We start from the raw sequence: 44,127 nt of genomic DNA, 5'->3' as shown, positions 1-44,127 counted from the left end.
CCATCGCTCGAACGGGACAGCGCTGGCAATCGGATTTCAACTGCGCATGACATGTTCGGTCTCAAGATGGTTGCTGGCGTCGCGAAAAGGTCCCTGAAATGACGGCTCTTTTCCCAAGTGCCGTTGTCGTCCCGGCTGTTCCAATTGACCCGTCCCAATTGGAACTCCGTGATGCGACTCCCCAGACTCCTTTCCCGTAACAAGAAGCAGGTCGCCCTGTCGCCGGCGCCCGGCCACTTCTCGAACGAGGATCCCGAAAAGATCATCTTCGATCAGGGAACGCGTCTGCGCGTCGAAGCCAATCACTGGAAGACCTTCTGCTTCATTCTCGCGATCATCGCGGGCGGTGCCGTCTACACTCGCCAGCCGCCGCCGTCGGTCGTCCGGTCGTACGGCGTGTCGTCAGACGCCGGCGGCAATCCGCTGGTCAAGCAGTTGGCGGCATACAACCCTGACGACCAGGCGAAGCGCACGGCGATCAAGCAGGACGTCGAGCACTGGTTCACGATCGAGCCAGTCTTGACCGACGATATCCGCACTTCCCGGCTCGCCAAGAACATCAACGCAGTCAAGGCCAAGATGGTTGGCAACGCGAAGAATCAGTTCGCAACGTGGATCAGCGACGACAAGCCGTTCGACCAGATCACGACCAACCCGAAGCTCGTCCGCGAAACCAAAGTCACGAACGTGTCGCTGCTTGAGGATTCGACGGTCGTCGTCGAGTTCACGACCTCGACTCGGCAATCACCGACCGACAAGCCGGTCGACATCCGTTTCGCGCTGACGATGCGCTACCAGATCATCCCCCCGACCGCGGAAGACGTGCTGGGCACGAATCCGTACGGCCTCTACTACCCGTTCTTCACCCTGCAAAAAACCGGCGCATGAAACGAACACGTTCCCTCCTGACCTGGGGCGCGCTCGCGATGATCGCGGCGTCGGCCAATGCGGTCGCCGCGAAGAATGCCGCGAGTCTGGTTTCCCCGATCCCGAACTTCGACGTCGGCAGCATCATCGGCGATGCGATGAGCCCGGTGAATCCGTACAACTCGGGCGCGGATCCGATCACGATGCCGGGCGACGCGCGCATGGCCGTGTTTTCGTACAGCCGCGACAAGATCTTCCGTGTGATGACCGCGCCGCTGAAGCTGACGACCATCGAGCTCGAGCGTGGGGAGAGCCTGATCAGCGAGCCGGCGATGGGCGACTCGGTGCAGTGGGTTCTGGATACCGACGGCGCAAACCACGTGTATGTGAAGCCGACCAAGCCGGGTCTCGTCAATACGTTGCACCTGAGCACAAACAAGCGCGAGTACGAGCTGACGCTCGTGTCGTCGCCGCTGGGCGGCTTGTTCTACCAGAACGTTCGCTTCAACTACCCGAATTCGCTGATGACGAAGGTGCGCGCGCGCGGTAACGCGGCGGGCGACGACCAAGATGCCGATCATCCTGGCCAATCTGACTCCGGCCCGATCGGCGTGTCGCCCGACAAGCTGAACTTCGAGTACTCCGTGTCCGGCACCAACTCGCTCAAGCCCGAGACCGTCTTCGACGATGGCACGTTCATCTGGATTCGGATGCCGCCGCGCACGCCGTTTGCCGTGCCGACCATCAAGGACGGTGGCGACACCGTCAGCCCGAACTTTATCCGCCGCGGCCCGTACATCGTCATCCAGCGACTGGCCGACGAGGTGAAGCTCACGCGACCGGGCGAGGAAGTGACGATCACTCGCGGCCGTCGCGGCCTGTTCGGATTCTGAGGACGGTATGGCAAAGCAGACCGATCCGACCAGCGCGGACGAGAAGGCCCTGTTCAAGGGCAAGGTCCCGCGCAACGTCATCATCGCGGTTGGCGGGATTGCGGCCGTTGCAATCGGCGCGCTGGGGTTCTATACGCAGACCCAACAAGCAAACAAGTCGGAAGAGGAGGCCCTGCGGGCCAAGCGCGAACGCGCTGCTGAAGTGGTCGACAAGAGCAATGGCAACAAGGCCGACGTCGACAAGATCATCGAAGAGCAACAGGCCGAGGCACGCCGACGCGCAGCTGATGCAGCTGCGGCCGCCAGTGCTGCAGCTGCCGCGAACGCGAAGAAGCCGACGCTGTCGGCTGATGCCGTGTTGCCGAGCGCTGGCACGGCGGAACTCAAAGCCGCAAGCGACCAGGACAGTATCTACGTCTCGCCGATCTTCCGTGCGGGCGTCAAGGTCAAGGAAGGCCAGCCGCAGCAACCGCAGTTGCCGAACGGCATCATCTCGCCCCAACAGATGCTGTTGCAGCAGGCGGCGGCTCAGGACGCTGCGATGAAGGACGCGACGGCGCAGGCGGCACTGGCTTCGCGTGGGGGGCAGGCGGCTGGTCCCATGACCACGCAACAGCGCGATAACGCGTTCTTGCACGACGTCGCGAAGATCAGCGAAGGCGACAAGGATTTCCCGCGATCGGGCTTTGTCGGCCAGTCGGCGGGCTGCACGCTGTCGCCGCCGGCAAAGATCCCCGTTCTCTCAAACGAGGAGCTCAACTCGGATCGCCCCGGCACCGCGTCGCTGACCGTCGAGACCGACGTGTACGCGAACAACGGCGATGGCCGATGCCTGGTGATTCCATGGGGCACTACGATCGTTGCGCCGTACAGCTCGGACATTGAGCCGGGGCAGGAATCGATTCTCGTCGCTGGCGCAGAAATGCGGCTGCCGAACGGCAAGCACGTGCCGCTGTATGGCGCGCAAGGCGCAGATGGCGACGGTGCGGCCGGATTCAGCGGCCATGTGAACAACCACTTCTGGAAGATCTATTCGACGTCCTTCCTGACCGCCATTCTGGTGAGGAGATTCTCCAGCGGCGACCAGAGCACAACGACGGGCCCGCTTGGCGTCACTCAAGTTGGCAGCACGGGCGGCCAGATCGCGGCACAAACGGCGCAGTCGGTGCTCGATCGCTACAAAAACATCCCGCCGACGATCAACTCGTCACCGGGCGAGCGCCACTTCATGCTCAAGATCAATCGCGACATGGTGCTCGAACAGTATCGGGGGCCGCGATGATCGGGCGCATGGCATTTGTCATCGCCATGACACTCGCGAGCGCGTGTGCGCAGGCTGCGGTGATCGCGCAGGTGATCAGCCCGGTGAGCGTCGTCATTCAAGACGGACAGACGCGTCAGGTCGCGATGTTGCCCGGCAAGCCTGTCTATTACTGCGGCCTCGACGCATTCGTCGAATGGGCGTCACCCCTGATCGGGCAGACCGTGCGCAGCTCCCCGAGCAGGGGCGTCACTGTATCGATCGACGGCCGCGAAGTTGCGCTGGACGATCTCTTCATCGAGCGTGGCTGGCTGCAGCCTCTTGTCCTCGACGACGGCGCGCAAGCGGCGCTTGCTGAGCGGCGGGGCGGTTGGGCGTGCTCCCGCGCGGTTGTCCCGTTCGAGCTGCTGCACACGAATGTCGATCCGAAGATTCTCGCCGGGATCGCGCTGAACGAATCGAACTACCGCGGCCGCGCATGGCCTTGGACGCTGAACGTTGCGGGCCAGGGTTACTTCTTCAAGTCGCGCGAGGAGGCCTACAAGGCAATCGAGTCGCTGCTGGCGCGTGAGCGTTGCAATTTCGATGTCGGCCTTATGCAGGTGAACTGGTGCTACCACGGCAAGCGTTTTGCGTCAGCGTGGGATGCGCTCGCACCCGCGACGAACGTTGCTGTCGCGGAAGCGATCCTCACCGAGAACTTCGCGCGCACCGACTCGGTCGCGAAGGCCGTCGCCTACTACCACAGCGCGAACCCCAATCCCGGTCGCTCGTACTTCGCACGGTTCGTGCGACACCTTTCCATGATCGAGGCAGGCCTGTGAAGCACACGACCAAGACTCTCGCGTGCGCCGCATTGGCGATCGTGTGCGGGGCCGCGTCGGCGGCAAATACCGATCCGTTCGACTTCGACTACGACATCCTCGGCGGCATTTCCGAACGTCCGGCGCTGATCTTCAACGACGGCGAAAAGACCTACATCCAGCCGCGCGCGGGCCAGGTCATCGTCGCAGAAGGCGGCCATACCGAAGGCCCGTACGTGGTAGTCGAAGGCACGCCGTCTTCGATCACCTACAAGGTCGGTGCCCATTCGGCGACGGCCCGCTGGAAGAAGGCGAACACGTTCATCGGTGGCAGCGGCGCACTGGCTGCGATGAAAGACGATCAGCCAGCCGGCTTCGATGGCTTCACCAACCGGCTCGTGATGATCGGCACGCGCTCCGCGCTTGCACCTGTCCGCGCGCTTCACGCGTCGATGACGGTCGGTGGCTTCGTCAAGGCGCTTGTCCCGCAGGGTTGGACGGGGTCGGCACAGAAGGACGTTGACCTGACGACTTCCGAGCAGTTCGGCACGCGCGAGGGCGAAAACTGGATGCAGGCGCTCGATCGCTTGATGACGCAAACCGGGCTATATGCCGACGTCGATTTCGCTGCGCGACATGTGCGTTTGCATCGCGACGCGCCGAAGTCTGCCGCGTTGAACTACGCGTCGTCGGGTCGCGACGCAGACGAGGCCGGGTTGAACAGCGTTGTCGCGCGCGTCACGGCCGAATCGCCGCCGGTGTCGCGCCTGGCTGAACGCTTCGGCGCGCAGGCGATCCGGGACGGCGACGACACGCACACGCAGATCCGCTTCACGTCGAAGCCTGCCAAGACGGTCACGTTCAAGACGCCCGACGGGAAGGTGCTGCGCACGAGCTGGGACGACACCAAGAGCGTGCTGACGATCGATCGGGCAGAACGCTTCGTAGTTGCTGACGAGTCGAACCGCGTCGAGGTCACGCGTGATGCGAAGACCGTATACGACTTCGATTTGCCGAACGCGGCAAAGCTCGAGACGGTGTTCGATCGAGAGGGGCGCACGTACTTCAAGTTCGCAGAGTCGGTCGTTCGGGTCGGTGTGACGGACACACGAAACCTGGGCATCGGCGAGCAGAAGGGGCGTTACTTCATGTTCGAAGGCACGTCCGATCTGTTCACGGTCACGGCCGACGGCAACACGATCCACGTCAAGCGTCGCAAAGAGGTGGTCTACCGCGAAGTGCCGGACGCCACCCTGCAGGCGAGCGGAGGGCCGGCCTCGTGATGCGCATCGTACCGATCGTAGCCGCCGTGTTGGCATTCACTGCGCTGCCGAGTCGAGCGGATTGCCTTGACGACGCGGCGACCTTCCATCGCGTGAATCCGCGGCTGCTGCGCGTGATCGCGCAGCACGAGTCAGGGATGCGCCCGGGCGCCGTGAACAGGAACACCAACGGCAGCGAGGACATCGGCCTCATGCAGATCAACACGTCGTGGCTGCCGACGCTGGCGCGCTACGGCATCCGCCGCGAGCACCTTTTCAACGGCTGCGTCAGCGCCTACGTCGGAGCGTGGATTCTCGCGTCGAATGTGCGTCGCTTCGGGCCGAACTGGAAAGCGGTCGGTGCCTACAACGCCGTGACGCCGTCCAAGCAGCTCGTCTACGCCAGCGCGATCTATCGCCGCTTTATGCAACAGGGCCGGTAACCATGCAGAAGACACATTCGAATCAGGCGCGGATTCGCGCGATCGTAGCGGCGGCGCTGGCCGTGTTGAACATCGTGGCACACGCTGCGACCGATCCCATCAAGAACTCAATCGACACCGACGGCTGGCAGGTGCTTGCCTCTGGGCCAAAAGCTGCGCCGGCAGTCGCAGAGAACCCGAAGCAGGCGCAGCTGCAGCCGACGCAGGCGAGCACAACTGCGGCTGCGTCGACCGACGTCGCCGCCGTCGTTCTGCCGGGCGCGGCTGCCCCGATCGCGAGCGGCACGCTGACCTTCTCCGTCACGCCGGCGGACGTAAATCTGCGCGACGCGCTTGACCGCTGGCTGCAGCAGCAGGGCTGGCAACTGGCGTGGAAGATCGACGACGACCTACCGCTGGAGTTCAACGCGTCCTTCAGTGGCGACTTCACCTCTGTGCTGCAGCAGGTGATGAAGGCCACGAACCACATGCGCACGCCGACGCGCGCGTGCCGCCACTCGAACAACGTCATCCGCGTGATCGCACGCGCGGGCAATTGCCAGGATTGAGAACCATGCGTGTTCACCTTTTGAAATCTGCCGTCGCGATCGCGGCCGCGTTGATGGCCGCAGGCTGCGCCGTGACGCAGCAAGACGTCAACGACAGCTACGACGCTGCTCACCGCACGATCTCGGACGCGCTCGGTAAGGGGCCGGCCCCAATGGCACTGGTCGAGGACGTGCCCACCGCGTTCTTGGGAGACAGACTGGTACCGCTCGCCTACGAGGCGACACTGCCCGCCGTGTTCCGCGACAAAACGGTCACGCTGCCCGCGAACCTCGGCATCAAGCAGATCGCCACGCTGATTTCGACGGCGACGGGCTATCCGGTTCATCTGAGTCCGGACGTGTTCGTACCGCGCGACTCGCTGGTGCCCGGCCAAACCGAATCGAAGGGGCAGAACAACGGCACCCGAACCGAAGAGCCGATCTACCGTCAGGCGTTCTCTGGCAAGACCGGCATGTACATGCGGAACATGACGACCGACCTGGGGCTCGACTGGTCGTTCGACGGCAGCACGATCAACGTGAACCGCTTCGTCACCCGCATGTACCAGATCGCTGCGATCCCGGGCAAGGTGTCGATCAAGTCGACGATGAGCAAGGGGATGGACACGTCGACCGGCAATCAGTCGGGTAGCGGCGGTGGCGGCAGCTCCGGAGGCAACACCGGTTCGTTCTCGGCGCAGACGTCGACGGGCCGCGAAGGCGACTTCGATCAGATTGCCGCGATCACGGCGGAGATCGACAAGCTGAAATCGCCGATGGGCCGCGTGAGCGTGAACCCGCAGAGCCGGCTGGTGATGGTGTACGACACCAAGGAGGCCGCGGACAACATCGGCAAGCTGCTCAAGCACGAGAACGCGATTTCCACGCGTCAGGTGGCGATTACGGTTCGGACGCTCCAGATCGCATTGAACAACGGCAGTCAGGCGGGGATGAATGCCGACGTGGTGTTCAACTCGATGCACGCTGGCCTCGCGCGCTACGCGATCAGTTTCACGTCGCCGACGTCGCTTGCGACCGGCGGCGGCTCGGTTGGCGTGTCGGTATTGCGCCCGGACGCGCCGTTTTCCGGCACGAATGCCGTCGTGAACGCGCTGAACCAGTACGGCCGCACGGTGCAGGACAACACGATGACCAAGATGACCCTCAACGGGTTGCCGGTCTCGATCGCATCGTTCAAGAGCGATGACTACCTGCGATCGACCACGCCTTCGTCCGGCTCCCTGACGGCCACGTCTGGCGGTGTGCCGGGGCTGACGCCTGGCACCATCACGACGGGCGACTTCGTGAACGTGCTGCCGGCCGTCAACGATCACAACCAGATCGTGCTCGCGTACTGGGCCGACAGCTCGAAGCTCAACGGTCCGTTCACTAGCGCGGGTGCGGGCTCCGGCCAGACCCAACAACAGATCCAGCTCGCGCATACGGTCGGCACGAAGGACGACCAGACGATCGCACTGTCGGATGGCCAGACGGTCGTGTTGTATGGCGCGATCACGGATCAAGCAGACAGCACGACGAATGCGGGCCTCGCCGGCCTCACCGGCCGCTGGAACAAGTCGAAGACGTTCCAGGTGATCATGCTTAAGGCGACGGTCGTTCCGTCGATGTGACGCCATGATGCACATCACCGAACCTCTGCCGACCGACAAGCGTTCCCGCTTGGTGTTCGGCATCAACTGGCGAGCATACCCGGTGAAGGGCGGGAGTGCCGAGCGCCGGCGCTATACCGACGCCTTCAATGCGACGCACTACGTCGAGTTCAAGGTCGGCACCGAGCTGATCGGCGGCTTCGCCGACCCGGACATGTCGAAGATCAAAGGCGCGCGCCTTTATTCGGGCGCAGCGCGCGTTGCGCTCCACGAACTGATCAAGAGCCGACCTGCCGCGCTAGTGCTGTTGCAGGACGGCATGCGTGTCTACATGGTCTTCGTCGTGCGCGGCGCGGTTCGCAGCGACGAGGTGCTGACGCCCGAAGCGGCGCAAGCGCGCCGTCTCGAGATCGAGCAGGAGTGCCTGAAGAGCAATCTCAAGCTCGACACGCTTGGCACGGGCGACCGAATCGGCGACGTCGATGAGCCGTTTCAGGCGAGTGAGCTGCTGGCAAGCCGCAAGGTAGGGCGACTCGGCAAGCCGTGGATTTCGGTGCCGACGATCGTACCCGTGGTTCTCATTACGGCGATTGCACTTGTTGGCGTTCCGAAGCTGATCGACCTGCTTTCGCCGCCGCCACCCCCACCGCGTGCACCGACGTTCACTGAACAGTATGCAGTCGCGGTTCGTGACGTGTTCGCGCGTATGCAACCGCGTGCGTCGGAGCTGGCGCCGGCGTTGCTTGCCGCTGTGGGTGGCAGAGAAACCGTGATCAAGGGCTGGCTGTTTCAGGAGGCGAACTGCCCATCCGCAGGGTTCTGCACGATGACGTTTCGCCGAAACGGCGGCACCTTCGCCGGGTTCGATCAGGCCGCGACATCGGACATGCGGCCGGTGAGTTTCGCTCGTGACGGCCGCGCGCTGGACTCACGCGGGCCGGCCATCCCGAAAGCGGCTTCGCTGATGGAAAGCGAATCGAAGAGCTGGCCGGCCGAGCAAGCATTCATCGACATGCTGCAGACGCCACCGCAACGGATGTCGGTCCAACCCCTCGAACTTCGCGCCTACGGCTACACCGTCAACGTCGGCGAGGCGCGCCCTCTTATTGCTGTGCCAGGTGCGGGTGAGGGGGCGCACGTCGGACGCTTGCTCAAGCAAGGCGACTGGACGATCGAAGGTTTCCGCTGGCAGTCGCCGCTGCTTGCCAAGCTGCCGCCCAACATGGCGCTCGAATCGCTGAGGGTCGAGCTGCGCCTCAACGAGGGCGCGGCTGCGACCCCCAACAAGGAAACGGGCGACTCGCCGTATGGCGTCCACTTCACCGCGAAGGGCAAATACTATGTCTTTAATTAAGCACGCACTCATCGCGGCGGGCGTCGGTATCGCCGTGTCCGCGCAGGCCGATCCCGTCGGCGCCAAGCTGTCGATCGACGACATCGATCAACTGGCGCGAGCGAGCGTTGTTCGAAGCTTGGGCGGGACCACGACTGCGCCGGGGATGTTGCCACCCGGCGCGATGTCGCAGCCCCAGCCGGGCATCGCCTCAAGCGGCGTTGCTGCCGAGTCCGCGTCGAAGCCGGTCGAGAAGCCGATTCGGTCGCCGCGAGCGCATGCCGAGCCTGTCGCATTCCTCGGGGCGTTCAACGACGAAGCTGGCACCCACATCCTTTACTCCTACCGCGACGCGATCTATCCGGCGCGCGTCGGCACGACGCTGCTCAACGGCTGGAGCGTCAAGGGCGTCGACGGCTACGCGGTGACGGTGGCCGAAGGCAAGCGCACATGGAAGGAGCCGATTCGTAGCGCCGCGCCGATCCAGTCGCCGGCAACGAACGCGGTTCGCTCGCTCGTGGATCTGGGTTCGCCGTTGCCGGCCGGGGCGCCGCTGCTGGGCATCCCCCTCGGAGGTGCGCAATGAGCCTCTTCGCGGAAATGGAGCCGCAGGAACCGGCGAAGCGCGGCCTGCTCGGTCGGCTGAAGGCGTTCAAGGCCGGATTTACCGATAGCTCGCCGTCCTCGATGCCGATCGTTGGCCGGGAGCCGGTCGACGGGGGCGAGCACGCAGTGCCGAACGAGCCGCATGGTGCACGTGAGCCCCGCTTCAAGACCTCGAGCAAGCCGGTGAATCCACGGCAAGCGAGCCAGGGCCAGCCGATGACGATGGCCATGAAGCTGCGTCAAGCTCAGGATGAAGCCGAGGACGTTGCAGTGATCGGCGAAGGCCTCGACTCGGAACAGAAAGTGGAAACGGCCGTTGGAGTGTCTGGCCAGCCCACGCCGCGGTCAACAACTGAAATCGGCGTGCCGGCGGGCGCGGAATCGTCGGCCCCGCTGGCCGACGTGCGCGGGAATGCCGCGTCTGCAACGGAGCCCGATGTGGAGGTGCGGGCCGAGCCGACGGTCACTCCGATGGGGGATTTCGCACGCACGCCCGAATCGACTGAACCCGCGGAAGCGTATGTCACGCCGGATGCCGATGCGGCTTCGCAGTGGACGTCGGGTTACGACGTTCCGCCCACCGTACGCCGCATCGGGACTGACGTAACCGAGACGCCGGAGATTGCGGTCGAAAGTGGCAGACCGCGCCTCGTCCACGCTGAGTCGCTGAACTTCAAGCGCGTGTTGTGCCAGCGCGAGGAGCACGCGGCGCTGGTGGTGACGGAGTCGGCCCGGCGGGAATTCATCGCGGTCGAACTGCAGGCAGGGACTTCGATCGTCGTAGCGACCCAGCGCTTCCACGAAGGCCAGTTGTACGCGACCTACCTGAAGGATCTCGCGCACGCTGACATTTCGGTTCTTGAGGAGATGGTCGCCGACGAGGATGTGATCGCCGCACTTTATGGCAAGGAGAAGCAGCGGGCATCTAACTTCGTGCCTGAATCGTCACGCATGATCGGCGCGTTCCGCGATGTGATCGAGGCCGCGACGGCGTATGGCGCGGGGGATGTTCACTACGAGTACCGCGATTTTGTCGAAAACGTCGAATTGCGGATTCGCGTCGACGGAGAGTTGTATTCGTACCGGAAGATGCCGAAGGCGCTCGTGCGCCGTTCATTGTCAGCGGCCTATCAGGATCTGGTCCAACGCAATACGAATTCTGGCGAGACGTTTCAGCCGACCGCGCCGCAGTCCGCGATGATCCCGCTCGTCGCGCACACTGACCTCGTCAACATCCGCTGGCAGAGCACGCCGCTTGTGGGCGGATTCGACGTCGCATTGCGATTGCTGGATGGGAACTTCAAGCACGCGCGCGTGCTCTTGCCCCACGAGATGGGGTTGGAAGCAAGCCAGCTTGAGATTCTTGAAAGCCTTGGCAAGGTGACGGGCGGGGCGACCTTCCTGACTGGGGAAACGGGTTCTGCGAAGACGACGCTGCTGCGGGCAATGTCGTATCTGGTCCCGAACCGCGATCGCATTAAGCAGTTCGCCGTGAACGAGCCGTCCGAGGTGCCGGCGCCGTGGCTGTCCGATATCTCGATTCAGCGCCGGCCGAACGAGACCGAAGACGATGCCAACCGCAAGATCGTCGAGGTGATCCGCACGCTGATGCGGATGGACCCTGATGACCTGACGATCGGTGAGGTGCGCGATTCGGTGCTGGCTGGCTTGGTTGCCGAACTCTCGCTGACCGGACACCCGGTCCGCGCGACATTGCACGGCAACAGCATTCTCGGCGCGGTGATGCGGCTGGTCGGCGGTCGGCTGAAGTTGCCGATGGACGAAGTGGCCTCAGGCAGCTTCCTGAACGCGGTCGGCAATCAAAAGCTGATCCCGAAGCTCTGCCCGAATTGCAAACGTCCAGCAACTGATGTGCTGTCGCCCGCGCAGATCTCGTCGCTGGAACGGAAGTTCGGTTTGGACCCGTCGACCATGGCATGTCGCGACGAGGGCGGCTGCGAGCACTGCCGGCGCCCGGGCTTGTTCACGCGGGACGGCAAGGTGGCCGCTGGCATCAAGGGGCAGACGCTGGCGATGGAGCTGTATCGCCCGACACCCGCATTTCTCGATCGAGTCGCCGCACGCGATTGGCGCGGCGCGGAGGACGTGTGGCGGACCAGTCGGAAGTCGGATTTCTCCGACGCCGATATGACGGGAAAGACGGTCTACGAGCACGCGCTTTACAAGGCGTCGCGCGGGCTTATCGATCCTCGGTTCATTGACGAATCGATGTGCGCGTTTGATGCATACCGCGTGGCTCCCGATGCCGATGGGGTGATTCCCTCGTGATCAAGTCATTCTCATACGCACTCTTCAAGATGCTTCCGGTGAAGGAGCGCTTGCGCGTTTCGACCTGGCGGTTCAAGGCGAGCCGCGAGATGTTCTATCGCGAAACACGGCTTGACGTCGCGAAGAAGGGCCTGCGGAACAGCGAGACGCTACTCGAGCGGTTGGACACGCTCGCGGAGCGTCATCAAAAGCGGAGAAACCTCTCGTGGCTCGCCTTCCAGAAGGTCGCGCAGCGCATGCGCGCCGGCGACAACTTTGCCACAGCGATCAAGCCGTTCATCCCGAACGACGAGTACGTACTGCTCGAGCTGGCAGGCGAATCCCCACGCGAGGATGCGGCGGCTCGTGGTCTTGAACTGGCCGAAATGGCGGCGCACGCAAAGGGCGTGTTGTCGACGACGACATCGATGCAGATGGCATACCCGGCGTTCCTGCTGGTCTACCTGTACGCATTCTGCGTGCTGTTCGGTTCTGAGATCCTGCCGGCGACGCTTGATGTGCAACCGCTCGAGAAATGGTCGACGTTCGGCCAATTCGTCTACGCCTTTGACACCTTCTGCGCTGACTACTGGTGGCTGACCAGTGCTGTCGTCGGGGGGCTGATTCTCGGGTACTTCCAAACGCTGAAGCGTTGGACGGGCCCATTCAGAAACAAGGTCGATGCGATGCCGTTGATGTGGCGCAATCGCCGCGACTTGCGTGCTGCGCTGTTGATCGTTTCCCTCGCAGGGCTGTTCGACTCCGGCCTGACGTTGCGCGCCGCATTGGACAAGCTCGCGAAATCTGCCGATCCGTGGATGCGATGGCACATCCGTCAAATGAGCACGCGGCTAACTGCAAATCCCCACAAGCCGATGCACGCATTGGACACCGGCATCTTTTCCGAAATGACGATCGACATCCTCACTGACGCTTCAGGGCGGGATCAGTTCGTCGAGTCGGTGAAAAGCCTCGGGCATAGCTCGCTTGATCGCGTTGTCGAATCGGTTCGGCGCAACGCGAAGATCACGCACTACGTGCTGCTCGCCGGCGCGGTGCTGGCGTTCCTTGTCTTCGGCCTGGGTTCGTACTTTGCAACGGGTGCCGTCGCGTTTGACGGGGCCTCTACCTCTATCAACCAGAAATACTAGGAGCCGTTCGAATGGAAAAGACCAACAAGCCGCAACCGCTGAAGCGCCCGTACATCGGCAAGAGCCGCCGGAAACAAAAGGGTGAGCTGTCGCTCGTTGAAGCCGCTGGCGTGATGGCGGCCGCGGCGCTGATCGCGCTCGCCGTCTATATGGGCCGTGGATTCGTGATGGATCGGATTCACGCGCTGCAGTTCAAGAGCGAGGCGCAGTACTTCCGAAGCGGGATTCAGGACGCAACAGCCGGTGAAATCGACTTCTCGGGAGTCACGATGCTGTCGCTCACGCAGAACCGCGCGTTTGATACGGCCGGACGTCGGTTGAACAAGACGTCTGGTGCCCTGACCGGGATCTTCGGTGGCGCAGTTACTGCGGCCCCGGCGACCGTGACCGCGGCGAATGACGCGATCGCGGTGACTTACCCGATTCCTGCGACCGTCTGCGCGCTGTCGGCCGATTCGATTTCGGCTGCCTACACGCAGGTCAAGGTGAACAATACGACGATTTTCGGACCGGGCACGGCATTCAATTCGAGCACGGCGGCCACGGCATGCGCTTCGGCAGGGAACACCGCGAGCATCGTCCTGTACGCAACGAAAGACAATTGAGGACCGGCGATGCTCAGCATCATTGAAGTCGTGATCGTGCTCGTTGCCGCCGCACTCATGACGTTGCAAGGCATGCAGCGCGACGTCGTGAAGCGTCGGCACGACTTGCTGAGCGTCGAAGGACAGAACCAGGCGGTGATCAGCGCGGCCCTGTCAAAGTGGGTAACCGACAAGTACGGCACGTTGGTGGCGCAGATGGTCGGCGACAAGACGACGGCCGTTACCCCACCAACGTTCGCTGACTTGCGCGCAGGCGGGTATCTGAAGGCGAACTACGCGGCCGGCCCGTTCTGGGGCGGCAGCTACATGATTCAGATGAGCGTGGGCCCGGACGGCTGTTCGACGGGGTCGACGTCGTGCCAGGTGAGCTACGTCTTCTATTCATCGCAGCCGGTGACCAGGCTCGGCCAGCCCGATGTCGCTGGCGCCGGGATTGTCGCGCAGGCGGCGGGAACGGGCTTCGGGTTCTCGTCGACGCAGAACTCGGCGATCGTTCGGGGTCTCAACGGGGCGTGGACAGCCAATAACCCGGTGCCGGGAGCGCCGGCGGGCATCGTGATGGCGACGAACGGACCGTCATCGGATGGGAACTCGGTGTTCATTCGGCGAGACGGCTCACTGAAATGGACGGGTAGTCAGGACGTCAACGGCGTGGACCTGCACAACGTTGGCAACATCGACGCGACGGGGACGATCGCGGCGCCAACGCTAGCCGCGTCGAATGTCGCGGTCAGCAACGCGGTGCGTACGCCAGGCACGCTCGCAGTTCAGACCGCGAATGGTTCTGCGCCGGCGCCGATCTCAACCGGCGACAGCAGCGTGAACGGGCAACTGCAAGTGACGCAGACGATCACGCCGGGCGCGGTTGCAACGCCCCGCGCATCGTGCCCGCTAAATGGCGCGTTGGCGCAGAACAATGACGGGCGGGGGCAGATTTTGTCGTGTCAAGACCATGTCTGGTTGCCGATCGGTGGCCCGGCATTGCGGCACGGGTACTTCATGGTTCAGAACGGTTGGGGCGTTCCAGCTCCGAACTGTGCGACCGGCGGAACGCCGCAAATCATCTTCAGTCCGGTGAGCTTCTACGTGAATCCGACGGCGACCGTGAACGTTTCGGCATCGGGCGGTGGCCCGTGGACGGTGTTTATTACCGATGGAAATGGCAACGGGACCAGCGGCACCGCTGTCGTTGAAACCTACTGCTCGTATTAAGGGAGAGGGAAGTGAAAAGCTGGATGAAGTGGGGTATGCCGGTGCTGCTGTCGATGGTGGCGAGCAGTGCATTTGCGGACGGTTCGTGCCAGCCGGGGTTCGGTCTTCGGTCGTATCCGTTCTACGACAAGGCCGGTTCGTACATCGGAATGCGGCAGGCTTGTGCGCCGATCCCGTGCACGCCGGGCTATCAGGATTCGACATGTGCGGTTCCGCTTCGTAACGGGGCAATTCCGCAACCGCAGTGCCAATCTGGCGCAGGCTGGACGACGTTGGCTGCCTCGGTTTGGCAAGGTTCGCGGTGGTCGGAGCCGCAGTGCAGCTACGCAGCTCAACCGCAGTGTCCAGCGGGGTTTGATACGACAGCTCCATCGTGGTGGACAGGCACCAGTTGGACACAACCAGGTTGCACACACGTTACGCCGCCACCTCCCGTCGTCATCGATCCGAACGTCGTTTGTACCGCTGCAGCGAGCAATCACACGATGACCGCATTTGATAAGCAAATCTTCAATGCGATCGAACAAACGATAACGAGAAATGCCCCTTTCAGACTTTCGACGTCGTGGCGGGATTGGAGCACGCTTCCGAACGCGAACCCAAACTATCCGAAGGGCGTCGGGTTCGATGACGACAAGGTGTTCACGGGGACGTTGACGGGGCCGTGGTACAACAAGCAGCTCGCATGCAGCCAGCAGAATACATGGACTGCAATGTGCTACGTCAATCCGTCGAGCGGTGTGGTGGACTTCTTCTGGGTCAACACGGCGGGTGCGGGTAACGGCCAATGTAACCATTGAGTACCTGCGCACTGGAAAAAGAAAAGCGCCCGAAAGGGCGCTTTGTCGTTCGTGGCAGGGATCTAATCAGCCGACGGCGTTTCCGGTCGTGAAGCTGAAGTTCCGGGAGAACGCGGTACCGTTCACGGTTCCAGTAATCGTCACGCTGTACGCGGTGTTTGCCGTTAGCGGGGATGTCGGATACACGACGGCCTGATACTTGCCGATCAGTTTGTTCGGGTCCGTGTCAGAGTTGAGAATCTGAACGGCGACGGCGCCAGACGGGCCCGTCACGGTCGCTGTCTGAATCGCGATCACATCGGTGAGGTTACCCATCACGGTGATCGGGGTGCCCCAACCAGATGACGACACGTTCGGGGGAACAGGAGTTTCACCTGCTGCACGATACGGGACACCAGTTACGCCGTCGCAGGGAAACGTCTTCGGCCCATTCTGCAGCGTTTGCGCACTTGCACTGTACATGCTGATCGACTGCCACGACTCCGTAAATGTGTAGGACCCAGAGGTCGTCTGCGTTTCCGATTCGCCGAAACCGGCTACATCGACCGGGAACGTCGCGACGACAGAGTGATATGCCCCGCCCACAAGGGAATAGACGAATTGCTGGCCAGCAACAGTAGCATTGAAGTTGCTGGTGAAGACCGCACTTGCCCCGCTGGCCCCGATCCCGAGCGTGCCTTTCGGAAATCCGGCAGCGACGACGCGATCGGCGTAGGTTCCGCCAGTGAAGCCGGCATTCCCGGACACCTCATTGTCCGTAACCGCGTTGTTGAGACCCATGTATTTCGCGTGGTTCTGAGCTGCCTGATCAAGAACCGTGTTCTGCTTGAGCGCCGGGAAGCCGCATTGCGTGCGGTACTGGTTCAGGAGGTTCAGTGCGGCGAGCTGGGCGCTGCCGGCAGGGTACTGTGCGCTGTCGACAGTGCCCGGGACGGTGGTCGACGGGGTGCCGGGGTTGGACGGGTTCGGATTGTTGCCATTCGATCCCGTGTTCGTGCTGCCACTGTCGCCACCGCCGCCGCCGCATGCGGCAAGCGCGAGCACGGCTGCTGCCGCGAGCGCCGAAAGGCTGATGGTCGTGATCTTCTTCATGTCTGGTCCTCGTATTGTTGTAGGGTGCGCACCTTGCGAACCCTTGAATCCATCCTACCGACGCCGCGGCGAAGTCAAGTTCGCGCGGCCGAGGGCCCCGTTTTTAAAATGGCTAGGGCGAGCCAAAAGACGCCAATTCTAGATTACGGTTTGATTTCGTCAGACTTAATGGTGTTTGGGCAAAAAAATCCCGCCGTCGGGCGGGAATCAAGTTCTCGTGATCATCTCGCGCGCCGTCGTCGCCAGTGAAAGACACGCAACCCGACGAAAGCCACGCCGAGGAGTACCGTTGACTTGTACGGGATCGCCGAGGACATGGCAGGGACGGCCTGCGTACCAACGTACATGCATGTGAACGCGACCAGCACCTTGCCGAACCACGGTCGGGACAACATCCCAAGCACCCGTGGCGGCTGGCTCCCGACCCACTCGGGATAGGCGTCGTTGACTTGCTCGAGCTCGAACGTCTCAGCCTGTCTCTCCCGCTCGGACTGATAAAACCGCTCGTACCGCTCGAACCGGCCGTCGCCACGACCGTCGAGCCAGGCGGCGTTGCTTTCTGAGACGAGGTAGGCGAGGTCGTCCATGGTGCGCTCAGTGAACGTATTGCGCGGCCCAAGGCAGCGCAGCTCGGACGTCGACAATGACTTGCCCATCGGCCTCCGAGTAATACTGCTCCGTCTCCGCGTCGTACCACGCGAACTGCGGCAGGCGATCGCCATTGATGACGATCAAGCTCGCCGGCAGATCGGGGAGGGGATCGGCGTCGACTCGATCGCGGTTATTCGTCATTGCGCACCCTCGCTTTGCCACCGCGGCGCTTCGCCCCGAGGTGCCCAGTGCATGCCGGGCAGTCGAAGCTATGGTGCATCTCGATCTTCGTGTCGTTGTTGCTGACGATGTATTCCGTTCGGCAGTTGCGGCACGGTGCGATCGTGAGTCGGTTGTCAGCCGCCATCGCCCGGGTCAGGTTGCAGCCGCGGTCGACCGAGATGGCGTGCTGGCCACCGAAGATCTGCTGGTAGACGTCGTTCGTTGCGATCAGGGCCTGGGGTGCATTGGCGCCGGCGGCGAGCGCGGCGCGATACAGCCACGTGAAGATCGTGCCGTGTAGGCGATTGGCCGGCGTTTCGACGAACCAGTTCAGCGAGTTCGGTGTGTTGCCGCACGGCGAGCTGGTCCCGTGCATCTCGACGTATCGCTGGCGCATCGCGTTCTGATTCAGTCGAAACAGGCTGGCGGCGGTCGACGCGCGGCAGCCGTATGCCATTAATGCGTGGGCGTACGTCTCGTTTTTGTCGCGAGATAGGCGCAGGTCGCTCCAGCCCGCCTTGCCTGGCGCGCTGTTCATTCGGATCGGCGAGGTTGCCATGATCTGGTGCGCGACCATCTCGTCGGTCAGGTCGCTGCCGGTGAACTGATACCAGAACGTCGGCGAGTTGAAGCGCCATCGGAACAGCGGCAGGCCTTTCATCCGGCCCAGTGCGATGCGCAGCTTGTAGGGCGGTACTGACGCAAGGTAGGTGGCCACCTCGGTCGTGATCCCGAGCAACGGAGCCGCAAGCACGCTTAGGTGGATGACGCTCGTGACCAGATCGAGGAAAACCCGGTTGTGATGCTCGACCGAAAATTTCGCCAGTGCGTCGAGCGGGGGCAGCTTGCGAAACAGTTGGTCGACCGCGACGGTTGTCGGTGTGTCGTCGACGAAGCAGCGCCAATCCTCCACCGACTCGAGCGTCGGCGCGACCATCAGGAACGGCGTGCGCAGCAGATTGCGCAGCGACTCCTCGTTGTGTTTGACGTGATCAATCTCTTTGCGCTCGACGGCAAGGATGTCGTTGAAATCCCCATCCATTTCGAGCAGCCACTTCATCTGATCGACGAGGTCGAAGTTGGCGACCTGGATGCGCTCGGTCAGCCAGTTAGGTACGTACAGTCGCTCGATCGAACGGTAGGTCTCGCGCGAGTTCTTCTTTTCCATTTTTCTATCTCTCTTCTACTGCACAACGATGTAGCGTGGCCCGTCGGAATCAGGCTTTTGCGGCGGCCGTCACCTCAACATGGAACTTGCCGATCAGATCGCTGAACGCCTGAAACAGCGGCTTGAAGCGTGTCGGGTTTCCGTCTGCGGTCGCGAGCAGTTGCGCGCTGTGGTAGTCCTGTACGAACGAGCCGAAAGTGTCGATCAGCCCGCGAATCTTCTTCTCGAGCACCGCGCTCGCTTCGATTGCCGCGCTATGTTCCTGCGCACGAGCTTCGAGCTCTGAAAGTTGCGCCTGCACCTCTTCGAGCTTGGCGCTTGCCGTGTCGAACTCGGCGAGCTTGGCGTTCAGCGCATCCTGCAGCTTCGTGTAGGCGTCCGGCAAAGTCGGCACCGGAACCTCGGTCCTGACCGGGTTGGCCTTGAGCTTGACGATTTCGGCGGTCAACTGTTGGACCTCGCGTTCCGTGTTCGCCAGCGTCTGGTGCAGCGTGCTCACCTGCTTTCCGGCTGAGGCGAGCGAGACCTGCGTCTCTTGCGCTTTCACTTTCTCGCGCGATTGTTCTTGGCGTACGTTGGTCAGCTCGGACGACAGTCGGTCAATTTCCTTTTGCGCGTCGTCCAATCGGCCGACGGTGGCGGTCAATTGCGAGGTCGCTTCCTCGATGCTGTTGTCCTTGCCAGCGATCTCGTCCTTTAGCGATGCGATGAGGCGTGTGACTTCGCTCTTGGTGAGATCGGGGTCCTCGCGCCGTGCGTCGATCACTTTCTCGACAACCTCGTCGCTGATGTGGCTGTGGACCAGCAGAGACATGTCGCTGATCGTCAGCATTTCGACCGCGCCAATGTTGTTCGAGAATTTGTTGTAGCACCGGATATACAAGCTGACTGACGACTTCGACTTCTGGAAGAGCTTGGTGAGGAAGGCATAGACCTGCTCTGCGGCCATGTTCCGAACCTTGCGGGTGTCTCCCATCGTGCTGACGTAGTGTCCGATCACGGAGGCGTGGATATGCGCGAAGTTGCCACCGATCCGCATGTGCTCCTGCATGATCTTGCGGGTCGAGTGAGCGACTTCCTCGCTCTCATGGATGATGATCCGAATCAGGCTGTCGGGCAGATCAGCGAACATTTCGCGCGCGGTGGCACTGAGTTCGACCTTGTCAGGCACGTGCGCGAACGTGGCCGGCAAGTCGAGTTCGTCGCTTTCCGACGTGGAACCGTCCGGGACGGTGGGGTCGAAGGTTGCGTCGTCTTCAGGTTTTTTCGGCGGTTTCTTGGACAAAGTGTTCTCCGATTGATGGGCATGCCGTCCCTGGCACGGGCACGGCGGCTAGCTAGTCGGGTCGGGCGAGGCCGGTCCGGTGGAAGCGAGACTTGGGGTTGTGCACCAGCTTACGCGGCGCTTTTCAGTGTCAAGGTCCGAAAGCTGCACGAAACAATGTGTCTTTCGGGGAAATGACGCGCACCGGCATTCTGAAAGAAACTGTTACAGATTGTTAAAAAATGTAATACGGTGGTCATATGTTTACGGATGAATTTCGGGCAACTTTATGGCGGTGCTCGGACAGCGCGGCACCGGTCGGGTCGTTGACGCTCAGGCGACGCACAACATCCCATGCAGCCGAAACGTTGATCTTCGGATTCCCGGACTCGACGTGCCGCTCCCGTTGAGTCCGCAACCAGTAGCCGAGGTCGCGCAGGGTCACCAGAGAGAGCGGAAGGTCGGGGGAGAGGCGGCAGGCGTCGTGGGAAAAGACGCCGAGGCCCTGAACGTTCCACGGCGCGGGCAGCGTGCCACGCAGGAAGGCGACCTTCGCGCGGTTCTGGCTGATCGGCGAGCGCCGCTCCTCCAGCTTCCCGCCGGGCAGGTGGCAAACGACTTGGTCGGCGGTCCGGCCCGGGAGGATCGAGCCGGCCCAGTTCTTCGTCTCGATCACGAAAATGCCGAACGGGGTGACGACGAGGTGATCGACCTCAGCGGTTGGAAACTCGGTGCCCGGCGCGTGGAGCAAAAGTAGCGCGGTAGGGTGCACATAGAAATCGTTGCCGCAGAGCTGCGAGAGGATGCGCCGCAACTCCTCGATCACGCGCGCCTCGCCCGCATCGCCCGATGCCTGGGCTCGCGTAACCGGCGATGCGGAAGGGCGACGCGGGTGGGATTTCGTGTACTGCTTGGACAGTGCCCAGACACCGACCAGAAGGATGAGAATCCAGAACATTTGGAAGCGCCTCGTTTGTTGAAGTGACGCGTCCAGTTTGTCTCCGATTTTTCGAAGTCAAGTTCCGGCGAAAGCTATACGATTTTCTGGAGCATTCTCGGTTTAGCCCATCAACCGGTTGCGTCGAGCGGGCGCTGCCAAAGCTGTACGCGATTGGTGAGCATTCGGCGCGGCCCTCTCGTCAGCGGGGCTTACCCTACCTCTATCACGCGTTCCTGACGCATCGACCTTCCTGAGCCGATCGGCTCTGCCATTTCGCGGCCCGCCCGCGCCTTCCTTTCAATCTGCCCTGAGCGATTTCGTGCGCTGACCTCGTGGTCGCGGACGAAAGCGCTTCGCGCCGATTTCCTTGCTCGTCCCGAGCATCGAAACCACCGGGCGTTGTCCGGACATCCCCTTGTTCAATTTCTCTGGAGAGAAAAATGTTGAAGTCCCTGTTCAGCGGCGCGTTCAAATCGCCTGGCAAGTTCCTCGCTCTGTGTGTGGCGCTCTATATTGCCGCACACTCCATCATCGTTATGGCGTTCGTGGTTCTTGCAGCTATCAATCACTTCAGGAGCGGCGCGAAGAGTGCGCCGCGTCCGTCCGAGCGCGATAGCGCCGATGGTCAGGACGTCGAAACCGCTTCGCAGCAGGCGAAGCGCGGTCAAGGCGTCGTTGCACGTCCCGCAGTCCAGGTACCACCGACCCCTCAACGTCAGTATGCGAAGTCGGCGGTTGTCATCCCCATGAAGGCCCGGCCCAGTTCAGCCGCCGCCCAATCTTTGAAGACGGGCACGAAGTAAGTCGCCCCAGTCCGACCGTGCGAAGCAATTCGCACGGTCACCCCATCTCCCACCGGGAACCACGTTCCCGGTACGGGGAATGAGGTGCCCGGTCGCAATCCGGAGCACCATCATGAAACCCCAAGTAGCTGGTTGGCAGCTCGACATTTTCGGCGGCGATTCGCCGATTCTCATCACCCCACCTAAGCCCGATCCCCTGCCAGACCCTGATCTTTGGGAGCCGCACGTACGTGAAGGGCTCGCCGAGGCGGTCGTATTCCTCGCACTCGACAGCCGGCGTAGCGACAACCTTCCCGAGATCCTCGCCGACTGCGCAGCGATTCTCAACGATCGCTATTGCAACCGGCCGGTCGACAAGATCGACTACTACTCGACGCTCGGTTGGATCATGGAGCTTTGGACCGGAGCGATCCCGTACCGATGGGTCTGTGCTATCCGCAACGTCAATCCGCGCACCATGCAGGACGCGATTCGGGACTGTCCACTCTTCAACTATGACTTCGAACGACTCAACCGCTGGTGCAGTGGCCAGCTGTCGCTGGAGGCGCAATGGGTAGCGTGACGATGTTCTTCACCCGCGTGCTCGCTCAGGCGTTTCCGGGCGGGCCACGCCAGTCGACGGTACATCAGCCGCCACCTGGCAGCAATGTACGCACGGTCGGGACCGGGGCCTTGAACGAGACGTTCGTGACGATCGGTGGAATGGCCCACCTGTTTGTTGACGAGGGCGACAGCGTGGTTGAGTTCGTGCCGGCCTTCGACGATGCACCTGGGGACACGATGTTCGGCACGAAGATCCTGCCGGCGTTGGCGCCGCACTGGGCTATGTTGAGCGAGCACGAGATGCCACTGAAGGATGCGATCGCCACGGCGATCCGCCGCGAAAGCCTCCCGGCTTCTCCCGCTTCGAGTGTCGCTTCGGCTCCTGCCGACTCCGGAGCACGTGCGGAGCAATCGCAAGGCGCACGGCAATCGACTGAAGACGCTGAATTCGAGCCGCGTACCTCTTTGCCAATGCGTGAATCCAGTCGGTCCCGGAATCAGCGCGGTGGCAATGAGGCGGCTGGGCGCTCCCCGGTGGTCGAAGGCCGGATTACGAGTTGGGGCGAAGAGACGTTTCCCGATCGTCGTCCTGGCAAGTCTCGTTCCTATCGTTCGTTCGCAATTCATCTCGATACGCGTAACGGCGACGAGACGCTCCAAGGCGAGGGGCTGAAGGAAGCGATCAGTGAATGTGGTTGCCGCGTCGGCGACCTCGTCAAGGTGAAGCGCCTGCGCAAGATCAAGGTGCCGGCTTTCCGCAAGGAGGACGGATCACCCATTTACAAAGACGGCCAGCAAGTCATGTGGGACAAGTGGCTGTGGTCAATTACCAAGTGAAGGAGTTCTAGATGGCATCTGTAAACAAAGTGATCCTCGTCGGAAACCTCGGCGCTGATCCGGAAGTGCGGTATCTGCCGAGCGGCGACGCTGTAGCGAATGTGCGTCTTGCGACGACCGATCGCTATAAGGACAAAGCGTCTGGCGACTACAAGGAAATGACCGAGTGGCATCGCATCTCGTTCTTCGGCCGGCTGGCCGAAATCGTCAGCGAGTACCTGAAGAAGGGCAGCTCGATCTACGTGGAAGGCCGGATCCGCACACGGAAATGGCAAGGCCAGGACGGACAGGACCGTTACTCGACCGAGATCGTCGCAGACCAGATGCAGATGCTCGGCGGCCGCAACAGTGGCGGTCGCGGTGAGGGCGGTGGTCACGGTGGTGACGCGGACTTCGAGCAGGGCGCGCGCCGTCAAACGGGCGCTCCTGCATCGCGACCGGCACCCGGTCAACCGCCGGCAAGCAACTCGACGCGTCCGCAGCATTCGGCGCCTGCGCCGGCTCAAACGCAGTCGTATGGTGGCGGTGGTGGCTTCGACGAGATGGATGACGACATCCCATTTTGATCTGACCCCACTAAAATATCGCAAACAGATGGTGCTCCCGTAAGGGCTCACCGTTCGATTGATCTCTCCCGTTTCATCTCACCTTTCGCGAGCTGTCGTGCCCTCGGGCGCGGCAGCTCGCCGTCCTTCTTTCCTCGCGTAATTCCTGTCCCGCTGACGTTGCTGAACCAAGCCGACGCGCTCGCGCGGCTTCGTTGAGCAAGCGTTTCTGCGCCTGTCTCAGGCATCGAAAAACCCGCAGTCCAACAGGAGAAATCCGTGAACGAGAAGTGCTTTTGCCTTTCGTCCCGTTTGGGGCTCTCCGTGTTGCGTCGATTCGACGCGACGTTGGGGACCACTGCGGAAGAGAGGTCTAGTGATCCATCTGTGCTGCCCATCCGAGTGATGGCGGCACGCGTTTCCGCCGTCGGGCGAATGGAGGACAAATCATGCGTGAGCTGAACAAACTGGTTCTCTCGAACCTGGACTGGTCGAACATTTTTCCGCATTACATCGACAGCGGATTTTTGAGTGGAAAAGGGCGGTGGTGGACGTGTCCGCTTTGCGATGGGGAAGAAACCTTTCGGATCTATCCGGCCGAAAGAGACCCGAACGGTGGTTGGCATTGCGCACGCTGCCTGAAGGGCGGTACGGGCGTGCAGCTTATCCACGAGGTGACGGACAAGCCGTATCGCGAGATCTACTACGAGCTCGAGACTGGCAACTACAACGGTGGGATTCCCGCCGCGGTTGCGCGCAAGGCGAAACCTGCTCCGGCACGGCCAGAGAAAAGCGACGAGCAGAAGCGTCGCGAAATGCAGGCCGCGTGGGACGGTGCCGCTCCGGTGACTGATGATTCGCCCGTCTGGACTTATCTGTCCGCGCGGATCCCCGGGCTGCGGCCCGAGTGGATCGGACGCGACGTGCGCTGCCACCCTGGTATGGAGTACGTCGACGCCTTCGGCAAGAGGCAGGGGAAGTTTCCGGTGATGCTTCAGCGCGCGCGATCGCGAGTAGGTAAGCCGCAGCGTGTCCATCGCACCTACCTCACGGTCGACGGCGGGAAGGTTCCCTTTCTCACGAAGAACGGGAAGGCGCGGGCGAAGCTGGAGATGAGCGCGCCGGCCGGTAGTTTCGGCTCGTCGGTGCTGCTCAACACGACACGTGCTCGCACGCTTGCATTGGTGGAAGGAGCCGAAACTGGCTTTGCGGTCGTCGCACGGTATGAGAATCGCATCGAGGTCCGCTGCCTGCTGAATTGCGGTGGCCTGGAACATGCCGATATCAACTGGGACGACTACGACCACGTGATCATCTATGCAGATCGCGACAAGGTCGACCAGCGCCGCGGTTTCCGACCGGGTGAGCATCACGCGCAGATCCTTGCCGATCGCATTCGCTCGCACGGCAAGCGCGTTTCGATCGTGAAGTCGGTGGTCGAGGGCGTGGATTTTTGCGACGTATGGAAGCTGCAGCACCAACGACGTATGCAGCAGCGTGATCGCGTACAGGCGCAGCAGTTGGCGCGTGAGGAAACGCGGAAGCGGAACCTCGCGCAAATCCGCGGTACCGGGATGTGTGCAGCAATGTGACGTCAACGCCGGCATTCGCCGGCATTTTTTTCTTACCCGGTGGGGATACGTCCCCTCCGGGCCGTATTGCGCCGGGCTACATCACGAGGTGAATGATGGGCTCGTTTCGACTTGTGCTGGATGAGTTTGAAGTGGTCGCGGCATCGCCGGCAGCGGCGGCAGAGGGGGCAACGGACCTTTCCGAAGGTCCGCGCTTCGACGTGATCGACCGACTGCTTGAAGGTGACGATCGCTTTATCCTGCGGGATGAAGCTTTCCAGCCGGCGGTTGACTTTTGTATTGCTTGGCTCGAAGAGAAAGAAAAGAGCAGAAAGCACTAAATCTGACGACAAGCGGCTTCCTTCGGGAAGCCGCTTTTTTTTTAGTTGCGCCCGAGGAACCGAACGACGAAGAAAATGACCTTGAACATCCGCCACATCCCACTGGCCCAATACGCACCGATCCCGCCAACAATGAGACACAGATCCGCGATGTCGCCCGCGCCTCGGTTGTGCATGAAGGCACCCGCCATGAAGAGCAGCGAGTACGCCAGAACGAGGATGATCCGCCGGACGACAAAAGGTAGAGCGCGGTAGCCGCGTGCGACCGCGGACAGCGCTTCGGTGACGGCCTTCATTCCGCGTCCTTGGTGTTGGCGACGTGGGCATGCCATGCGGCGACGGAATACTCGGCGGCGATGGCGGCCGCGACAACGGCGAGCCAAAAGAACGGGGACGCCAGCTTATGGACCAATTCCCCGTTTCGGATCCATTCGATCAGTTCCAGCATGTTTTTCTCCTTCTGTTCCGGCGCGTGGCGTGGGACACGTCTCGATCACCGACCTCGTACGGCTATTCTCTCAGGTCTATACAGAAAGCAAGGCGCGAATAGACGGACCGACAGTTGGTCACCCCCAAGCGCCGAGCTGCTCGTGAAGCGAGTCATCAAAGCGTGCGCCGTCATGACTTCCGTCGCCGACGCTGAGCACCTCAAACCCCTCGTTATCGCCCGTGCTCGACGGGCGTACCGGCTCGAACTGGCGTGAAGGCTGCGTAGCGAACGGCGCAGTGGCCACGGGCGCCAGCGATGCGACGCCGCCGCGTCCGGTCAACTCCTGACGCAGCGCCGATTCCGCCAACGCTTTGAGCAAGGCGGCCCGGCGACGGGCCGACGGACACGCGCTCAACCGCTCGAACAGCAGCGGCGACACGAGCTCGTTGATCGTGATGGTCATCTCGATCTTGTCGCTCATGTCCGCTCCTTACCGACGCTCGCGGGCGACGCTCGACTCCCCGACCAGCAGGAATCCTCGAACGTTCGCGAGGCACGGCGCGTCGATGACCTCGATGACGACGCGCGGGAACGCATGGCGGATGACGGATGCGTAGAGCGCCGCACCTCCACCAGACAGGATGATGGACCGGACGTTTGCCAGGCGGCCGACGTTGTTCTGCATCTCCTTCACCACGCCCGAGATCAACGGCTGCGCTTTCTCGAGATAGGGCGCGAGGTCGATGTTGTTGCCGTAGAAGAAGAACGGCGTCTGCTCGCGCAGCGCTTTGTCGATCCGCTCGATGTCCTCCACCGCGTCACCTTGGTCGCGCGCGATCAGCTGGGCGATGCGCTGATAGATCTGCGATGCGCCGCCGGGCATGCCGCCGCTGCGCTTATCGTCCATCGCGAAGCCGGTCGCGTACACCCAGTCGGTCGTGAAGTAGCCGACGTCGACCACGAGGTGTTCGACGTCGCGGCCAAACCCACCGTTCCGGTTGGTGGACGCAAGGACGAGCGAGCCGAGCGGTTGCGGGATGACCATCACCTTGTCGATCTTCACGCGGCCGGCGCCGAAATCCAGCGTGCCGGTGAACCGTTCCATCAACTCACCTGCGTACTTCTTCAGGTTGTGAACCGGCAGACCGAGGACGAGGCGCTCGATATGCGTCACGCCGGCAAAGTGGATCGCACCGAAGAGCAGCGCGGCGTAGTTGTTCGTGAGGATGTAGTCGTCGGCGAGTGCTCGACCGGTGTTGCCATACGCGGCCGTCAGCGAAACGTCCGGTCCGACCTCGTACTCGACCTGATCGATCACGATGGTGGCCACCTTGCGGGCCGTCAGGACGCTGTCGCCGTAACCGGCGATCGAGCGGCTTGCCGCGAGCGGCGCGAGGGAGGGGAACATGCCGGTGGCGATGTTGTTGTTCCCGGCACGGTGCGCGTACTTCGTGTTGCCGTAACCGACGTCGATAGCAAAGACTGCAGTTTTCAAGGGCGACTCCTTCGGTCGATAGTGTGAGATGGCAGGCGCAACGTCGAACCTGGAGCCGGACTTCGACACGGGCGCAATGCGAAAGTCCGAGATAAAGTCGGACATTGAGTGCGGGCCGATTTCGAAGTCGGACATAAAGTGGGAGATTGCAGTGGCGAGCCCTCGAATCTCCCGGATAAAGTCCGAGATTGCGTGATTCAGTCTATCGAGCGGTTCGCGAAGTCAAGTTTTGGAAAGCGGCGCACTTCCCGCCAGCTTTCGCGCGATCGAGCGTGACAAAACGGCCTATTCTGGGCATCACCTACCGCGTCATCGACGCATCGACCCCGAGCGCCAGGCGCTCACACCTCCCTTCCGGCCCGCTCTGGGCCTCCAACGCAGTGAAATGACCGGGCCGCACATTGACGCGGCCCTTTTCTGAAGCAAATCAAGTACACAGTGGTCCACCTTGAGGACCCCTGGACAGTGCGATATCCATACGATCGGCGGCGGTTTGCCGCAATGGGACGCAATGAGGACATGTGGACACCGGACACCGGACAGTCCACGCGGCCTCGATTGCGTCTGCTCACGCCCTTTCAGCGAACGAGCTGGGTGCGTTCAGGAAGCCCGATACACCGCGGCCGACATGAACGTGCTTGGGGGCGGGGGAAGTCTTGCGATCCGGAGAGACCGGCGTCGCGATTCCCTGATTGGAAGAACGAACGGTAGGCGCAGCCGTAACCCAAATGCGCAACAGGAATTGCGCGGCACATAGCCCGGCGTCGGCAACCGCGAGGTCCGTCGGCGTCGAGACGCGCAAGCGTCAGGCTGGCAGGGTAGCCACGAAGCTGGACTGTGCGGAGGCAATCCGCGCAGCGCGTCCTACAAGCGGGCGCGAAATGATCGGGGACGGTTTGCGCGAAGCGCGAGCTGCGTTGGTCACGGCAGCAGGTTGGACGGTCGGAATGCATGCTCTTCCCATGCATCGGGCTGATCGGATGGAATCGCTAAAGGACAGGAAGCAGCAAGACCGCGCCGGCGGAATCCGGCGGAGCCGTCTGCGCGACAGCGATGACGGAAGCGGGATAGTCCAGTGGGGCGCCAGGTAGGGGCGGCCCGCTGGAAAGGTGAACGTCTATGGTTCAGTGCGCGAGGTCAAAGTTGATCGCGCTGGGGGCGTCCTGAAATCCGGCGTGGGGCTTTCGCGGAGCGCGCATGGCCACCCTTGACGGAGGGGCCGCGCGTCATACGATGGCTCGAGCATAGGAGGCGATGCTTGCCTTCATGAATGCTGCGAGGACATTGCGGAGCGGGCGTCACTGAACGTTGTGGTGAGCTCGGCATGTCGAATGATGGACTTGAACGGCGGGGGATTCCCGCCGAGTGTGAGCGGTGTAGGCCGCAAGGAGTAGACGTATGGCTGCGATCCTCAACGTGCGATCCGTTGTGGGCCGCTATCGACTGGCGCCCGAGTTTCGCGACGCGCTGCTGGTGCTCTTCGATCAGCACGTCGCGGAAATTCATAGCACGACGCGAATCAGCAAACGTGCCTTGTCGATCAAGACGCAGGAATACCGGGCGACGGCGATCTGCAAGGCGTTCGTCGAATTGCGCGAGGGCGGCTTCGCGTTGCAAACGCCCTGGTCGTTGAAGACCAAGCACGTCGAGTACCTCGTCGATCGATGGGTGAAGGACGAGCAATCGGGCGGCACGATCGAGAACAAGCTCACGTACCTGCGGGCGCTTGCGCAATGGCTAGGCAAGGCCAACCTCGTCGGAACGCTCGGCGATTACGTCGATCGACGTGCGGCGGGCCTCGAGCGCAGCTATGTGGCGACCGAGGACAAATCGTGGGTGGCGAACGGCGTGGACGCGGTGGCGAAGATCGAAGAGATCGCGCAAACGTGTCCGTACACGGCAGTGCAACTCAAGCTGCAGGCAGCGTTCGGGCTGCGCGTCGAGGAGAGCTTCATGCTTCGACCAGTGGAAGCGGTGCGCGATCCGCATAACCTCGCGGTGACGCGCGGGACGAAGGGCGGTCGGCCGCGAGAGGTGCCGATCGAGCGAAAGATCGAGATCCTGGAGGAGGCCGCGCGCCTGAGCAACGGAGTGACGGGATCCACGATTCCCGCCGGCCGCTCGCTGAAGCAATGGCGCGACTGGTACTACTACGTGCTCTCCAAGCACGGCGTGACCAAAAGCGGTATCGGGGTGACGAGTCACGGGCTGCGCCACGAGTATCTGCAGACGCTCTATGCGGATGTCGCCGAAGTGCCGGCGCCGATCAAGGGGGCGTCAGCGCGTCCCGATCCGGCGGCACATGAGAATGCCAAGCGTCGGGTGGTCGAGGCGGCTGGGCATAGCCGTCCGTCGAAGGCGAATGCCTACTTGTCGACGTTTGCGCGGCAGGACGAAATGCGGAAGATGCAGCCAACCGCCGACGAGGCGAAGGCTGCACTGGAGGCGGCAAACGGAAACAAGAGCCACGCTGCGGCGGCGCTGGGCATCTCGCGGCAGGCGTTGTACCGAATGCTCGGTGCGCAGGCGAGAGAAGCGACGTGATTCGGGGTGCTGACGCCGGCGACGTGCCGAGACTAGCCGGGCGAAGATGGAACCACGCAGAAAGCGCTTGAAATCAGGGGGTGATACTGGAATTGCGGCGGGCCGGGGCTCGATACACTGAGTGTGTCTCTCTCAGGTTCTGGCACGGCCCTCGGATTAAGCTAGAACCATCGTTCAGCCGGCGCAAGCCGGCTTTTTTTCGCCTGCTGCATCGGCGCGACGCGCGCTCCGATCTTTCGCGGTAGTGCATATCGCGCCGTGCGCGATGTCGAGCGCGACGAAGATCTCCATCGCGTTGTAGCAGCGCAGCTATTCGGACGCAATCTACCTCACTCGACTACCACCGATCTCTGTCCGGCATGGCGTCGACGGCAATAGCGATCCGGTCCTCGAACAGAAAATCGCGGTGCTCGCTCGGCGAGTGAATTTTCGGGAATTGGACATAGTCCGTGCCGTCGACGTCGATCCATTTCGCAAGCTGGACGAGTTTCCGGTACCGCCCAGCGTCCTCGAGCACGGGCGCAATCGGCCAGGAGTCGAAGGTGACGACGGTCGCATCGACGACGCGCTGCGCCAGCATCTTGAAGATCGGGCCGACCTCGGTCCAGTCTCCTTCGACGCGGGATAGCATGTCGAGCACGAGCTGCGTATCGCAGGCGCCGAGTTCTCTTTCAATCAGGCCGCGTACGTCTTCTTTCAATACAGCAGGGCGATTTAAGCGCCGGTTCCAGGTTTCGGCGCATCGGTCCTTCGCCGCAGTCTCGTCATTGCCGATCGCTTCCCACTGCGTCGACATGCCGCAACCCGTACAGTAGATGCAGACGATCGGCTCGGTCTGAGGGGCTTCGGGCGGGCGGGGCGTTACATCGCCGATGCGCGGTGGGCCGCCGAAACGGCCGAACTGGCTGAAGTCGAATAGGCGATTTTCGTCGCCGTCAACGAGTCGTTGGGATCGGCCGACGGTCGGCCGGCCGCCACAGTGCTCACATGGATAGAGCTGTTCGATCATTTGTCGGAAGGTTGTAAGTTTCTCGTCGCCGGCATTATTGCTGTTTTTGCAAGATGGCAATACCGAGAAAAGCGCGGATATTCCTTCCGATTAATAAAGGGTCCCGGCGAATTAACGTCGAGATGCGCGCTTCTCGGCAGCGTGAATAAGGGACAGGAGTGATTCGGTAGACGTTCCCGAATGTCCGGCTTCTCCGAAGAATGCCAGGGTGCCGTCACTTTTATCGGTAGGAAATACCCGTCGTGCGGACAGATCATTCGCGACGACCCAGAAATGCCACGCGCGTGCGTAATGCCACCACGTTCCAGCACGATCGAGTTCGGCCCACGACGCTCGAAACTCAAGGATAGCTCCGAAGCTGGTGAAGACCGCGCATCGCATCCCCTGTTCATCGGTGACTGCGATCGCCAGCTGTCGGCCGCCGGAAATGGAGTTGTCTTGGCTGCATGCCATGGAGAGGGCGGGGAAACGCGGGCCCCATTGATCGGTGCGGGAGACAGCGCGTTGGAGGAATAGCGACTTGCCGTGCATTGGAGGCATCCTGGTGAGAAAGATGTCTCCATCTTGCCGGGCGCATGGCGAAGTCAAGTACCGGCCGTTCAGCGCGCGATAGGAGGGAATCGGATGTCGGCCAATGCCGTCGTGTCGATGTCCCACTCGACGGCTTGGATCCCGCGCGCGGTGCGAAGGCGCTGCTTTTCTCGCTTGCGGGCCTCGTACGTCGCCATACCGTTCATGCCGTAGACCTCAATGTGGGTAGGCTCTGATGTATCGTTCAAAACGAAATCGGGCAGCATTTCCGCACCTTCAACCAGCCGTATCGGCTTGTCGAAACTGCGGCGCTCGGCGACGAGTCGATTCGCCATCGCGACCTCGTGGATCGAATCGCAGGTGACGTATGCCGCCGAGCAGAGCATCGCGGCCAGGTCAACGACGACATGGTGACCCTTCGGTGTGCGCTCGATGACGAGTACCACAACGACGCGAGCATCACGATCGCCAAGCGCCCGCATCGCGTGGCTGTATCTCTTTTCGGCAAGGGAGAGCAGCTCGCTGTTGCAGTAGTACCGCTTCGCACTCTGGCGCAGAGTGAGCGAGCGGCCGTACGGCGTCACGCCAATCTCTGCGATCTCGCCGACGACCAGGCCGCGATGATTCGCTCCCTCTCGCTGGCCGACACGGGAGAGGAACTCGTCGAATTCGCTGTTGATCGCCTCTTTGTCCGTTTCCTGGAACCGCCGCATGACGTGAAGCACCTGTTCCGCAGGCTCGCCGTTGATCATCGCGTCGCCGAGCGCACCGAGGATGCGTGCGTTGCACACTCCCCAGTTGCGCACCCGATCGGTGCCCGACCACCGATTGAGACCTGCGACCTGCCAGAGCGCCTGCAGGAATCCGAGGAGCGGCGCCGAGCGTCGAGACGTTGTGGGTCCACCGGCCTTCCGCTGGCCCTTAGACGCTGCGGCGATCGTACGCTGCGTGAGGGCGACGTCGAGCTTCGCGCGCAAGCCAACTGCAGTGGCAACGATGCCCGGAAGGCTCACGCCTGCGTCGCTTCCGCCGTCGTTCGGGTCTTTGTGGAACGAGCATGACTTGCGTTCGTGCAACGGGCCTTCGTCCGGCCAGCCAGCGAGGTGCAGCAGGCTGCCGTATCGACGGATCTGGAGGCGGAGTGGCGCCGAAGTGCCGCGGCAAAGGCACTGCGCGTAGCCCGGATTGATCTTTGCGCGCTCGAGCTGGCGGACAAAAGCTGCCGGATGCTCCTGAACGTCATCCAGGGGCACGGTAAGGCCGGAGAAGAATACGTTGCTCATCGAGTGTCCTTGTTGTAGCCGGGCTCGGTTGTTGCGATCTTGGCCACCCATTTGTATTCGCGTCCGGTTTCTTTCTCGGTGAGGAACCATTCACCGGACGATAGGCGAGTCACGTGGCAAAACGGGTAGCGCTGCTCCATAACGGTTCTCTCGTACACGTCGCGCTGCTTTCCCCAATGTTCGAGCTGTCGTTGCAGGCGGGAGTATGCCCAGCAGATTGCGAGGAAGGCAGCGATCGCACATCCGAAGATCACTTTGATGTCGTGGCCGAGCCTTGCGAAGACAGCGGCAAAAATGAGGATCATCAATGGGATGGGAATGAACAGATTCATATCAGGAGCGTTGAAGTTCTGACGGTACCAATGCAAGCGCGGCTGACGACATCGAGCATTGGAAGGCAATGTCGCCTTACCGACGGCTCGAGTCCAGCCGGTTTGACGAGGGCGACGGATGCGCCCACCTCAACCATGCGACTCGCGGCCGACCGAAATGACCGCGAAAGCGCGCCTGTTTTCTGGAGCTTTCCGTATAGCCCCCCTCAACCGGTTGAGCGGCGACGTTCATGCTCAATTTTTGAGCATCACGAGGTGAGGCACGCCGGGCGTAGGTCCGCGGGACTTATCCACAAGTTTGTGCAGCGGGAATGTGGGTATCTCAACGAGCTCGCTGACGACGGAAAAGCGTGCCAGTACCGGCCCGCATTTCGTGGCGGTGGCACCGCTGCCGCGCTGTACCATTCCTTTCATCTACCGCGTCAATGACGCATCGACTCACGGCCGCGCCTGCGGCCCATTCACTTCACCCCTACGGGATCATTCCCGTCGGGCGTGCTCTCCCGTCGACAATCTGGAGAGCACCATGTCCGCATCCATTATCCGCACGCTCGAGGTCGCAGCATGAGCCGAAAGAGCGCGGAGAGAAAATTCGCACGCGCAGCTGACCCACATCAGGCCGAGCTCGTGAAGCTGATCCAGCAGTTTGGCTACTCGCACCAGACGAACACGGTGTTCGCCGACTTTGTCGAGATGGCCGCGATCGCGCTAAGTAACAGCGTCGACAAACCGCAATTTGATTCGCGCGAGAAGCGCTATCTGGAGATCATCGGAAAGTACAAGCCTGACGAGGTTCAACTGTTTGCTCGGATGTTCGCGGAGTTGACACTGTCGTTCGAGCATCGACTCGGCGTTGACGACGACCTTCCGCCTGGCGCATTGCCCTGTCCGGGAAACCTGACGGACGTGCTCGGCGAGACGTACATGATGATGGGCATCGGCAACGACCGCGCCGGCCAGTTCTTCACGCCATACAGCGTTTCGCGGCTGATGGCAGGCATCACGATTGGTGGCCGAAGCGAGGTCATCGAGCAGGACGGGTTCATGCGTATGCAAGAGCCAGCGTGCGGTGCAGGTGGCATGGTAATCGCAACGGCCGACGCCTTGCTTTCGATTGGCCAGAACTACCAGCAGACCATGCATGCAACTTGCATCGATATCGATGCGCGCTGCGTCCATATGACGTACCTGCAGCTGGCGATGATGCACATACCGGCGATCATCGTGCATGGAAACGCGCTCACCTTGGAAGTCTGGGGCATGTGGTACACCCCGGCCCATATCCTTGGGGGTTGGCGGGCGAAGCTCCGGCAACGCAGACAGGCGGACGCTTTACGCGAATTGCTGGCGCTAGAGCGAACCACCGTTGTTCCAGATGCTGGCGCGGAGCCAGTTCGGGATGGCGAATTGTTGCTCGCTGAGGACGTCGTTTCGGTGACTGATGTTGAGGTGCCGGCGGCCGCAATGCGAACGAGCGACGATGCTCTTTGTGATCTCTTCGACGCGGCAGTTGCGGAGTCGAAGGTCAGCATCTTCAATGTCGTCGACCAGTTGGCCCTCTTCTAGGCGGCCTCGGCACACACGTCTCTTTAAGCCAGGCCCGATCTTTTGATCGGGCCTTTTTTGTTGCTAGACTTGTTTCAATTCAAACAACGCGAGGGCCTTACGCTGGAGAAGTGGATATTGTTCGCCGAAATGCTCGGCCTACTTGTTGCGGTGATCGCATGCGGCTACGCAACGATGAGAGAAATTCGCCGTCCGCTCAATGAAGAGGAGGTGTCTCTGCTACAGCTGTTGGGTAGTCGACATGCCGAAGTTGCACGGCTGATCGCCCAGTGGTCCGCCGAGCGTGAAGTATTCGTCGTCGTCGATCTCGATCAGGCCAAGTGGGTGGCGGAAACCACTGAAGCGCGCGACGCCGCGCAGCGGGTCCTGCAGGCGATGCGAGAGCTTGGCCGGTCCTCCACGGTTGAGCACCAGGCGACTGGGCAGGCAGGGGCGGCATGACGAAGTGGATCATCCGGCTGTTGGTTGTAGCCGCAGCTCTGGCGTCGATTCGGTATTCCGGGAGCTTCGAGCGCGTCGACGTGGCTGTGCCCGGGGCGTGCGTTGCGGGAATCTCGACAGAGGTCGTCAACGGCACCAGCGAGTGTGTGTATCGCAAGGCGAGTGTGCGCGGGCGTGTTCTCCACCGTGATTTCGAGGTCCGAGGCGATAGTGGTCAAAGCGTCTTCGTCGCTGACGCGTCCGTCGTATCTCGCGCGGACAGCACGAGGCTCACTTGGCGCTCGGCTGCGCTGTTCCTGATCGCGGTTGCAGCGATCTGGGCTCCCGCGCTGCTGCGTCGTTTCGGTGGCAGCACTAAAGAGGCGCCGCACGCTGGCTAGCAATCGAGTATGGCCGTTCGCGACGGTTCACTACGGGAGTGATCGCCGAAAGCTAGGTGATTCTTCCGGGCTTTCCGGCGAGCCCCCGAAAATTCAAGCGGTATCTTTTCCTCATCTACCGCGTCTCCGACGCATCGACTCAGCCGGCGCCGCCGGCATCTCTTTTCAACCCCATCGGGAACCACTCCCGATCGGGGGCAGGTTCCCTCCCCGGAGAACCTGCCATGCAACATGCACACCTGCAGCAACCCACCATCAAGCTGCGTCGGATCAAGCTCGGGCGAAATCCCCGAACGTACTTCGACGACGCCGAAATGGAGGAGCTGAAAGCATCGGTCCGTGAACGCGGCGTCGATACCCCTGTCATCGTTCGACCGCTCGACGACGAGTATTTCGAGTTAATCGCTGGCGGCCGCCGTTACAAAGCCGCGATGGAAACACGTGGCGAAGACTACGATATGCCGGTCACGCTGAAGTTGGTCGACGATGCCGATGCTGAAGAGATCGCCCTGATCGAGAACATTCAGCGCGCGAATCTCTCGCCCGGCGAAGAGGCTGTTGACGCTGCCAGATTGCTCGGGCGCTGCAAGGGCGATCGGGAAGAGGCGGCCAGACGTATTGGCTGGAGCATTGCTACCCTCAACAGCCGCTTGGCTCTGCTCAATTGCAGTGCCGAGGTCCTCAATGCGCTGAACACGCGTCAGATCTCTCTGGGGCATGCCGAGTTGCTAGCGGCCCTATCCAAGGAGAACCAGGACCGTGTGCTTCCCGTGATTGTCGCGGAGAAGAAGTCCGTGTCCGATGTCCGGAAGCTTGTGGAAAGCGCAGCATGTTCTTTGAGCGCCGCGATCTTCGACAAGACCGACTGCGCGGCTTGCCAGCACAACTCTGCGACGCAGGGTGAGATGTTCGGCGAGTCGATCGCTACCGGGAACTGTACCAACCGTGCCTGCTACAACGGCAAGACCGAGAAGCAGCTCGAGGCGACTGCCGAAGGGCTGCGCGAGGAGTTTCCGCTCGTGCGCATCGTGCGCGCGGGCGACAACAACACGCGTGTGCAGCTTGCGGTCGACGGTACGAATGGCGTCGGGGCTGAACAGGCGAAGGCGTGCCACGGCTGTCAGAACTACGGCGTCGCGGTGAGCGGCTTGCCGGATTCGCTTGGCAAGGTCTACCGCGGGCAGTGCTTCGACGTCGTCTGCAATATGAAAAAGGTTGCAGCGCGGATCCAAGCTGAGAAGGCACTGGCGAGTTCAGGTGACGGCAAGAACGCCGCTGTAGCTACGAAAGGCGGTGGAGGGAAGACTGCCTCAAGCGCTACGCCGGCAGTAGCCCAGCCGGTAACGGTCGTCGCTGAATCCGACCGGGTGAAGCTATACCGGGAGGCGCTCTGGCGAAAGGCGTTGCGTCGCGAAGTCGTGAAGGATGCCGGGCTGGCCCGGCAATACCTGATCGCGATCGTCCTCGCTGGATACGCGCGGCAGATCAAGGAGGAAACTTTCCGGGCGGCATTCGAGAAGGTGACCGACGAGAAGGCGCCAGCGGGCGATTTCGGTAAGGCGCTCTCACTGAGCGCCGCCGCAAACGACGAGCAGCGGGCCACGCTGATGACCGGCATGCTCGTCGCGGCGATCGAAGGCCTCGACGTGACCTACCTCCGCCAGCTCTGCAAGCACCACAACCTCGACCTGACTCGGCATTGGAAACTCGACAAAGAGTTTCTGGAGCTCGTCACCAAGGCCGAGATGATGGTGATCGCTGACGAACTGGGGTTGCGCGTGGCGATGGGGGACACCTTCAAGAAGGTGTTCTCGAAGTCGAAGGCTGACGTCATCACCTCGCTGCTTGCCGTCGAAGGGTTCACCTACGAAGGCAAGCTCCTGAAGGTCCTGAAATTCTGAAGAGCGGCCGACCGTTGGTCGAACCGCATCGATATCTTGCGCCGCCTCGCGCGGCGCTTATTTTTTCTGGAGATTCGTATGTTTCAAGCCCTGGAAGCGCTGATTCGTTCGGCGGAGAAACTTGTGTTGACGTTGGCGATGGACGGCGATCGCATTGCCGTGGTTGTGATTCCGTCAGGTGGTAAGGATGCCGCGCTCCGGCAACCGCTGATCCTCAAGGCGACGGCTGCGGAGCTCGACGAGGGCTTCGCCGCCGCCGTAAGGAGCTTTTCGGTCGCGCACCAGTCGCTTGGCGAACAGGTGCAGGCGACCAACGCCATTCTCGAAGCGCAGCAGCAGACGCAGGTGTCGAAGGCTCAAAAGGTATTGTCGAAAGCGTCGACGCCATTGGCTTCGACTGCGGAAGACGGGCCGGATGGGGATCCTGATGACGAGGCGGCCAGCGCGGCGCCGGCCGAAGGGTCGCCCATGGCGACCGATAAGCCGGCAGGTACGGACCTGTCGAAGTTGCTCGATCTGTGAGGTGAACGATGTCGATCAGCATTGCAGCAATCATTCGCGAGTTCACCTACAACGGTATGGCGCTCCTGGACCCTGGTGCGGCGTTCTCGCCGGATCAGGTTCGCGATCTGTACACCGCCCAGTACCCCGAACTGACAACGGCCGCTGTTGACGGGCCGGAAGTCAAGGGTGAGGTGATGGCCTACAAGTTCGTCCGTGCGGCCGGCGCTAAGGGCGCCTATGCGTAAGGACGCATTACTCAAGGCGCTGTCCGACCCGGACAACGCATTCAACCAACAGGAACCACCCGAAAGGGTGGTTTTTTTATATGACGAGGAATCAAAGAAATGTTCTTCGATCCTGGATTACCTGATTCAAACGTCGCTGGAGGCGCCGACGCGTCCTGGCAATCGGCACGCATTGCCGCTGCCCGACGTCGACCTGCCGCTGATCTTCTGACGCTCCCGCGACTGGATTTGACGATCCCAACGCAAGTCAGGCTACGTTGGCGATCCGATGTGGTCGTAACGGACCTCGTTCGGAAGCACTTTCAATATGGTCCGCTTCGCGCGTCGGACGTGCACAACCCGGCCGATCCCGGCGACGCATTCCAGCAGGCGTTCTTTGCATGGATTCACCGGCAGATGGGAACGTTTGAACGGCTGCAGTTCACGCCACTTCTGTTCGATCGGAATGCGGTGCAAGACGTGATGAACGGTCTCGACGGGGAGTCGGAGGTTGACGATGAAACGCCACTCTTCTTCACGATGGAGTTTCCGCAAGAGTGGATCTATTCACTCGAAGGAAGGGCTCTCGCGCTGCGTGAAGCTCATCCGGGTTTGCTCGCGGCTATCACGTCAGCTATCGATTGGGCCAGCGCCCGTACGCTCTGGGTGCGCGGCGCAGACTGGTTTATGTACGAGTTCGCATGTGCGTGGTGGGACGGCGACGAATCCATCTCGGATAAAGATGCTGACGAGTTCCTGCGTGACGCCTTCGATGACGACGCCGATGCTCGGCATCACTACCTTCCGTCGACGGTGCGTCCGTTGCTCTGTCCCGAGGATGTTCGCCCGTCGTTTTATCGCGGTGGGCGGTGGCACCGAAATCATCTGCCGTTGAAACAGCTCGCCGCATTACGCAACCGCTCCCGCGGATACGTGCGCCGTGCATGCACGGAAGTCCTCAAGCTGCATGCGCTACTGAACCAGCGGCGGCGCAAGCACGATCTCTTTGACGTGACGTATTCGACCAACCCGGCATATGCACTTTGTTCCGTCGTTTGGGCCCGGGACGAGTTCGTCGGCGAGCTGCTGGACCGTCACTTCGACTGCTGCGCGAACAGTGGCGATTCGACGGTCTACAGCGGGTTCTCGCGGCTTGCCGGTAACGCGCAAGCAATCCGACAGCAGTATTCGGACCTCTCGCTTGCATTTCAAATTCTTCGACACCTGGATCGTCTCCTCACGCTCGTGACGGAAATTACCAATTAACGGAGTTGTTCATGTCTTCTATCTCACAGGGCCGTACGGGCTCTAATGTAGCTTTGTCTCACGCACTTCTGCTTTACGCGAACGACGCGGGCGCCACCTTTGCGACGGCGCACCCCATCGTGATGGCCGGGCGGGATGCCAAGCCGGTAGTCGGCGCTGGTCGCCCTCTCGATCGTGTGGTGTTGATCGAGACTTTGCGGCAGCTTGCAGCGAACAGCGCACCGCGCGCGGAGTTCCTGCCCGCGACGGTGTTGTGCGTGTCCGCTGACTCGGTGACCTGGTGGTGCCCTCCTGGCCTTCGTCGTGTGTTCTTCAAATGCAAGGAGATCGGCGAGCGTTCTTCGGTCGTGCCGCATCCGGGTCTGGTGTTCCGTGCGTCGAGTAACGGTTTCGCCGTCTTCGCGGTTCAATGCGCAGGGCGGCCCGATGCCGATACTCCGGTTTTCGAACCTCCGTACTTCAATACCTGGATTCGAGGCGGGATATGCATCGGTTCGGCCCGCGTGCCGTCGCGTGTAGACGTGGCATCCATCGGTGGTTGGGAGGCTGGATTCTTCGAATCCGCATTCACTCACCCGAACGCCGGCGGCAAACGTGTCGATTACCAGGACGGTATTTATGCGTTCTGGCGCGATATGCTCGACGGAAAGTTTGGCGAGGTGTTCCCTATAGAAGCGCTGGTTCCGACGAAATGGTCGGCGGGTGAGGTTGCATGCGGTGTCCACCGGGAGGGTGCATGAACCCGATCGACGCAATGCTGCAGCAGTCATTTCCGGCCGTGATGGTGCCGTCGCGCGAGCCGGTCGAGTCGATGACGCGTTTGGGGGAGCGCTTGTTGGTCGCATCGAACGGCGTTTTCATCGAGGTCGTGCGTCCGTGGATTCGCGTGGTTCGGCGAATTGCGATGTATCACGCACTGACTGCGGTTCCCTACGGAACCGTTGAGGAGGTGACTGAGTTGCGCTGCGGCCCGGTTCCGCCGACGTTGATCGCAGAGTTTCAAGCGATGACGCGCGAGGCCTTCCCGAACGAAGTGGGTGCCTGGATCGTCTGGAGCGAAGTATCGCGCGAGTTCCGATTGATACGAGTGCATTCGTTGTCGCACGGGCCTTCACATCTCGACTACGATCGGCCGGATCTCGCCGAAGGAGAGTCGCTGGTCGTTGACTGTCATTCTCATGGGCAGTGGAAAGCGTACTTCTCGATCACCGACAACAAAGACGACCGGTACGACGTGAAATTTGCGTTCGTGCTGGGCAATTGCGACCGCGAACCAACGCGAGTGCTACGTCTTTGCGTGAAGGGGATCTTCGAGAACTATCCTGACGTGCCGCAACCTTGGGCCGCAGCGCTTGCCGGAGCAGTCTCATGCTGAACGAACCACTTCAACATCGCATACCTGCGGATCTGTTGCGTCGTCCGTGGAAGGTCGCAGTCGTTGGCGCGGGCGGGACAGGCAGTGCGTTTCTGCCCAGCCTCGCGCGCTTACACCACGCAATGATCGAACTCGGTCATCCGGGCGGGATCGATTGCACGGTGTACGACGACGATACGGTGAGCGAGACGAACGTCGGGAGGCAAGGGTTCTATCCGAACGACGTCGGCCTGTACAAGGCGCTCCTGATGGTGAATCGGCTCAACAACCTGATGGGAACGAACTGGGAGGCTGAGCCGCGCCGTGTTGACTCGAAGGTGAGCCTGGATGCGGACATCGTGGTCGGATGTGTCGATACCCGACGCGCGCGACACGCCATTGTGCAGGCCGCAAAGCGGGGGGATGTCCGATACTACCTCGACTGCGGTAACGAGACCGACCGCGGCCAGGTCATTCTCGGGGAGCTCGGTAAAGCTCGGCACGACAGATTGCCCCACGTGGGTGATCTGTTCCCGGATTTGCTGAACGCGAAGAACGACAAGGGCGACGATCTGCCGTCCTGTTCGATGGCCGACGCGCTGCGCAAGCAGTCGTTGGTCATCAACCAGGCGATCTCCGTTCAGGCGTTCAACCTGCTCTGGACATTGTTCCGGACGGGTTCGCTGTCGTACTCGGCGGTGTTCGTAAACCTCGCAACGGGAAGAACGAATCCGGTGCCGATCGATCCGGAGGCCTGGGCGCGCTTCGGGTATGACGCACCCAAACCGAAGAAGGCGAGGCCTCGCAAGGGCGTGGCCCCGATCGATTCGGATATCCCGTGGTAGATTGCCAACACAACTTCAACCAGCGCCTTCCGAGAAATCGGGCAGGCGCTTTTTTTTCGTCCGGAGGAAAGCGGGGCGGTTTTCCCGACGATTCCGGCGGCTGATGGCGGCGCGCAGGCCTACACTGGTCCTGTTTCTCGCGCATCTGCGCATCGACCCCAGCCGCACCGGTTCTACCCGTGCGCATTTCTCTCACCGACAACGTGTCGGCTTCCCTGTCAGGGCAATCTCCCTGACGGGCGATTGCCCTCTTTTTTGAGGCAATCGTCATGTTCAAGCTTCTCATCTCTGTCCTGCTTCTCGCGTCCCTGACCGCGTGTGCTTCGTACGACTTCGGCTCGCCCGATGTCTACCAGCGCTACGACGTTCAGCGTGGGGGCGAAATCGAGGCGGCCACGGTCGTCAGCGTGCGCGGCATCACGATCAGCAGTGAGTCGGACCGATCCGGTCTCGCGTCGTTACTGAGTGCGGGTGTCAGCGCGTTTCTCGGCTCGCGCACGATCGGCGGCGGCAACGGCCGATACATCGCCGGCGCGCTTGCTGGTGCTGGTGCGGCATACGTCTCGCAGCGGCTGTCCGAGTCGCTTGCGCGTCACCCCGGCTTCGAGGTCGTGGTGCGTACCGCGTCCGGTCGGACGTTGGTGGTCGTTCAATCCAACGAGCAGCGCTTCGCCCCCGGCGATCGCGTGATGCTCGTCAGCAGTTCTTCGGGCATGCGCATCACGCGCTGAGCCGTTCATTCGCCGGCTACTGCCGGATTCTTCCTGCATAGCGAGGTTCCCTTATGGGACCTCGCTTTTTTTATTTCGAGGGCAAGATGTTCAAGGTACCGAGAGTTCTTTATGCCGATCGGCGTGCCGCCGGCGCCGCGTCTGACGCAGCGCTGACGCACCACGCGACGCGAATGCTGCACCGTGTCGCGCGCGATCTTCGGTTGCGTGCGGCCGAGCATGAGGTGGTGGCCGAGCCGGCGAAGGCCGGCCGCGGCTGCCGCGTCACCCTGCGTACCAGCCGGATGATGCTCGAGGTTGCGGACTCGTCATCGCGTCAGCACGTCGCGGTGTCGTTCCGCACGCGGCGGGGTCGTCGCGACCTGTCGGGTGGCGGCGACAACGTGGTACCGCTCGCGCAGCTGGACACGGACGAGGGCTACCAGGCACTGCTTGGGGACCTGCGGCTCGTGGATGGCCTCGACAGTGATCGGCGATAGGAGGCGCGATGCAATTCGTTGATGTGTGCATCGAGTTTCCCTCGGGGACCACGATTATCGATCGTGGGTCCTACGACGATCAGCTGGGAATGGTCTATGTATCGTCCCGCGTCCGCGCCTGCCTAGCGGTAACGCAGGACAGCGAGTCTCCTCCCGAGATCACGGCATCCTGGGACGGCTACGAGGCCAAGCTCATCCAGTCGACGGGCGACAGCTTCGCAATTGTCTCGATCGTTCCTCCTGCGTCATCGCCGCGGTCAAGACTCGGGGCGCGGCTCGTTCGCGCATCATGGTCGAAGGATCAGCGGCAGCAGTTCGGGCGGTTCTGCCATACGCTCACGGTCTCATCGATCGTCGGCGTTGTCGGCTATGTCCACGCCATCTCGGAGTTCTCGATCTGGGCAGCGATGAACGTCGCCGCCCTGGTCGTGATCGGTGTGATAACCTACATCGTAGGCATGGATTCCATGAACGGAGAATGAATATGTACTTCGGTCCTGTTGCACTGCTTCTGACGCTGGTGTTCTGCGGCTACGGCATCGTCGCATGCGAACGCGGTCGCAAGGCGGAGCGCGACCAACGTCGTTCTCTGCGACACCACACGCATTAAATCGAACTGACGGCCGCCCACCTGGGCGGCCGACTTTCTATCAAGGGCTGCACCTTTTGGTGCGGCCCTTTTTCTTTGGAGTTTCCATGTCTGAAGTACTGGACTTGCCGGTTGAGCTGGCCAAGGTGCTGTTCGATCCGGTTGGCAAGACGGTGGGCGAGGTCGCCGCCGAACTTGATCAGGCGTTACGCATTGCCGACCTTGCGCCCGAATGGGTGGCAGCGGCCAATCAGACCGCTACGGCGGAGGAGGAGCTTTCCGGCCTTCGCGGATCGTCGGCGTGGCCCAAAGCACCCTATCGCGCCGGCCGTATCTGCGTGTCGGTCATGCGACTCGACTTCGACGCAGGCGTGCAAGTCGACGTCATTCGAGCCGTGGACGGCCACCGGCGCATTCAACCGGTGATACGCATCGGGGCGCGTTCCCGATCGCACGCCTGGGCCATAGCCGCCACCGTTTCACGGCTGTTCGATCTCGACTGACGCTTCACCCTTTCTTTCTCCCAATCCGGGGCAACTGCCCGGATGGGGTGGTTGCCCCTTCTGCAAGGACAACCACCGATGTACTGTAAGCGGTCTATAAAGCACGCCTCTCTAGATCCCTGGCACGTCACACTCGGTTAAGATCGGCTTGCGGTGGGGCAG

General features: G+C 61.8%; 49 protein-coding genes. 36 read left to right on the top strand and 13 right to left on the bottom strand.

What is annotated here, in order from left to right; all coding sequences use genetic code 11:
• Positions 1 to 171: 171 nt before the first annotated feature.
• Genes BDI24065_RS37540 through BDI24065_RS37470 form a run of 15 tightly spaced genes read left to right on the top strand, consistent with a single transcriptional unit; the run spans position 172 to position 15,641 of the window.
• Complete coding sequence (locus BDI24065_RS37540; RefSeq protein ID WP_175035435.1) at positions 172 to 888, top strand: type IV secretion system protein; 717 nt, start codon at positions 172 to 174, stop codon at positions 886 to 888.
• Positions 885 to 1,760, top strand: a complete 876-nt coding sequence (locus BDI24065_RS37535) for a TrbG/VirB9 family P-type conjugative transfer protein (protein WP_175035434.1) — start codon at positions 885 to 887, stop codon at positions 1,758 to 1,760. Before BDI24065_RS37540 ends, BDI24065_RS37535 begins: the two co-directional genes overlap by 4 nt.
• A gap of 7 nt (positions 1,761 to 1,767) precedes the next feature.
• Positions 1,768 to 3,042, top strand: coding sequence for a TrbI/VirB10 family protein (locus tag BDI24065_RS37530; RefSeq protein WP_175035433.1), 1,275 nt, complete (start codon positions 1,768 to 1,770; stop codon positions 3,040 to 3,042).
• Entirely contained in the window at positions 3,039 to 3,845 is an 807-nt protein-coding gene (locus BDI24065_RS37525; RefSeq protein ID WP_175035432.1) for a transglycosylase SLT domain-containing protein, read from the top strand. Before BDI24065_RS37530 ends, BDI24065_RS37525 begins: the two co-directional genes overlap by 4 nt.
• Positions 3,842 to 5,107 (top strand): TrbG/VirB9 family P-type conjugative transfer protein, encoded by a 1,266-nt coding sequence (locus BDI24065_RS37520; RefSeq protein ID WP_175035431.1) that lies wholly within the window; start codon positions 3,842 to 3,844, stop codon positions 5,105 to 5,107. The genes BDI24065_RS37525 and BDI24065_RS37520 overlap by 4 nt, the downstream gene beginning before the upstream one ends.
• Positions 5,107 to 5,529, top strand: a complete 423-nt coding sequence (locus tag BDI24065_RS37515) for a lytic transglycosylase domain-containing protein (RefSeq protein WP_175035440.1) — start codon at positions 5,107 to 5,109, stop codon at positions 5,527 to 5,529. The genes BDI24065_RS37520 and BDI24065_RS37515 overlap by 1 nt, the downstream gene beginning before the upstream one ends.
• Positions 5,530 to 5,531: 2 nt before the next feature.
• Complete coding sequence (locus BDI24065_RS37510; protein ID WP_175035430.1) at positions 5,532 to 6,077, top strand: toxin co-regulated pilus biosynthesis Q family protein; 546 nt, start codon at positions 5,532 to 5,534, stop codon at positions 6,075 to 6,077.
• A gap of 5 nt (positions 6,078 to 6,082) precedes the next feature.
• Positions 6,083 to 7,687 (top strand): type II secretory pathway protein, encoded by a 1,605-nt coding sequence (locus BDI24065_RS37505; RefSeq protein WP_175035429.1) that lies wholly within the window; start codon positions 6,083 to 6,085, stop codon positions 7,685 to 7,687.
• A 4-nt stretch (positions 7,688 to 7,691) separates the two neighbouring features.
• Positions 7,692 to 9,020, top strand: coding sequence for a hypothetical protein (locus BDI24065_RS37500; protein ID WP_175035428.1), 1,329 nt, complete (start codon positions 7,692 to 7,694; stop codon positions 9,018 to 9,020).
• 34 nt (positions 9,021 to 9,054) lie between these two features.
• Positions 9,055 to 9,585: a hypothetical protein gene (locus BDI24065_RS37495; RefSeq protein WP_254609940.1), complete on the top strand. Its 531-nt coding sequence runs from the start codon at positions 9,055 to 9,057 to the stop codon at positions 9,583 to 9,585.
• Positions 9,582 to 11,894: an ATPase, T2SS/T4P/T4SS family gene (locus tag BDI24065_RS37490; RefSeq protein WP_175035427.1), complete on the top strand. Its 2,313-nt coding sequence runs from the start codon at positions 9,582 to 9,584 to the stop codon at positions 11,892 to 11,894. The genes BDI24065_RS37495 and BDI24065_RS37490 overlap by 4 nt, the downstream gene beginning before the upstream one ends.
• Complete coding sequence (locus tag BDI24065_RS37485; protein ID WP_175035426.1) at positions 11,891 to 13,024, top strand: type II secretion system protein; 1,134 nt, start codon at positions 11,891 to 11,893, stop codon at positions 13,022 to 13,024. The genes BDI24065_RS37490 and BDI24065_RS37485 overlap by 4 nt, the downstream gene beginning before the upstream one ends.
• An 11-nt stretch (positions 13,025 to 13,035) precedes the next feature.
• A complete protein-coding gene (locus tag BDI24065_RS37480) occupies positions 13,036 to 13,629 on the top strand; it encodes a type 4 pilus major pilin (RefSeq protein WP_175035425.1) in 594 nt (197 codons plus the stop codon).
• Between the two features lie 9 nt (positions 13,630 to 13,638).
• Positions 13,639 to 14,841, top strand: a complete 1,203-nt coding sequence (locus BDI24065_RS37475) for a hypothetical protein (RefSeq protein WP_175035424.1) — start codon at positions 13,639 to 13,641, stop codon at positions 14,839 to 14,841.
• A gap of 11 nt (positions 14,842 to 14,852) precedes the next feature.
• Entirely contained in the window at positions 14,853 to 15,641 is a 789-nt protein-coding gene (locus tag BDI24065_RS37470; RefSeq protein ID WP_175035423.1) for a hypothetical protein, read from the top strand.
• Between the two features lie 66 nt (positions 15,642 to 15,707).
• On the opposite strand, the gene BDI24065_RS37465 is transcribed toward BDI24065_RS37470, so the two are convergent.
• The 6 genes from BDI24065_RS37465 to BDI24065_RS37440 form a co-directional block, all read right to left on the bottom strand.
• Entirely contained in the window at positions 15,708 to 16,733 is a 1,026-nt protein-coding gene (locus tag BDI24065_RS37465) for a CAP domain-containing protein (RefSeq protein ID WP_175035422.1), read from the bottom strand.
• A 221-nt stretch (positions 16,734 to 16,954) separates the two neighbouring features.
• Entirely contained in the window at positions 16,955 to 17,320 is a 366-nt protein-coding gene (locus BDI24065_RS37460; RefSeq protein WP_175035421.1) for a hypothetical protein, read from the bottom strand.
• Between the two features lie 7 nt (positions 17,321 to 17,327).
• Complete coding sequence (locus tag BDI24065_RS37455; RefSeq protein ID WP_175035420.1) at positions 17,328 to 17,525, bottom strand: hypothetical protein; 198 nt, start codon at positions 17,523 to 17,525, stop codon at positions 17,328 to 17,330.
• Positions 17,515 to 18,714 (bottom strand): FlhC family transcriptional regulator, encoded by a 1,200-nt coding sequence (locus tag BDI24065_RS37450; protein ID WP_175035419.1) that lies wholly within the window; start codon positions 18,712 to 18,714, stop codon positions 17,515 to 17,517. The genes BDI24065_RS37455 and BDI24065_RS37450 overlap by 11 nt, the downstream gene beginning before the upstream one ends.
• Before the next feature lie 49 nt (positions 18,715 to 18,763).
• On the bottom strand, positions 18,764 to 19,999 hold the full coding sequence (locus BDI24065_RS37445; protein WP_175035418.1) for a hypothetical protein: 1,236 nt from the start codon (positions 19,997 to 19,999) through the stop codon (positions 18,764 to 18,766).
• Between the two features lie 235 nt (positions 20,000 to 20,234).
• Positions 20,235 to 20,936, bottom strand: coding sequence for a nuclease-related domain-containing protein (locus BDI24065_RS37440; protein WP_175035417.1), 702 nt, complete (start codon positions 20,934 to 20,936; stop codon positions 20,235 to 20,237).
• Positions 20,937 to 21,358: 422 nt separating this feature from the next.
• On the opposite strand from BDI24065_RS37440, the gene BDI24065_RS37435 reads away from it, so the two are divergent.
• The 6 genes from BDI24065_RS37435 to BDI24065_RS37410 all read left to right on the top strand — a co-directional run bounded on the left by BDI24065_RS37435 (position 21,359) and on the right by BDI24065_RS37410 (position 25,558).
• A complete protein-coding gene (locus tag BDI24065_RS37435; protein ID WP_175035416.1) occupies positions 21,359 to 21,721 on the top strand; it encodes a hypothetical protein in 363 nt (120 codons plus the stop codon).
• 112 nt (positions 21,722 to 21,833) lie between these two features.
• The gene (locus BDI24065_RS37430; protein ID WP_175035415.1) at positions 21,834 to 22,283 is read left to right on the top strand and encodes a hypothetical protein; all 450 of its coding nucleotides are present in this window, start codon (positions 21,834 to 21,836) and stop codon (positions 22,281 to 22,283) included.
• Entirely contained in the window at positions 22,271 to 23,101 is an 831-nt protein-coding gene (locus BDI24065_RS37425) for a hypothetical protein (RefSeq protein WP_175035414.1), read from the top strand. The genes BDI24065_RS37430 and BDI24065_RS37425 overlap by 13 nt, the downstream gene beginning before the upstream one ends.
• Positions 23,102 to 23,112: 11 nt before the next feature.
• Positions 23,113 to 23,667, top strand: a complete 555-nt coding sequence (locus BDI24065_RS37420) for a single-stranded DNA-binding protein (protein WP_175035413.1) — start codon at positions 23,113 to 23,115, stop codon at positions 23,665 to 23,667.
• Between the two features lie 428 nt (positions 23,668 to 24,095).
• Positions 24,096 to 25,238 carry a DUF7146 domain-containing protein gene (locus BDI24065_RS37415; protein WP_175035412.1) on the top strand — a complete coding sequence of 381 codons (1,143 nt, stop codon included), beginning with the start codon at positions 24,096 to 24,098 and terminating at the stop codon, positions 25,236 to 25,238.
• 92 nt (positions 25,239 to 25,330) lie between these two features.
• Entirely contained in the window at positions 25,331 to 25,558 is a 228-nt protein-coding gene (locus tag BDI24065_RS37410) for a hypothetical protein (RefSeq protein ID WP_254609939.1), read from the top strand.
• A 41-nt stretch (positions 25,559 to 25,599) separates the two neighbouring features.
• Here BDI24065_RS37410 and BDI24065_RS37405 read toward each other — a convergent pair whose 3' ends face one another.
• The 4 genes from BDI24065_RS37405 to BDI24065_RS37390 form a co-directional block, all read right to left on the bottom strand.
• Entirely contained in the window at positions 25,600 to 25,854 is a 255-nt protein-coding gene (locus BDI24065_RS37405; RefSeq protein ID WP_175035411.1) for a hypothetical protein, read from the bottom strand.
• Positions 25,851 to 26,006, bottom strand: a complete 156-nt coding sequence (locus tag BDI24065_RS37400) for a hypothetical protein (RefSeq protein ID WP_175035410.1) — start codon at positions 26,004 to 26,006, stop codon at positions 25,851 to 25,853. Before BDI24065_RS37400 ends, BDI24065_RS37405 begins: the two co-directional genes overlap by 4 nt.
• A gap of 118 nt (positions 26,007 to 26,124) precedes the next feature.
• Positions 26,125 to 26,469 carry a hypothetical protein gene (locus tag BDI24065_RS37395; RefSeq protein WP_175035409.1) on the bottom strand — a complete coding sequence of 115 codons (345 nt, stop codon included), beginning with the start codon at positions 26,467 to 26,469 and terminating at the stop codon, positions 26,125 to 26,127.
• Between the two features lie 9 nt (positions 26,470 to 26,478).
• Positions 26,479 to 27,483, bottom strand: a complete 1,005-nt coding sequence (locus BDI24065_RS37390; protein ID WP_175035437.1) for a PRTRC system protein D — start codon at positions 27,481 to 27,483, stop codon at positions 26,479 to 26,481.
• A 1,398-nt stretch (positions 27,484 to 28,881) separates the two neighbouring features.
• On the opposite strand from BDI24065_RS37390, the gene BDI24065_RS37385 reads away from it, so the two are divergent.
• Positions 28,882 to 30,027, top strand: coding sequence for an integrase domain-containing protein (locus tag BDI24065_RS37385; protein WP_175035408.1), 1,146 nt, complete (start codon positions 28,882 to 28,884; stop codon positions 30,025 to 30,027).
• A gap of 337 nt (positions 30,028 to 30,364) precedes the next feature.
• Here BDI24065_RS37385 and BDI24065_RS37380 read toward each other — a convergent pair whose 3' ends face one another.
• The 3 genes from BDI24065_RS37380 to BDI24065_RS37370 all read right to left on the bottom strand — a co-directional run bounded on the left by BDI24065_RS37380 (position 30,365) and on the right by BDI24065_RS37370 (position 33,182).
• On the bottom strand, positions 30,365 to 31,036 hold the full coding sequence (locus BDI24065_RS37380; protein ID WP_175035407.1) for a Lar family restriction alleviation protein: 672 nt from the start codon (positions 31,034 to 31,036) through the stop codon (positions 30,365 to 30,367).
• Between the two features lie 599 nt (positions 31,037 to 31,635).
• Entirely contained in the window at positions 31,636 to 32,850 is a 1,215-nt protein-coding gene (locus tag BDI24065_RS37375; RefSeq protein WP_175035406.1) for a DUF1173 family protein, read from the bottom strand.
• Positions 32,847 to 33,182 carry a hypothetical protein gene (locus BDI24065_RS37370; protein WP_175035392.1) on the bottom strand — a complete coding sequence of 112 codons (336 nt, stop codon included), beginning with the start codon at positions 33,180 to 33,182 and terminating at the stop codon, positions 32,847 to 32,849. The genes BDI24065_RS37375 and BDI24065_RS37370 overlap by 4 nt, the downstream gene beginning before the upstream one ends.
• Before the next feature lie 564 nt (positions 33,183 to 33,746).
• Here BDI24065_RS37370 and BDI24065_RS37365 point away from each other — a divergent pair.
• The 14 genes from BDI24065_RS37365 to BDI24065_RS37300 all read left to right on the top strand — a co-directional run bounded on the left by BDI24065_RS37365 (position 33,747) and on the right by BDI24065_RS37300 (position 43,965).
• A complete protein-coding gene (locus BDI24065_RS37365; protein WP_175035405.1) occupies positions 33,747 to 34,748 on the top strand; it encodes an N-6 DNA methylase in 1,002 nt (333 codons plus the stop codon).
• A gap of 117 nt (positions 34,749 to 34,865) precedes the next feature.
• Positions 34,866 to 35,189 carry a hypothetical protein gene (locus BDI24065_RS37360; protein WP_175035404.1) on the top strand — a complete coding sequence of 108 codons (324 nt, stop codon included), beginning with the start codon at positions 34,866 to 34,868 and terminating at the stop codon, positions 35,187 to 35,189.
• On the top strand, positions 35,186 to 35,569 hold the full coding sequence (locus tag BDI24065_RS37355; protein WP_175035403.1) for a hypothetical protein: 384 nt from the start codon (positions 35,186 to 35,188) through the stop codon (positions 35,567 to 35,569). Before BDI24065_RS37360 ends, BDI24065_RS37355 begins: the two co-directional genes overlap by 4 nt.
• Before the next feature lie 224 nt (positions 35,570 to 35,793).
• A complete protein-coding gene (locus tag BDI24065_RS37350; protein ID WP_175035402.1) occupies positions 35,794 to 37,470 on the top strand; it encodes a PRTRC system ParB family protein in 1,677 nt (558 codons plus the stop codon).
• Between the two features lie 78 nt (positions 37,471 to 37,548).
• The gene (locus BDI24065_RS37345) at positions 37,549 to 37,992 is read left to right on the top strand and encodes a PRTRC system protein E (protein WP_175035401.1); all 444 of its coding nucleotides are present in this window, start codon (positions 37,549 to 37,551) and stop codon (positions 37,990 to 37,992) included.
• Positions 37,993 to 38,000: 8 nt separating this feature from the next.
• Positions 38,001 to 38,219 (top strand): PRTRC system protein C, encoded by a 219-nt coding sequence (locus tag BDI24065_RS37340; protein ID WP_175035400.1) that lies wholly within the window; start codon positions 38,001 to 38,003, stop codon positions 38,217 to 38,219.
• Positions 38,220 to 38,318: 99 nt separating this feature from the next.
• Entirely contained in the window at positions 38,319 to 39,464 is a 1,146-nt protein-coding gene (locus tag BDI24065_RS37335) for a PRTRC system protein F (protein WP_175035399.1), read from the top strand.
• An 11-nt stretch (positions 39,465 to 39,475) separates the two neighbouring features.
• Positions 39,476 to 40,204 (top strand): PRTRC system protein B, encoded by a 729-nt coding sequence (locus BDI24065_RS37330; RefSeq protein ID WP_175035398.1) that lies wholly within the window; start codon positions 39,476 to 39,478, stop codon positions 40,202 to 40,204.
• On the top strand, positions 40,201 to 40,839 hold the full coding sequence (locus BDI24065_RS37325; protein ID WP_175035397.1) for a PRTRC system protein A: 639 nt from the start codon (positions 40,201 to 40,203) through the stop codon (positions 40,837 to 40,839). Before BDI24065_RS37330 ends, BDI24065_RS37325 begins: the two co-directional genes overlap by 4 nt.
• Positions 40,833 to 41,663 carry a PRTRC system ThiF family protein gene (locus tag BDI24065_RS37320; RefSeq protein ID WP_438820047.1) on the top strand — a complete coding sequence of 277 codons (831 nt, stop codon included), beginning with the start codon at positions 40,833 to 40,835 and terminating at the stop codon, positions 41,661 to 41,663. The genes BDI24065_RS37325 and BDI24065_RS37320 overlap by 7 nt, the downstream gene beginning before the upstream one ends.
• A 269-nt stretch (positions 41,664 to 41,932) precedes the next feature.
• Positions 41,933 to 42,394, top strand: coding sequence for a hypothetical protein (locus tag BDI24065_RS37315; RefSeq protein WP_175035396.1), 462 nt, complete (start codon positions 41,933 to 41,935; stop codon positions 42,392 to 42,394).
• An 86-nt stretch (positions 42,395 to 42,480) separates the two neighbouring features.
• Positions 42,481 to 42,873: a hypothetical protein gene (locus BDI24065_RS37310; RefSeq protein ID WP_175035395.1), complete on the top strand. Its 393-nt coding sequence runs from the start codon at positions 42,481 to 42,483 to the stop codon at positions 42,871 to 42,873.
• 8 nt (positions 42,874 to 42,881) lie between these two features.
• Positions 42,882 to 43,355 carry a hypothetical protein gene (locus BDI24065_RS37305; RefSeq protein ID WP_175035394.1) on the top strand — a complete coding sequence of 158 codons (474 nt, stop codon included), beginning with the start codon at positions 42,882 to 42,884 and terminating at the stop codon, positions 43,353 to 43,355.
• Between the two features lie 214 nt (positions 43,356 to 43,569).
• Positions 43,570 to 43,965 carry a hypothetical protein gene (locus BDI24065_RS37300; RefSeq protein ID WP_175035393.1) on the top strand — a complete coding sequence of 132 codons (396 nt, stop codon included), beginning with the start codon at positions 43,570 to 43,572 and terminating at the stop codon, positions 43,963 to 43,965.
• Positions 43,966 to 44,127 lie beyond the last annotated feature (162 nt).

This window comes from Burkholderia lata (genome assembly GCF_902499025.1).
Taxonomy (GTDB): Bacteria; Pseudomonadota; Gammaproteobacteria; order Burkholderiales; family Burkholderiaceae; genus Burkholderia; species Burkholderia lata_C.
This window is presented reverse-complemented; position numbering and strand designations above follow the sequence as displayed.

Excerpts from the sequence above, each read along its gene's own strand:
- BDI24065_RS37540 (WP_175035435.1), top strand. The coding sequence starts at position 172 with ATGCGACTCCCCAGACTCCTTTCCCGTAACAAGAAGCAGGTCGCCCTG.
- BDI24065_RS37535 (WP_175035434.1), top strand. The coding sequence starts at position 885 with ATGAAACGAACACGTTCCCTCCTGACCTGGGGCGCGCTCGCGATGATC.
- BDI24065_RS37530 (WP_175035433.1), top strand. The coding sequence starts at position 1,768 with ATGGCAAAGCAGACCGATCCGACCAGCGCGGACGAGAAGGCCCTGTTC.
- BDI24065_RS37525 (WP_175035432.1), top strand. The coding sequence starts at position 3,039 with ATGATCGGGCGCATGGCATTTGTCATCGCCATGACACTCGCGAGCGCG.
- BDI24065_RS37515 (WP_175035440.1), top strand. The coding sequence starts at position 5,107 with ATGCGCATCGTACCGATCGTAGCCGCCGTGTTGGCATTCACTGCGCTG.
- BDI24065_RS37510 (WP_175035430.1), top strand. The coding sequence starts at position 5,532 with ATGCAGAAGACACATTCGAATCAGGCGCGGATTCGCGCGATCGTAGCG.
- BDI24065_RS37505 (WP_175035429.1), top strand. The coding sequence starts at position 6,083 with ATGCGTGTTCACCTTTTGAAATCTGCCGTCGCGATCGCGGCCGCGTTG.
- BDI24065_RS37500 (WP_175035428.1), top strand. The coding sequence starts at position 7,692 with ATGATGCACATCACCGAACCTCTGCCGACCGACAAGCGTTCCCGCTTG.
- BDI24065_RS37490 (WP_175035427.1), top strand. The coding sequence starts at position 9,582 with ATGAGCCTCTTCGCGGAAATGGAGCCGCAGGAACCGGCGAAGCGCGGC.
- BDI24065_RS37480 (WP_175035425.1), top strand. The coding sequence starts at position 13,036 with ATGGAAAAGACCAACAAGCCGCAACCGCTGAAGCGCCCGTACATCGGC.
- BDI24065_RS37475 (WP_175035424.1), top strand. The coding sequence starts at position 13,639 with ATGCTCAGCATCATTGAAGTCGTGATCGTGCTCGTTGCCGCCGCACTC.
- BDI24065_RS37465 (WP_175035422.1), bottom strand. The coding sequence starts at position 16,733 with ATGAAGAAGATCACGACCATCAGCCTTTCGGCGCTCGCGGCAGCAGCC.
- BDI24065_RS37460 (WP_175035421.1), bottom strand. The coding sequence starts at position 17,320 with ATGGACGACCTCGCCTACCTCGTCTCAGAAAGCAACGCCGCCTGGCTC.
- BDI24065_RS37455 (WP_175035420.1), bottom strand. The coding sequence starts at position 17,525 with ATGACGAATAACCGCGATCGAGTCGACGCCGATCCCCTCCCCGATCTG.
- BDI24065_RS37450 (WP_175035419.1), bottom strand. The coding sequence starts at position 18,714 with ATGGAAAAGAAGAACTCGCGCGAGACCTACCGTTCGATCGAGCGACTG.
- BDI24065_RS37440 (WP_175035417.1), bottom strand. The coding sequence starts at position 20,936 with ATGTTCTGGATTCTCATCCTTCTGGTCGGTGTCTGGGCACTGTCCAAG.
- BDI24065_RS37435 (WP_175035416.1), top strand. The coding sequence starts at position 21,359 with ATGTTGAAGTCCCTGTTCAGCGGCGCGTTCAAATCGCCTGGCAAGTTC.
- BDI24065_RS37430 (WP_175035415.1), top strand. The coding sequence starts at position 21,834 with ATGAAACCCCAAGTAGCTGGTTGGCAGCTCGACATTTTCGGCGGCGAT.
- BDI24065_RS37425 (WP_175035414.1), top strand. The coding sequence starts at position 22,271 with ATGGGTAGCGTGACGATGTTCTTCACCCGCGTGCTCGCTCAGGCGTTT.
- BDI24065_RS37420 (WP_175035413.1), top strand. The coding sequence starts at position 23,113 with ATGGCATCTGTAAACAAAGTGATCCTCGTCGGAAACCTCGGCGCTGAT.
- BDI24065_RS37415 (WP_175035412.1), top strand. The coding sequence starts at position 24,096 with ATGCGTGAGCTGAACAAACTGGTTCTCTCGAACCTGGACTGGTCGAAC.
- BDI24065_RS37410 (WP_254609939.1), top strand. The coding sequence starts at position 25,331 with ATGATGGGCTCGTTTCGACTTGTGCTGGATGAGTTTGAAGTGGTCGCG.
- BDI24065_RS37405 (WP_175035411.1), bottom strand. The coding sequence starts at position 25,854 with ATGAAGGCCGTCACCGAAGCGCTGTCCGCGGTCGCACGCGGCTACCGC.
- BDI24065_RS37400 (WP_175035410.1), bottom strand. The coding sequence starts at position 26,006 with ATGCTGGAACTGATCGAATGGATCCGAAACGGGGAATTGGTCCATAAG.
- BDI24065_RS37395 (WP_175035409.1), bottom strand. The coding sequence starts at position 26,469 with ATGAGCGACAAGATCGAGATGACCATCACGATCAACGAGCTCGTGTCG.
- BDI24065_RS37385 (WP_175035408.1), top strand. The coding sequence starts at position 28,882 with ATGGCTGCGATCCTCAACGTGCGATCCGTTGTGGGCCGCTATCGACTG.
- BDI24065_RS37380 (WP_175035407.1), bottom strand. The coding sequence starts at position 31,036 with ATGATCGAACAGCTCTATCCATGTGAGCACTGTGGCGGCCGGCCGACC.
- BDI24065_RS37375 (WP_175035406.1), bottom strand. The coding sequence starts at position 32,850 with ATGAGCAACGTATTCTTCTCCGGCCTTACCGTGCCCCTGGATGACGTT.
- BDI24065_RS37370 (WP_175035392.1), bottom strand. The coding sequence starts at position 33,182 with ATGAATCTGTTCATTCCCATCCCATTGATGATCCTCATTTTTGCCGCT.
- BDI24065_RS37365 (WP_175035405.1), top strand. The coding sequence starts at position 33,747 with ATGAGCCGAAAGAGCGCGGAGAGAAAATTCGCACGCGCAGCTGACCCA.
- BDI24065_RS37355 (WP_175035403.1), top strand. The coding sequence starts at position 35,186 with ATGACGAAGTGGATCATCCGGCTGTTGGTTGTAGCCGCAGCTCTGGCG.
- BDI24065_RS37350 (WP_175035402.1), top strand. The coding sequence starts at position 35,794 with ATGCAACATGCACACCTGCAGCAACCCACCATCAAGCTGCGTCGGATC.
- BDI24065_RS37345 (WP_175035401.1), top strand. The coding sequence starts at position 37,549 with ATGTTTCAAGCCCTGGAAGCGCTGATTCGTTCGGCGGAGAAACTTGTG.
- BDI24065_RS37340 (WP_175035400.1), top strand. The coding sequence starts at position 38,001 with ATGTCGATCAGCATTGCAGCAATCATTCGCGAGTTCACCTACAACGGT.
- BDI24065_RS37335 (WP_175035399.1), top strand. The coding sequence starts at position 38,319 with ATGTTCTTCGATCCTGGATTACCTGATTCAAACGTCGCTGGAGGCGCC.
- BDI24065_RS37330 (WP_175035398.1), top strand. The coding sequence starts at position 39,476 with ATGTCTTCTATCTCACAGGGCCGTACGGGCTCTAATGTAGCTTTGTCT.
- BDI24065_RS37325 (WP_175035397.1), top strand. The coding sequence starts at position 40,201 with ATGAACCCGATCGACGCAATGCTGCAGCAGTCATTTCCGGCCGTGATG.
- BDI24065_RS37320 (WP_438820047.1), top strand. The coding sequence starts at position 40,833 with ATGCTGAACGAACCACTTCAACATCGCATACCTGCGGATCTGTTGCGT.
- BDI24065_RS37315 (WP_175035396.1), top strand. The coding sequence starts at position 41,933 with ATGTTCAAGCTTCTCATCTCTGTCCTGCTTCTCGCGTCCCTGACCGCG.
- BDI24065_RS37310 (WP_175035395.1), top strand. The coding sequence starts at position 42,481 with ATGTTCAAGGTACCGAGAGTTCTTTATGCCGATCGGCGTGCCGCCGGC.
- BDI24065_RS37305 (WP_175035394.1), top strand. The coding sequence starts at position 42,882 with ATGCAATTCGTTGATGTGTGCATCGAGTTTCCCTCGGGGACCACGATT.
- BDI24065_RS37300 (WP_175035393.1), top strand. The coding sequence starts at position 43,570 with ATGTCTGAAGTACTGGACTTGCCGGTTGAGCTGGCCAAGGTGCTGTTC.